Genomic DNA, 57,482 nt, shown 5'->3' with positions numbered 1-57,482 from the left:
AGAGTTGCTGGGGCAGCTTATCGGGGACAATTTCGAGGTTTGTGTGAGTTCATATGATGAATCTCCACAGGTCGGAATGGATGCAACCGAATTGGTTGTCCACCATTCCCTTTCCAAGGCAAGGGATGTTGCCGGGAAGTTCGATTCAGGCATCACCATCTCGGCTGATACTGTGATCCTCTGTGAAGGGCAGGTTCTTGGAAAGCCACACTCTCCTGAGAAAGCAAGGAAAATGCTTGATAGTATCAGTGGAAAGGTCGTGCAGGCTATCACGGGCATGACGGTTCTGGATATTGATTCCGGGGAGGATGTCAGCATTTCCGAGATAACGGATGTGAATATGAAAAAGATGTCCGGGGAGGAGATTGCTTCCTATGTAAGGTCAGGGGAACCGCTGGATAAGGCCGGAGCTTTTGCGATTCAGGGGAAAGGTGCCATACTTGTGGAAAGTATCAGGGGAGATTTCTTTAATGTTGTCGGTCTTCCGTTGTTCAAATTGGGCTTGATTCTTGAGGACATGGGCGTTCATATCTTTGATATCGAATAACGTCATTCCCATTCGATATATTTAATAACTCACAACTGTTGGCGCATCTTACAATTACAATTACATTTACATTTACAACTACAACTATGGCTACGACTACAACCTGAAAATTCCAGCTTACCACAATCCACATAAATAATGCTTTACAACTTCTTTTAACCAGTTATTCAGGAGTGGATATATAATGGCAGTAGCGAAATGGAATGGTGTCATACTTGCAGAAAGCAATGCGGTGAAGGAGGTCGAAGGAAATCTGTACTTCCCACCGGATTCCGTGAACAGAGAATACATGCGGGAATCAGATACCCGTTCGACATGTCCCTGGAAGGGTCTGGCATATTACTACGATATCGTTGTAGGCGACGATGTGAATAAAGATGCAGCCTGGAATTATCCAGATCCCAAGCCTGCTGCAAAAGAGATCACAGGTCATGTTGCATTCTGGAAGGGTGTGGAGGTAACTCCTTAATCCACCCTCTTTGTACTGGCAGCTGTCTTCTCGGGGTCTACGACCACGTCAATAAGTGCTGCTTTTCCTGAATTGAATGCTTTTTCCAGTGCGTCGTCCAGTTGTGTGGGGTCTTCTATCCTGTAGCCTTCCCCTCCGGCAGATCTTGCAAATCCTGCAAAGTCAGGGTTCGGGAAAGTGACTCCGTATTCCGGATAGTTGTCCCTTAATTGCTCTTTCTTTATGTTCTTGAGCTTGCCGTCGTTAAAGACAATGACGTTGATGCCAAGCTCTTCCCTTACAGCTGTTGTGAAATCACCCATGAGCATCCCGAATCCACCGTCTCCTGTTACACAGATGACCTGTTTGTCAGGATAGTCAAGCTTTGCTGAAAGGGATGCAGGAAGTGCAAAACCCATGCTCGCGATGTTTGCTGACATGAATGTCCTCTGTCCTTCACAGACGAACTTCTTGTAGAACCAGTATGTATGGTCTCCAACATCGACACAGATGATGGCATCTTTGTCTGCATGACGTTTGATAGCTTGCACAATATAGCCGGGATTTATTGGTATGGACAGGTCATTGGCATCGGTTTCCAATTCTTCCCTATGTATCTTTTTCATCCGGTCGATGTTCTCCAGGAACTCTTTGTTCTCATTCTTTTCATCTATCTGAGGCAACAGTTCCTTAAGTACAAGATCTGCGTCGCCGACAATTCCAACATCCACATCAAAGGTCTTTCCTATCTTTGTAGGGTCGATATCGATCTGGATTATCTTTATGCCAGTAGGTACGAGGTTAGCCTGTCTGAAACCGGAACCAATTATGACTATCAGGTCAGAATCCTTGATCGCCTGTGCAGAATGTTTTGATCCGATGGACCCCAGGACGCCTACGCTGAAGCGTTCGGTCTCATGGATCACACCCTTGGCTCTTGATGTGGTTGCAATGGGAGCTTTAATTTTTCGTGACATCTCCAGCAGCAGTTCCTTGCTGTGCCGGGAACCCCATCCTGCAAAGAGGGTCACTTTTTCACATCCGTTGATAAGTTCCGCTGCCCTTAGTACATCCTCCTCCTTTGGAGATGTCTTGTTCCTGAAAACTCTCTTTTCAGGCAAATAGATCTTACCACCAAGTTTCTCGGCAAGAATGTCTGTAGGGGTGCTAAGAACCGAGACTCCCGGTTTTCGGTGTGCGTACTTAACTGCCGTGGTGAGTAACTTTAATGCCTGTTTATCCCTGGCAATGGTCTCGGCAAATTCAGTGAATGGCTTGAACAGCTCGATCTGGTCGATCTCCTGGAATGCTTCGCTTCCAAGGTATACTTCCGGCACCTGACCTGCAAAAGCAAGTACGCAACTCCTGTCGGTGGCAGCATCCATCAATCCGGTTATCAGGTTGGTACAACCGGGTCCGGCAATGGAAATACACACTCCGAGTTCGGATGTCATCTTTCCATGTGCTGATGCCATGAATGCAGCTGTTTCCTCATGGCGTGTGAGAATGAAACGTATATTTTCGCTCCTTCTGATGGCATCGATAAGTGGAAGATTTGAATCTCCTGGTATGCCGTAAACGTATCTTACACCAAACGCTTCCAGTTGCTCGACGATCTTGTCAGCAACAGTTGTCTTTATATCCTGATCTTCCTTTGCACCGCCTTCCTTGACAAATGCGGATTTCGGTGCTCCGCAGACCGGGCAGGTGTAAGTATCGGGCAGGGAGTCAAAATCCTGCCCTTCTGCTTCTTCGTCATATGTCCAGTTGCAAACCGAACATTTGTATTTACCCATGTCATCCCTCGCAGTCGTTCGGATCAGTTCTTCTCATCCTTGAACTCGACATACCAGTGTTCGCCATTACAGAACGGCTTGTTCTTTGAAGCACCACATCTGCAAAGAGTGTAGTGTTCCTTAGATTCAGGGGTATTTCCATCAGGATCATCAAGTTCGACCCCGCCTACTACTTCATAGGGTCCATCCTTTGAGATAGTAACTCCAGGTTCTCTGTCAAGTTCCTTGTGTAGCACACCATCTTTTGTGTAGCTAAGGGCACCTGATGGGCACATCTCGATAACTCTCATTATGTCTTCCACACTGGCTCCTTCAGGATCGATCCATGGTTCCTGCTTCATCCTGAATACTGATGGGAGGTTGTCTGTACAGTATCCTCTGTGGGAACAGACTCCCCTATTGTCGTGGATAGTAATATCTTTTCCAACATAGTCATCCACTTTGTCAGGTTGCCTGCCTTCGAGCTTCTCGCCGGTGAAACCTACCTTTACATGTGTACCGTCGCAGAAAGGTTTGGTTGATGACTGTCCACAGCGACACATGGCTACCATGGGCTTTGGTTCAAAAGTATCTCCTTTTGAGTTCTTCAGGTTGTTAAGGTCCTTTGCAAGGTAAGGACCGTTAGTTGATGGCTGGATGCTTGTTTTATTCTCTGTCATTTCTAAGTTCCCCCTTATGTCAGATAATTCATTATTTGTCCATATGGACATCCAGTTGTGGGTATGGAATTTCGATGTCTGCTTCTTTGTATGCATTCAGAATTCCGTTGGTAAGATCGCCTTTGACACCCCAGTAATCCGATGTATTTGCCCATGCACGAAGCTGGAGATTTATAGATGAATCTGCAAGTTCAGTAGTGACAACAGCAGGTGCAGGGTCAGCAAGGACCATTGAGTTGTTCTTCATAAGGTCCATAGCAACCTGGATGGCCTGATCCAGCTTTGTGTCGTAACTGATGCCAACGTTAACATCAACTCTTCTGGTAGGCATTCTGGTCGCATTCTCGATGGCGCTTCCCCAAATGACCTTGTTAGGAATGGTAATGACCTTGTTATCGGGCGTAAGCAATTCTGTTGCCATAAAACCAACAGCACTTACACTTCCTGAGTAGCCTGTCACTGATACATATTCTCCTTTGTCGAATGGTCTCAGTGTGGCGAGCCATATGCCTGCTGCAAGATTTGTCAGTGTGTCCTGCATTCCGAAGCCAAGTACCAAGCCTATGACTGCTGAAAGCCCGACTACTATCGAGCTAATATCAGGACCAAGTGCTGATACCGTTGCAAGTATGACTGCAACATACAACAATGCCAGAACGAACCTGGACAGGAATTCTGCTACAAGTTCGGGCAGTTCTGTTTTTTGAAGTCCGCTCTTAAATATTCCCGCTATGATCTTTGCTATAATGATACCTACAACAAGTATTACCAAGGCTGATAGCAAATCAAAATATGTCAGATTCATGTATGGTAGATTTTGTGATAGCATGTGATCAACTCCCTTAATTTTAAAACAATACCCATTATTTGTTGGTGTTGATGTGTATATAAGGGTATTGTAAAATTCTCTGACAGGGATGTTCTATGGGGTCTGCATCTCATCGATTTACGATCTGATGAGTTCGATAGGTTTTGTTTTGGTATTTATATGTGGGGTTATGCAACATATTGGTCATGCTATAGTTCGATTTACTTTATCCATTAATTCAATTTTATTTTCAAAAGTTACAAAATATCGTGAATAATCATTGACAAATATCTTTTTATAACATCACTCCTTTTAGGGGGCTGACTCCAAACGGGGAGGCGTGTCTGATGATACTCCTCCTCCAACTCTTTTATCTATGTTTTCTGTTGTTTCATTTTGCTTTTAATACTCCAGCTGTTGCTCTTTTTTAGAATTTGTAGTGTTGTTCTGTTTGTATATTTTGTCAGTTGAGATTAATTCTAACGCGCGCATTTATCGACAAACACAAATCAAAATGGTCGTACTTGCCAGCAATGTCAAAAACCTTATATAATACTTAGAATATTAGAAAATCGAACTATTAGTTTATCAAACAATTCGATTATCTAATTGTTGCAGTTTCAACGTTGAGTACTGGGTTCAGGAGGTACAATTTGGATAAAATTGAGCAATTCGTCAAATTACATGTGGAAATGGAACATCTCAAAAGAAAATTAGAGGGTAACATGACTGAATGTTTCCTGAAATATGAAGGTTGTACCAGTGCACATAAGACCATGAACAAGGCCCTTCTTCTCATATAGGAAGAGGGCGAGATCATGCCTTCTACCCTTGCAAGGTTCCTGGAACTCAAAAAGAGCAGTGTTACAAGCCTTATCGACAGTCTTGAAAATGAAGGTTTTGTCTGTCGGAAAGGCGATCCTTCCGATCGCAGGAAAGTGTTGATATCTGTTACTGAAAAAGGTGTGGAACACACTAAGAAGATCATCCATAAAATGTTCTCAGTAGCTAAAAAATGTATGAGCGATCTGGATGATGAAACGCTTGAAAAGGCTATTGAAGCACAGCTGATCCTACTCAAATTACAGCGCCACATGTATGATCGGTCGGTTGAACTGATCGACCAGAAATGTTCTCCTGAGGCCATGGTCAACAATAATTAATGAGGAGGCGACCACCATAAAAAATGTATTCGAAAAACTGGGGATATTTATTGAGAACAATACTATCCCTATAATATTAGTGGCATTATTGCTTGTCCTTGTTTCTGTTCAGGGTGCACAGAACATCACTATGGAATCGGGAACTGAAACATTTGTTGAGAAGACCTCGCAATTGTATCAGGACTTTGATCATCTTTATATGAATATTTTTGGTACTGAAGCCATTGTCATAATGGTGGAGGACGGTCAGGTAAGTGATCCTGCCTTGTTACAGGCAATGGATCGGCTTGGCCACATGTCTTCTTCACTTCCCGGTGTGGTGGGGGTGCAAAGTGTTTCATCGGTTGTCAAAGATGCCAATTTCGCTCTTACCGGTGAAGCAGTACTTCCTGAAGACAAGGTAGAGTTGGAGTCTTTTATCACTCACTATGTTCCTGAACAACTGATGCCAGACAGTACTCACACACTTATCTATGTTGAAATAGCAGGTTCGGTAAGTGATGATCAGAAACAGGAGATATTAAGGGAGATCGAGACATCAGTTGCTCTGGCAGAATTCCCTCCTGATTATAATATTATAGTAACAGGGGAGCCGGCTTTCATGGTTTCCATGAACAATGCCATGATGTCAAGTATGGCTGTACTGCTTGGGCTTTCGGTCGTCCTGATGATCGTTGTGCTATATCTTGTGTTCGGCCATGTCCGGTGGAGACTTATGCCCCTTGCTATTGTATTGCTGGGTATAATCTACACTTTCGGTGCCATGGGTTATCTGGAGATACCAATGACCATGGTCTCAATGGCAGCCTTCCCTGTGCTTATAGGGCTGGGTATCGATTATGCCATCCAGTTCCATAATCGTATTGAAGAAGAACTTGAGCGTGGTGAGACGCCGGCAGAGGCAGTGGTGGATACTATCAAACACACCGGTCCGGCTGTCCTGATCGCACTTATAATTACGGCACTGGGTTTCTTTTCCCTTTTGACATCAAGCGTGCCCATGATACAGGACTTTGCAAAGCTGCTTCTCATAGGTATTGTGATGTGTTTCCTTGCTTCCCTGTTCGTCGGTGTGACCGTGATATATGGTCTTGACAACATGCAATCCATACGCAAGGAGAGGTTCGGACATTTATCCCTGACCGGCAAAAGTAAATCAAAGACATCATCCTCGGATTCCGGTGAAGCTAAGCCGGATATGCTGGACAGGTTCCTGGGTCGTACTACCCATTTCACTATAAAACATCCTTTCATGATCCTGTCGATTGCCGTTCTGGTCTGTGCCGGTGGTCTGGTGGCTGATACCCAGGTTCCTATTCAGACAGATACGGAAAGCTTTGTACCGCAGGACCTGCCGGCATTGGTCGACCTGAAACATCTTTCTGATATTACAGGAGGCGAGGACCAGCTGAACATTATTATAAAGACCGATAATGTTGCTGATCCTGATACTCTGAAATGGATGGATGAGTTCAGTATTCACGAAGTGGATAACCGGAACAGTATCCTCGGGGCGGAAAGCATGGCAACTGTCATTAAGTCAATGAACGGTGGCGTGATCCCCGAAAGTGAAAGTGAGATCAGGTCGTTGTATGAACAGATGCCTGCCCAGCAGAAAGACCGTTTCATGTATGGGGAGAATATGCTCTTGCTTAACCTGAACATTGGTGATGCAATGGGAAGCCTTGGTATGGAAGGGATCGAAGTTCTTACGGATGTTGTAAGGGATGACATGCTGTGGATGTCCCCGCCTCCGGGGATGACTGCTACAATAACCGGAAGCAGTGTAGTTTTCACAGAGGTCATTGGAGCTCTCACTTCAGGAAGGGTCTTTATGACATATCTGGGATTGGGGCTGGTATTTGGTGGATTGCTTTTGATCTACCGTGATCTTCTCAAGGCCCTTGTTCCGGTAGTGACAATGTTCATGGTTGTCGGCTGGTCAGGAGGACTGATGTACCTGATGGGTATGGAATACACACCAATGACAGCTACACTGGGTGCACTTATCCTTGGTGTGGGTTCTGAGTACGCTGTACTCATGATGGAGCGGTATTTCGAGGAAAAAGAAAAAGGTGCCACTCCTGAAGAAGCAATGACCGAAGCAGGTGTCAAGATCGGAAAAGCTATCATCACTTCCGGACTTACGACGCTGTTCGGTTTTTGTGCACTGGTAGCATCCGATTTCAATATTATCAGCAGTTTTGGAATGATCACTGTAATAGATGTAGGGCTTGCCCTGTTCGCAACATTTGTGATCTTCCCGCCTGTGATGGTATTGCTCGACAATTTCCGTGAAAAGAGGAAATCAAAAAAGATAATACTTGATGGATCATTTGAGGATGATATATCAACGACAGAAACTGGAAAATATGGAACTGATCCGGGGGCTGATGCCTTTTGATGACGAACTGTAAAAAAACACAAAAAAACAAATATGTGAATTCAGCGGTCATGATGGCTGTTCTGCTGACTGCGGCTTTGTTTGCGGTCACTGCATCTCCTGTAGGAGCAAAAGAGTTCATACAGCCGACCTATGAGTTCTCTACCAATTATTATGATGCCTACGGTGAACCTGATATCTATGCTTCCGTTCTTGGTGACACTGTATTTGAAAGGGGTGAGACTACACAGGTCCGCATTGTCCTTTCGAACAGAGGTGTACTTTATGGATTCAAGGCTAAGGCCGATGTAGGGACAAGCGAGAAGGACCATGCAAAGTCTTTAAAGGAAATTGAATATGAGTCTTTGAGGACGACTGCTTTTGGGGTTAAGGCTGAGATGGTCTCGACCATAGATAATATAGAGGTCGACCCGACAACAAGTGTTCAGACACTTGACAAGCTATACCCGGGAGTACTGCCAGATGATCCGATGTCTTTTACCATCACGATCTCAGACAATGCACCTGCGGGTAATTACGTGCTTTTGTTGCCTGTTAGTTATGAATTCCAGAGTCAGGTCGAGATGACCGATGGAAGTACTGTGAGGCTTGGCTTGCCTGATCTTGATCATACAACATTTTACAAGACAAGGAATACTACACTTCAGATCCCACTGGTGATTGAGCCAGCTGCAAAGTTCGCGGTGTCCGATGTGGAGGGTGAACTTACATCCGGGCAGTCAGGTATCATTAATGTGACCTATACGAATGTGGGTGAGGTTGAAGCAGTTGATGCTTTTGCCCGAATAATTGTTATGAAACCACTAAGTTCCGACAGGTCAGTCGTGAACCTGGGTACTATTGCACCGGGGGAGAGTAAGACTGCTTCATTCGATCTTGCTGCGGAGATATCTGCAGTGGAGAAGAATTACGGAATTGATAGTGAGATCAAGTATTGTGATGAGGACGGCGAGATCGAGTTCTCGGACAACATTATTGTTGAGGTTCCGCTCAGGTCAAGGGAAGCCCGTATCAGCATCACGACGCTGGCACTTGCAGGAATACTCCTGATCGGAGCTTACATGGGATACAATACAATGCGGAAGAAGGATGACAAAAAATAACACTTTGGCTGAAAAATTATCAAATTAACACTATGAAGAGGACTAATTATGTTTAAAATGACAGATTCCAGATACGCTGTGGCAATTATGGCTTCACTTGCTGTATTGCTGCTTTTTGCAGCCCCGGTCCATGCGGAGTTTACGGCAGCTAATGCGGAACTACCTGATTTCTTCAATTTTGATGAGAACTACTATACTGTATATGGTGGTCCCGATGTGACTGCGACTCTCGTCGGTGATAACGAATTCGAACGCGGTGATACTGTCACACTGAACCTCGATCTTATGAATAAGGGTCTGATCACAGGTTTCAGGTCGGAGGAAGATGATCTCTACCTTACTGAGCTGGAGCAGAAGTTGCAGAGCACTGAAATGTCCTATGAGTCCCAGCGAACGACAGCTATCGGTATTGTTGCTGTTCTGACCTCTCTTGATCCTGCTGTCAAAGTAAAGTCCGGTCCTCAGGAAGCAGGTACTCTTGTATCAGGGCAGAAGACCGATTCACCTGTCCAGTTCAATGTAGACATCTCAAAGAACGCAGAGTCCGGTCGCTACCCGATGCGTCTTGATCTCTATTACGGATACCAGAAGAATGTCCAGATAAATGGTGACAATGAGACTGATCTTGGCATTACTAATATGGAGGTCGGACTCTGGTATGATGTAGGTGCGCAGAACACTACCTTCGATCTGTTTGTGAAGGATGAGGCAAGGTTCGAGGTAACTAATGTATCCGGTGACCTGTATCCTGACACAGAAGGTCTGTTATATGTTACCTTTGAGAATGTGGGTGACCTTCCTGCAAAGGATGCTACTGTGAGGATCAGTGCTGCTGATCCGTTCAGCACTACCGATGACCAGGCATTCTTGGGTACACTTGATTCCGGCGAGAGCACTGTTGCAGTGTTCAAACTAAAGGTCGATGATCTTGCAGTACCGAAGGCTTATGCACTGAACAGTGAGATCAAGTATGAGGATACTGATGGACATGACAGTATCTCGGACACGGTGAAGATCAAGACGGAAGTCCTTCCTGCATCTGCAAATGACAGTGGCTCCGGCATGACTGGCATCATTATTGGCGCACTACTGGTAATAGTGATCGCTGGTGGAGCTTATTTTGTTTATCGCAGCAGGTCTTCAAATAACAGCAACGATGAGTGATCATTTCTCTCATCGTTTTCTTTTTATTGACAGGTTTCGTGTTCTTTCTATGATGTTCCTGACCTTTTTAGATCAGTACTAATATGGTATGATACTATAATGGTTGAAATCACTTATATATTAGGAATGACATGGTATCACAAACTTCAGAGTAGTTACGTTGAATTCGTATAATTATATTAGATTACACTTTTATTTTAGCCCGATAGGGAGGGAAATCAAAAATTGAGTCAGCCTTGTGTTAATATTGGCATGGTAGGTCATGTCGATCATGGGAAAACGACGCTTGTAAGCGCGTTATCTGGAGTATGGACCGATACTCATAGTGAAGAGTTGAAGCGTGGTATTTCGATCAGGTTAGGGTATGCAGATAGTACCTTCAGGAAATGTCCAACTTGCCCCGAACCCCAGTGTTATACTGTAGCCAAGAAATGTGAGCACTGTGGTGAAAAGACCGAGGATATGAGGACCGTATCTTTTGTGGATTCCCCTGGTCACGAGACATTGATGGCCACAATGCTTTCAGGTGCTGCTATCATGGATGGTGCTATCCTTGTGATCGCTGCGAACGAGGAATGTCCGCAGCCACAGACAAAAGAGCACCTCATGGCTTTGAATATCATTGGTATCGAGAACATTGTTATCGTCCAGAACAAGATCGACCTTGTTCCAAAGGAGAAGGTTATCGAGCATTATCATCAGATCAAGGAGTTCGTTAAGGGGACTGTTGCTGAGAATGCACCTGTCGTTCCTATCTCTGCACAGCAGAACATCAATATCGATGTGCTGATCGATGCGATGAACGAAATGATACCAACACCTGTGCAGAAACTTGACAAGCCTGCACATATGCTTATTGCAAGATCCTTTGACGTCAACAAGCCGGGAACAGCTATCGATAAGATCGCAGGCGGTGTTATCGGTGGAACACTTACAGCAGGTTCTTTGCATCCGGGTGATGAACTTGAGATCCGTCCGGGACGCAAGGTGGAAATGGAGAATGCTATCCACTGGGAGCCTATATTCACTACTATCAACATGATCGCTGCAGGTAGCGACAAGGTAGAAGAAGCAACTCCTGGAGGATTGCTTGCATTGGGTACAGGACTGGACCCAAGTATCACAAAGAGCGATTCGCTCACTGGGCAGGTTGCAGGTGCACCAGGCACATTACCTCCGACACGCGATTCATTCACTATGGATCTGAAGCTTCTCGAGCGTGTGGTCGGTGTTTCAGATGATGAATCAATTGGTAATATCAAGACCAGTGAACCATTGATGCTCAACGTTGGAACTGCTACTACTGTGGGTATTGTAACAAGTGCCAGGGAAAATGTTGCTGAGACCAAGCTCAAGAGGCCGGTCTGTGCTGAAGTTGGCTCTATGGTTGCTATCAGCAGGCGTGTTGGTTCCCGTTGGAGGCTTATAGGCGTGGGAGTCATTAAGGCTTGAATGTTATAATAGATACAAACGGTTTAATGATACCAGTTCAGTTCAAGGTCGATATCTTTTCAGAACTGAAACGTCTGGGTTATAATGAGCTCATTGTTCCCCAGGCGGTTATAAATGAGATAAAGATCCTGGTCAAACGGTATAAGGGTGAGAACAGAACAGCGGCAAAGGTTGCACTTTCATTATCTGACAGATGTACCATTGTGGACCGGACAGGTAGTGCGGATGATGTCATCCTCCAGCTCGCTCTTGATACCGGAGCAGCAGTGTTGACCAATGATGTCGTTTTGGTCAAGCGCCTGAAGGAAATGGATGTGATCGTTGTGCGTTTGCGCCAGAAGAACCGTTTGGATATAACATGATCATCATTTCATATTACACTTATAGTGGCAATTTAGATTAATGCAGGGCATATTGGAGATCGAGATATGTATAAAAGGATGAAACTTGCGGACACGGTCCGTGTGGCTCCTCGCCTTTTGGGTGAGGATGTAGGGGTCAGTGTAAAGGATGCACTAAAGGAGAAACTTGAGGGCAGGGTCGATAAGACACTTGGTGCAATTGTTGCGGTCACGGATATTGAAGAAGTTGGAGAAGGTCATATCCTTGTTGGTGACGGAGCGGTCTATTACGATGTTGTTTTCGATGCTATTGTGTTCATCCCACAACTTCAGGAAGTCATTGAAGGATTGGTAGTCGAGACAGTTGAGTTCGGTGCTTTCGTCAGCATAGGTGCCATGGATGGTCTTTTGCACGTAAGCCAGGTCACTGACGACTTCATGTCATATGACGGTAAGCACGGCAGGCTTCTGAGTAAGACCGGAGATCGTATCCTTTCAGAAGGCGACAAGGTGCGTGCCCGTATAGTTGCTGTAAGCACTAACGAAAGAGAGCCAAGGGACAGTAAGATCGGATTGACCATGCGTCAGCATGCTCTTGGAAGGCTGGAATGGCTGGAAGATGCACGCAAGCCAAAATCCGATGAATCTAAAGAGTGAACCGGAGTGTATCTATAATGGTAGAACAGGTATGTCGTGAATGTCACAGGGTGGTAACAGGTCAGACCTGTCCGGTCTGTGGTTCAAGCAATTTGAGCTCTGACTGGAGCGGACTTGTTATTATTGTGGATCCTCAGCGATCTAAGATCGCAGAGATGATCGGTGTGACAGTTGCCGATAAGTATGCTTTGAAGGTGCGGTAAATTTGGGTTTACAGATCTTTTTACCGGAGAGTCTTCGACATCTTTTCCGGGAACCTTTTGGTATCCTGTATGAAGGTGTTGGCGGTGATGCCGTCAGAAGTTCGGTAAAGGATCTCGGCAATCCCACAAAACTTATATCTGTGGGTGATGTTACTACTTTCCACTTGCTCGAATCAAACATCATTCCAGATGTACTGATCGTGGACGATAGGACGAAAAGGGCACCGGCTTCCTCACAGGTTGTCGATGGTACGAAACATCAGGGATTTGTTGAAATTTCCGTCGATAATCCTGCTGGTGTGATCACCGAAGAACTGATATCTGTGATAGGCGATGCATTAGTGTCCGATCGGAATGTCCGGATATTCGTAAAAGGCGAAGAGGATCTTGCGGCTTTACCTGCGATGATGATGGCACCTCTCGGTTCGGTTATCATGTATGGGCAACCGGATAAAGGTGTAATGCTTGTAAGGGTCACAGAATCCAAAAAAGCAGAAATAAAAGATCTATTTGATAAAATTCTTGAAAAACAAGATAATAAAGAACAGTTCAATAATGTGCGGAGGAAATTAAATGGATATTAATATTACAGAAGATAAAAACAACGCACTTCTCAACAGAAGGGAAGTGAAGTTCGATGCTGCATTCGAGGGTGCAACACCTTCAAGGCTCGATGTCAAGAACAGACTGGCTGCAATGCTGAACGTGCCACTTGAGCTCGTCATTCTCCAGAAGTTCGAGAACAGCTACGGTATATCTGCAGCTGAAGGATACGCAAAGATCTATGAAGATGCAGATCGCATGAAGGTTGTAGAGAAGGAATATGTCCTTAAAAGGAACGAACTTCCAGAACCTGAAGTTGTCGAAGACGAAGCATCCGAAGAACCAGCTGAAGAAGCATAAGATAGTGAGTGATCATAATGGCAGTTAAAGACTACTACAAAGTAACCGGCGATTCCATCGAAAGGCTCAGGCAGTTCTGCCCACGCTGTGGCGATGGTGTATATCTTGCAGACCACAAGGACAGACTTACCTGTGGCAAATGCGGATACACAGAATTCAAGAAATAATTATAATTTTATGCATCGCAACGTTGTGTTGTGATGCGTTTCTCTTTTAATTTAGATATTTATTATCAAAGCATCCATTTTTAATTTAGATGTGCAGTATCAACGCACCATTTTTTAATAACTGCTCTTCTCATTCATCAGGTTCTTCAAGTCCTTTTTCCACTCTGTAATTGTGGAGTGCAAGTTCTATGGTGGTATGAAGACTGTTTTCCTCGAAAGGCTTGATAATATAACCATAAGGCTTTGTCCTTTTAGCTCGGTCCAGTATCTTTTCATCGGAATATGCCGTAAGGTAGACCACGGGGACATCAAAACGCTGTCGTATCTGTTCAGCAGCTTCGACACCATCCATATCCCCTTTTAGCATTATGTCCATCAACACAAGATCCGGAAATGTGATCTCTGCTTTACTGATGGCCTCTTTTCCAGTAGATGCAATGCTGGGTACAAGGTATCCCATGTTCTTCAGCATCTTCTTGATACCTAAGGCAACGATCTTTTCATCTTCTACGACCAGGATCTTAGTTTGAGTCATCGATTCCCTCTCATATTTCATATTTTTCTTCTGTGAATTGTATTATGAACTTTGTTCCCTTCTCTTTGTCAAGCGTGATCGTTCCATCGATCTGCTCGACGAGGTTCGTCACAAGCTGAAGTCCAAGGGATTCGGTCTCTCTGAAGTCAATATCTTCAGGTATTCCACATCCGTTGTCGCAGACAGTTAGTGTGAAGTTGTCTCCAGCATGCTTTATGTCTACCGATATAGTACCCTTGTCCTTTTTATCCTCGAAGGCATACTTAAGTGAGTTCGAAACAAGTTCGTTGATAATGATCCCAAGCGGCACTGCTGTATCCATGTTCAGGAAAATATCTTCCACTTTCAGGTCTATCTTTATGTCACGGTTGCCGACAACGTATGATTGTGACAGGTAATTAATTAGATTCTTAGTATAGTCTGCAAAGTCAATGCTTTCCATATCCTCTGACTGGTATAGTTTTTCATGCACAAGTGCCATTGTTCTGACCCTGTCCTGACTATCCCTGAAAGCTTCCTTTACCTTTTTATCCTTGAATTTATCAGATTCCAGGTATAATAATGTGGATATGACCTGCAGGTTATTTTTTATACGGTGATGGATCTCTTTCTTGCGAATATCCTCTATTTTTATAAGAGCCTCCTCCGCACGCTTTCTTTCGTCGATGTTTACAATGATTCCTTGCAGGTAGTTCACGTTCCCATCTTCATCACGACGTATGAATGTCCTCTCATCTGCCCAGAGGACAGTACCGTATTTGGTCAGGATCCGGTATTCGATGTTGAACTGATTGTAACCTTCGTCACATTTTTTTTGTAGTTCGGCTTCAACTCTTGGAAGGTCCTGTGGGTGGACAATATCTCCATACTTTACTTTACCAGATGCAAAATCTTCAAGTGAGTAACCAAACTGTGATATATTCTTTGATACGAACTCAATAGGCCATCCCTTTTCTGCTCTCCATTTAAATACGACAACAGGACTGTTCTCGACGACCCGCTCCATCTCTTCTTTCATCTGGTTGGAGTGCTCAAGCTCTTCTGCATACTTTATTAGTTCCTGTTTGGCTTTTTTCTGTTCAGTAGTGATCTTGTATAGGGCTTGCCTTGTTTCTTCAATACCATCAGTGAGTATCCTGAAGTCACCTTCTCCTTTGATACTTATTTTTTGTGTAAAATCTTCTTTCTGGAAAGCCATCAGCACTGAATTGGATTCATCAATAATGTTATTGAGCTTTTCAGCAAATCTGTCAAGGGTGTCACCCAGATCTTTGAAGTCACCTTTGAGACCGGGAGTTACACGGGTTTCAAGTTCTCCTTTTGCAAGACCGTTGGCTACGTGCATGGTTTCAGCCATGGGTTTTGTGAAGGCATCCAGGATCTCGTTCAACCCTGAAGGTATGTCCTTGAAATCGATATCTACCTCGGTGTCAGCTCGGGCATATATCTTCCCTCCCACCGCTGCATCGGAGACATCCTTAAAACTGGCTACGATCTCATTGATAGGTCTTGTGACAAAGCCTGCAATAAGGGCGGCAAGTCCTGTCATGAATATAATGGATATGGTAGATATCACGATGAGGTTATTACGAAGCTCAACAACACCTGCAAGCATCTCCTCTTTCGGAACCACAAGTATAAATGAAAAATCACCGGTCTTGATCGGTTCATAGAACATTACGACCTCTTTTCCTGTGGTAGGGTCGATAGTATCTATATATCCTCCTTCTCCTCCTTTGATATCATCTGACATGGCGGTTATTTCCGGGACATTGAAATCATAGAGGGTTTTGTAACCGATCCAGTCCTTCTGTTCGGGTTGTGAGACCAGGATGCCTGTATTTCCTGTCATGAACGCATACCCTGTATCGAATGCCTTTACTTCGCTTACCACTTCATCAAGGTATGTAAGGGATACATCCACACCTCCAATACCGATAAATTCCCCGTCCTTTATTATGGGGGTCACGTAACTTACTATGAAAACCCCTTCATAGAAGTAAGGATCAATGATTTGTTCTTCCTTCAGTTTCTTTGGTAACTGGTAGTAATCGGAAGTATCATAATTGAGTAGTGGATCAAGTTGAAGATCACCGCTGATCCTGTTCCAGTATGGGATGAACCTTCCCGTGGAATCATGTCCCGGTGCATTTACAAAAGTCCTGTCATTGCCATCAAAGGCATTTGGTTCATAACAAACATATGTTCCAAGGAGGTCCGGGTTCTTGACCGCTAATTCCTTCAATATATCATTGACCTCATCCCTGTCAGCAGTTTCATATGCTGCCAGAGAATTTGCGATCGTCTGACCTATTGCATGGTTCTTTCGCATGTCAACATCAAACTGGTTCGCGTAACCTCTGGACTTTTCTATGGATTGTTCGTAGGCCAGGTCAACTTCCTGGTTGGTAACAGTGGATATGATGACAGCAGTTGATGTGACTAGTACCAGCAGGACACCTATCACAATGAAGAGGATCAATTTGGACCTGAGGGGTACGTTTTTCCATTCTATTTTTCTCAAAGCCATATTGGATCTTCCTTATTAGATATCTTTCAACTGGCGGGATCGTTCCTGGTAATATGAGAACAATTCTTCACCCCAAATGCGTGCACTATCATCAAAGCTCATGATCTTCCGGTGGTCGTATCTGCCATCCTTGTTGAAGAGGCATATGTAAGTAAACCGTTCTGTGACAGATACGGTCGTCAGTTTGATACTATCGTCACATACATGAAGTTCCGTATTATCGGATGATGCGAGCAGTTTAAGATGGTCAAGGCAATCATTCTTCATTCGATTGAGGACAGAGTCCGTAAGGATGAGTTCGAACTTAATACCCCTTTCAATGATTTCTGAAAATAGTTCCGGGTATAATGGGTGAAAATATGATGCAAACATCTTCACATCTTCTGACCTTGTCAGGTTCTCTGTAAATTCGACAGGGAGGTCGAACATGTGGTTCAGGTCAGGTTCTATCAGCATGCATTGTCCCAATTCGCCCAGCCTGTACGCAAGAGGTTCCGGTATTGCTGAAAGGTCCCGGGTAGCCCAGTACTCCCTGTTCTCCTCTATTACTTCAAGCGTCTTCAATAACGGGCTCATGTTCCTGACTATTATCCTGCCAACATCAGAAAGTTCATACTCATCGCTTTCATTCTGAATGATCATGTCCTGCTCTTTAAGTATCTTTATCTGGGGCATCATGGCCTTTGATGTGACATTGAGGGATGTCTTTATCTGGTCAATATTCCTTGGTCCCTCAACGAGCAGTAAAAGAAGGTTTTTCCTTTTTTCAGAAAGCCATATTGTGTCACTTAATGAGGATTTCATCGATACTCCTCTATAAAGTCCAGTATTAACATTAATGATTCTTTCGGTTGTTCTTCGGGAAGAACGGGCTTTATGGCATAATTCTGTTCTTTTTTCTAAATAATCCGGCTCATGATATTGATTATTCAGGAGACAATCTCTATCTTCATATAAACTAAAGCCTTTGGAAATTCTCATGCCTTTAGAATATCCAACGACACTGGTCATTCCCAATGGGCTTTTCCATTTCCAACATCAGTCGAACTTCCAACGCAAATTATGCTATATATGATTCTGGTTTTTCAATATATGGTGGTGAGGAGCAATCCTGCTACCATAATCATGTGGTAAATATTCCACAACTTTAATGGAGGTTGTAACACGACAAACGAGGAATTATTCAAAGCACTATCCGATGCGGTAGTAAGTTGCAAAAAAGATGGTGTAGTAGCTGCAGTAACCAAGGCAAAGGGCCAGGCTCCAGCAGTAGAACTTATCGACAACGGTCTTGCAGCAGGTATGAACGAAGTTGGTGTACTCTTCGAGAGAGGAAAACTCTTCCTTCCACACGTTATGATGGCAGCTGATGCAATGTCCGCTGGTGTAGAGTTACTTCAGGATGAGCTTGCATCTGGTGAAGGATCCGCTAAGCTCGGTGTTATTGTAAACGGTACCGTTGAGGGTGACGTTCACGACATTGGTAAGGCAATCGTATCAACAATGCTCCAGGCAGCAGGTTTTGAAGTCCACGATATTGGTAGGGATGTTCCACTCCAGAACTTTATCGACAAGTGCAAGGAAGTCAATGCTGACATGGTCGGTCTTTCCGCACTTATGACAACCACCCTTCAGGGCCAGAAAGAAGTTATTGAACTTCTCAAAGAGAACGGCATGAGGGATGGTATCAAGGTCATGGTCGGCGGTGCACCAGCAACAGATGCATGGGCAAAGAAGATCGGTGCAGACTGCTATGCAGAGAATGCAAGTGAAGCTGTAGTCAAAGCAAAGGAATTACTACTTTAATTGTGGGGTTTTAAAATGGCAACAGAATATTTCTTAAGAATGGGTGACGGTGCAAAGATCTTCATGAGCAAGGAAGACATCCGCGCTGACATCGAAGCAGGTTCCGCAGATGCAGCAGACCTCGGTGACATCGCTGCACTTACCGAAGACCAGATGGACAAGATGCTTGACATTATCACATCTCCTGGCAGGATCGTTGGTGTTGAGCCAGGCATGGAAGTTCCTGTAACTCACGATATCGGTGCTATCAGGATCGATGGTGACCAGGGTAACAGTGGTGTGGGTATTCCTTCAAGCAGACTTGTTGGTTCAATGGTGCACGAACGTGCATTTGGTGCAGACACAATGGAACTCGGTCACATCGACTACAGTTACAAGCCTGTAAAGCCTGTCATCTCTCAGGAATGCCAGACAATGGAGTCCTGCCAGCAGAACATGATCATTCCTATGCTCTACGGTGCAATGCCAAACATGGGTCTGTACTACACTCCTGATGGTCCATTCGAGAACCCAGGTGATCTCATGAAAGCATTCAAGATCTCCGAAGCACAGGATTCTATTTTCCATGCTGCAGAGCACGGTATCCGCGACATGACCTGGATCATGCAAAAACTCCAGAATGTTGGTTGTGACGGTGTCAACTTCGATACTATCGGTGCAGCCGGTGACGGTGACATGTATGCATCCCTTAATTCTATCGAAGCATTGAGGAAAGAATTCCCGGGAATCTACATTGAAGCAGGTATGGCAGGAGAACTCGTTCTCGGTATGCACGGAGAGCTTGAGTACGATGGTACAGTACTTGCAGGTCTGTGGCCACACCAGCAGGCACCACTTATAGCAAAGGCAGGAGCAAACGTATTCGGTCCCGTATGTAACACCAACACCAGCAGGACATCTGCATGGAACCTTGGTCGTTCAGTTACCTTCATGAAGGCAGCTGTTGAGGCATCAACAATTCCATGTCACGTCGATATGGGCATGGGTGTCGGTGGTATCCCAATGCTTGAGACCCCACCAATAGATGCAGTGACAAGGGCAAGCAAGGCAATGGTCGAGATCGCTGGTGTCGATGGTATATAGATCGGTGTTGGTGACCCAATGGGTATGCCAATCTCACACATCATGGCTTCCGGTATGACTGGTATCAGGGCAGCTGGTGACCTTGTTGCAAGGATGCAGTTCGACAAGAACATGAGAATCGGTGAAGCAAAGGACTTCGTTGCAAAGAAACTTGGTGTTTCACCTGCAGATCTCTCCGACGAATATGTCATGAGGGAACTCAGGGAAGAGCTCGACATTGGTGTAATCACATCAGTTCCTGGATGCGCAAAGGGTATTGCAGCTAAGATGAACATCGAGAAACTCCTCGGTATCGACATCAACTGCTGTGACAAGTTCAGGGAAACTATAGCTTAAGCTGTAATAAACCGTATATTGTGGCCGATATTGGCCTGACAGATGTCAGGTCATTTCGGTTTTTTCTTTATTGTTATAATGAAACGTTATTAAAAGGAGTGTGATGGAATATGTCTGAAGAAAAACCATCCGGCGTAGACTGGCACCACGCGGAGCAGTGTGCTAAAGTCGTCTGTGATACCGGTGAGCTTGAACGATCGATCGATTGGAAACAGGGACTGGCTATTGCTATTGGTGTACCTTTATTGATCTTGCCATCGATTGGTTATTTTGCTAGTTATCTATGGTCATTTGCTATTATTGTATGGGGTCTCTCTGTTTTTCAGGGATTTATGCAGAACCTCGCTTATGGTGAACTTGCAACAACTTTCCCTAACGCATCCGGTTTGCCTGGATTCGCACAGAATGTTTTCAAATCACCTAACCATGAAGGAAAGTATGACAAGGGTAAATTGATCGGCGGATTCAGTGCATGGAGTTACTGGTTCGCATGGAACCCTGTACTTGCTATCTTCGCAATTCTTGTAGGTTTCTATCTCCACAGCCTGTTCCCCGCATTGGCAGCCTCTTTCAGCCAGTATCAGCTTTCATTGGCAGCAGGTATTGTGATATTCGGTGGATTGATACTTGTTAACTACCGTGGACTTTCAAGTGGTGCGCTTGTAGGTTACATCCTTGCCGCTTTCTCACTTATTCCAATGGCAATTATTACACTGGCCCCTTATGTAACCGGTGACTTTGCAATGACTAACATCACCAGCACATGGTTGCCAACTGACTGGGCATGGGATTTCCATCATATCCTGATCCTGCTCGGTATCTTTGCAATGGCTCAGTGGAGTGCTTGCGCATGGGAAACTGCAGCCATCTATGGTCCGGAATATAAGAAGCCTGGCTCTGATGTACCAAAGGCATTGTTCTCCTGTGGTGCTATCTGTCTGGTGGCTTACATCCTTGTACAGATGACCATTACTGGTGTACTTGGTATCGATGGTATTGCCGCTGCACCAATTGATCCAATGCTTCCGCTTGCACAGGCAGCACTCGGTGATGTCGGTTCAACTGTCGCTATTGTCATGCTCATTGCAGCAATGGTCTTGATCATCCAGACCGCATACCTTGGTGCATCAAGGGCAATGCACTCAATGGCAACAGAAGGAAACCTTCCTAAGCTCTTCAAGAAAACAAATGCACACGGTACTCCTGTACTCGCAATGGTCATTATTGGTGTCTTCAACCTGATCCTGATCTCAATGGGTACTCCATCAGCTATCCTTGCTGCATCAGCAATCGGATATGTTTGTGCTAATGGTATCAGCCTTTTCGCATACGTAAAGGCAAAGAGAGACCCACACCTTGCTGGTCTTGACAGGCCATTCAAGGCACCAACCGGATGGAAGAACGTTGCATTGTTGTTCGGTCTCTTCAACCTTCCGCTTTGTCTGGTCGGTGTGATCTACCTTAACGCTGTTGAAGGTAGCTGGTACTCAACCGTTGTCGGAATAGGTGTGCTTGGTCTCTATGTTCCAATGTGGTTCTACTCACAGCACGAAGCTCATGTTGATAAGATCGCTGCTGTAAGCCTGATACCAGCAATTTCAAGGAAGAAATGATAAACAACTCCTTTATTTGTTGAAAGGTTCCCGGATGTCTCCGGGAACTGCTATATTTTTTGATATATAAATTTCGAATTCTTATTTAAAATTCAATTTATCTTTTGAACTGGGGTGGGTGCTATAATGAAAGGAATCGTAAATTTACCGGATCTTCAATATGAAATGCCCGAGGTGGTATTCGTGTGGAGGTCTGAATATGGCTGGCCACTTGAGTTCGTATCAGATAATGTATCCTTATTTGGTTATGAACCCGATGATTTTCTGTTTGGCGGCCTGTCATATGAAGATATAATTCATCCTGCTGATCTTGAAATGGTTAGAAAGGCCCTTCTGAAATACTCTGATAGTTTTGAAGGCGATCTCATGCAGGAATACAGGATAATGAAGGCAGATGGTGATGTCAGGTGGGTTCGTGAGAAGTCACAGATCATCTATGATAAGGATGGTCGCATGCAATGCCTGAAGGCGAAGGTCGTTGATATTAATGATGAGAAAAAACGTGATGATTTTATGTTCATTCAGAATGAGCTGGGTAGTGATCTCAGCTGGCCTGTAAATCTGGAGGAATCCATGGATGTCCTTCTTGAGCTGACAACTCAGCTCGATGCTATCGATATTTGTGCTTTATATGTGGTTGACGAGGTTACCGGGGGGCTGGTACTTGTGAACCATAAGGGACTTTCAAATGACTTTGTGAACAGTGTATCGTATTTTGGTGCTGATTCCGGTCAGGTGAACTTTGCACAGAAAGGCTTCCCTATTTACAAGCATTATTCTGAGGTCTATCCTTTCATTACGGGTGCACGGATGCAGGATGAGGGTTTGCAGGGTACTGCCATTATTCCTATCCATCATGAACACCACTTTGTAGGATTATTGATCGCGTCATCATCTTCAGAATTCATAATTCCTGAGAATGATCGTGACAGTCTTGATGTGATCAAGTCGTTAGCCGGTCTTATGATCAGTAATATGACAATGTCCGTAATGAGTGATGGTATGCATTACAGTACGGCATGAATGGAAGTATATTTGGGTATGGGTACGAAAACGGTCCCGTTTGGGATGATCTGGATATTACTATGAAAAGTAAAAAGATAGTTGTTGTTGAAGATGAATTGATCGTCGGTATGATGATCAAGTTGAAACTTGAGAAGATGGGTTACTCTGTAACTGGTTTTGCTTCAAAGGGCAAAGATGCTATTTCCATGGTGGGAGAGGTCCATCCTGATCTTATACTTATGGATATCAGGTTAAAGGGTGGAATGGATGGCATTGAAACCGCCATGAAGATCCGTGAGTTATACAGCATCCCCATAGTGTTTATCACCGCAGACTCTTCTAAGGCTACTCGTGAGAGGGCAAGCCTGGTAGGTCATCAGGGTTATCTGACGAAGCCCTTTATGGATGAAGATCTGGGGTATATTGTTCATTCTGTGTTTTACAACTCCGTGGATGGAGCAGGAGAAGTCAACGTTCTGGCCTGATCTGGGTTCAGGTTGAATAGTGCCTTCTCTTTCCTTTTCCACATATGTTCTTTATTTTTTCCACAATTTATTATTTTTTGCACATATGAGGGGTGCAATTCGATTTTATTGTATTTTCTCCCAAACGGTTATTCACCGTTTGCGTCTACTTTTTTTTAGTCTTTAAAGGTATTGTCCTAGCAACATATCGAAATATATATATACAACATCATCTTTTAGGAAAAACACTTCTAAATAACAAAACGAGTCGCGGTTTGTGTATATACGATACCGGTTGACTTCTCAACCTCTGTCGCATGCTTAGCCCCCTCATTGAGCGTGATAAAAAATGGTAGAAATAGAAGATGTTATTATTGGAGCTTTTGCATTTGCAGGAATAGCAACACTGGTCATTTATGTACTTACAAATCCTGGTGGAATGATCCCTCTAAACCTTCAGGATGTTGCAGTTGGTTCTTTCGTTGTCTTTGCACTGAGCAAAGTGTCCTTCCTGTCAAGTCTTTGATGGTGGGGCATTTTCCTCCATATGCTGACGTATGGAGGGCCAAGCCTACTCCATCGTATCTTTCTGTTTTACTGATAATTTCTTACCTATCCTCTCTATTTTCGTCGGTCGTTTATCCCCTTGCCTTCTCTGCCCGAACGCAGAATTTAAGTTCTATCCTTCATTGATATGTTCAAAAATCTATTCCCGGAGTTTGTCCTGTGAGCACTAATTGTTATGATGTCTGTAAGGTCTATGAAGAATGTTCAAAGCTTGGGCTAAAGGGAACTGTGAACGACCTGAAAGACAAGAGGCTAGCTGCGTGTTTGTATGCCTGTGAGTTAGAGTATCGGAAAGTAGTCGATGGAGAATAACTTTTCTCATTATCAAAATTTAGGTTATTGCAATATGCAGTAATATGTGTACATTGCTCTTTGGTTAAGGTGCTGTAAAAAGAGGTAAGTAGTATTCCGGTGGGGCTAATGTCCAGTACAAATATTTTATTTCCAGTAGCTTTCCACATAGGATTCTGTTTGCTGGATATATATGGGGTGACGTATCTTAGTAAAAATGGAACTATCGGGATCGTAGCTATCACGTTTCCCGTAAACCATCCTTCAAAGGCCAGAAAGAGTCCCTCATAATGGATAATTTCATTGATCGCCAGCATATATGAGTCCCATGAGGCACTCTGAGGTTGTTTAGGAATGTTGCAAAGACAAAGAAGCAGGCAACATACCTTCTTGTCCTTAGTCTTAAGTTCACTTTAAAATAGCTGAATGCAACAAGTGGTATAAGCCCCTGTCATAAGTCTGCAAGGGATAATATAAGGTTCATTATTTCTTCATTTTATTGCTCATGACCCAGAATACTATTGTACCTATAATCGCACCTATTATTGCACCTGCTACCGTGTAGTTAAATGATGCTTCTGCTATTGGTATCAACATCTCGTCTAAGCCGCTTAGATCTGCTCCCCTTGTCATGACTACGCCGAATGGGAGCTGGCCTATTTGTGGGGCTTCCGGTCTTAGTAAATATGCAATTAATGCGCCGATCAGCGTTCCTGCTAAGGGTAGCTGTGTTATTTGCTTTTGGTCCATTGTATCTCTCTTTGGTCATGTTGTTTTGATACGTTTTTTGGTAAATGTTATAGTTGTGTGCTTAATATATTTTTGCTGTCAGAATTCTCTGGATATGATCTGCAGGACAAACTGATCTCATGAAGTAGGAATTCATATCAAAAATAGATTTATCTCTATATACATTAAGTCCAAAAAGAGTGGGATTATAAAAAAGTTATTGGTGCTCCGATGGGGATTCGAACCCCAGTCACAGGAGTGAGAGTCCTGAATGATTGGCCGTGCTACACTATCGGAGCACACGGTTTTAGTGCTTTTCAGCATCCCCTAAAAGCAATCGATTATATTTATACTTATCGTCTTAAAAGGTAGTTGGAAGTTCGCTTAAGCGAACATTCCGGCTGGTACATTCACTTCTTCTTCTGATACGACCTTTTCGAATGCGTCGAGGAGATCTTTCATGGTAATCATGTCGCCTCTTCTTCTCAAGACGAACATACCTGCTTCCTTAACTATTACATTCAGGTCAGCACCACTCAGGCCGTCGGTCATGTTTGCGATCTTAGCGAGATCGAGACCTTCTTCGAGGGTCATTTTCCTTGTGTGGATCTTCAGGATCTCTTCCCTTGCTTTCTCGTCCGGCAGTGGCACTTCGATTATACGGTCGAACCTGCCAGGACGCAGGAGTGCGGGGTCAAGCAGGTCGATCCTGTTGGTTGCTGCCATTATCTTTACATTGCCGCTGGGGTCGAATCCGTCCATCTCTGCGAGAAGTTGCAACATTGTGCGGTTCACTTCTGCAGAACCTGTTGTGCCGTCGTGGGTACGCATACCTCCGACTGCATCTATCTCGTCGATGAACAGTATTGATGGGGACTTTTCCCTTGCGAGCTGGAACACGTCCTTAACAAGTCTTGCGCCCTCTCCGATGAACTTCTGCACGAGGTCTGAACCTGACATGCGGATGAATGTGGCATTTGCTCTTGATGCAACCGCCTTTGCTATCAGAGTCTTGCCGGTTCCCGGATTTCCGTACAGGAGAACTCCGCTTGGAGGTTCTATTCCGATGTTCTCGAAAAGTTCCGGTTCTGTCAGTGGAAGTTCAACTGATTCGATGACTTCCTTGAGCACATCGTCAAGGCCTCCGATCATGTCGTAGTCGATGCCTGGGGAATTGATAAGTTCCATGACCTGGGCACGTACATCTGCTGCCTTACTGATCGTGGATATGATAGAAAACGCTGCGTTAATACTCACGCGCATGCCTGGTTCAATGGTGCCCTGCATCCCTGGCGGCATCCTTGTCATAACCTCCTGGTTGTTGCCATGCTGTCTCAGAAGCACCATGTCGTCTTCTATCTCCATGACACTAGCAATGAACAGTGGTGGTGTGGTGAGGTGGTCCAATTGCTCCTTCAGTTTTTCGATCTCTGAAAGGTACTTGTTAGCCATCATATTGGCTTCAAGGAGCTTTGCTTTCATAGTTTCGTTCTGGACCTTCAGGACCTCATTCTCGTTGAGTATCGACTGGACGTCCATGTCTTCAACTTCTTCTGCTTCGCGGGTTACTTTGTCGGAATTCATATCCGGCACATCATTTCCCGTTGGTGATCCTGCACTTACGTCGGTCATGTTTCGTCCTTATAAACATCATGTAATATAAAAGCAACTGACTGGGGCAATAATGCTTTGTGCGGCAGGTGTTCGGATCGCGTCTGGATTTATATCTATTTGTTTTTACTGCTTTATTTTTAATTTAAAGTATTTTTATGTATTTTATGTGATTACTATTCATTTATGATTTTTATTGTATCTTATGAAGACTTAATAACTCTTTATTTTGTTTTTAAATAGATGATCACAGCAAAAATTGTATGAAAACAAACCCCTCTAGTTCCACTGGAGATTTAACTATGATATGTTGTGATTCTGGATTTTCTTGTTTTTAGACAAGTAAAATGGATATTTTTTAGAGCGTTTTTATTCATTTATTTTTAAAAATAAGTATTTTAAGGCCTTTAATTTAGTATTCTACAGATAATGACTTGTATTCCAATACCAACGCTTATATACAATTAAGTACAATGGATGTATTGCAGTTCAAATCATTTGTACTATCACAGTGCAAATCGATTGCGTGGAACTGTATTCACATAAAAGCTGAGCCATTATCTGAGGGGATGAATGGTTTGTGAATCCACCGATCTGAGGGGATGGATGGATACGCTGCAGAGGCGCAGAAGATGAAGATTCGGCTCGAAATAATCGATGACGAAGGAAAAGAAAACACCAGTATTGAATTTGCTGGTGAGAACGTAAAAGAACGGGTTATCAAGTTTATTGATACTTTAGATGAGGTGCAGCCTCGTTCGACCGGTTCTTCATCCTCCTATCTGCAATCTGAACAAAACGTTCAGCAACTGTTTTCACAACAAACTTCCGCGACAACTCCGGAAACTGTTGTTTCACAACCTCCACAGGTTGTACCACCACAATACTATCCTGTATCTGTGGTGCCAGTTCCACAACAAGCACAGCCTTATTGCCAGCCTGTGCAGATGCCGGTTCAACAAGCTCAACAGTACCCGCAGTACTATGTGCCTGTAAACCAGCAAACAGTTAATCCAACTGTGAATCCTGTGGTGAACCAGCCGGTTTGTTATCAACAACCCGTACAACCGCAGCAAGCGACTGTGTTTCCTGGTAACTTCGCTCCTGTTCGTCCAGTTCAGGGTGCTATGACAGAACAACAGGTTCCACAGGTTAACAACAATGCTGTTTCAAATGCACCACTTCGCGACAAGGTAAGTAATTCAAAGCTTACGATCAACGAAAGGCTTGAGCTTTTTCTGAAGTATGAGCATCCTCGTGATTGGTCCACTTCACAACAGGTCCAGCAGAACTACGAGCGTGTTTACGGTGAGATCAAGCTAAGCACAGTTTCTACATATCTCTCTCGTATGTATCGCAAGAACCTTCTGGAACGCCGTGGTAACCGCACACAGCGTGAATATCTCTACATCGGTGACAGGGAAGAGGTTGCTGCCCGGGCAGCACCGCAGGGATATGCTCCTGTCTGGCAGATGCAGAGGGTATAACTTTTATTGATCTGGGCGAATTGTTTCCTATGAGATCGGCAAATGATGATCTCGGAAAGCTTGTGATGATCGGTCCAATCCCTATAATATTCGGCAGCGACAGGAAAAGCTCTGTGTTCTCTATTATTCTTTCTATCATTCTGATGTTGCTATGGTTCGTACTGTTTCGCTGATCTTGCAGATGGATACTGTAGACGAAATGTTGTAAACATGTAATTACGTGTTCACCTCATGTTGTATTGTGAATAGGGTCAAAGTGTCGCACACATACGTTTATAGATATTCACAGACATATTACAGAGTGATGAGCAGTTTTAAACTTGTATCTGAATATGAGCCAAAAGGCGACCAGCCAGAAGCTATCAGAAAGCTGGTAGAAGGGCTGGACAAGGGGTTAAAACATCAGGTATTGTTGGGTGTGACCGGGTCCGGTAAGACATTCACAGTTGCAAATGTTATTCAGAAAGTACAGAAGCCTACGCTTGTAATTGCTCATAACAAAACCCTGGCAGCTCAGTTATTCTCGGAGTTCAGGGAGTTTTTCCCTGATAATGCTGTGGAATATTTTGTCAGCTATTATGATTACTACCAGCCTGAAGCTTATCTTCCGACTACCGATACTTACATCGAAAAGGATTCCTCTGTGAACGAGGAGATCGACAGGTTGAGGCTGTCAGCCACAAAATCCCTGATAGAACGCAGGGATGTTATTGTTATTTCCAGTGTTTCAAGTATTTACAACATCGGTTCCCCTGAAGAATGGAGGGAGATGTCTGTTGTGCTAAGACCTGGTGAACATCTCGAAAGGAGCGAGTTGTTCGCACGTCTTATCAATATTCAGTATGAACGCAACGAAATGGACTATGCCAAAGGTACATTTCGTTCAAAAGGGGATACTGTGGAAGTGTTCCCTGCACAGGAGAAGCATGGTATCCGTATCGAATTGTTCGGGGATGAGATCGATAGGATATCCTCCTTTGACCCTCTGACCGGCAAGACGCTTGGTGTTGTGAAGGATGACAACAGCATTGTCATATATCCCGCAAAGCATTTTGTAATGCCTCAGGAAGAGATGGTGCTTGCATTGGACTCTATTGAAGAAGAGCTTGAGGATCAGATCACAAAGCTTGAGTCGGAGAACCGAATACTTGAAGCCCAGAGGCTGTTGCAGCGTACGAAATTCGATATGGAGATGATCCGTGAACTGGGATATTGCAGCGGTATCGAGAACTATTCCCGTCATTTCGATGGCAGGAGTCCGGGTGATCCTCCGTCCTCTTTGCTTGAATTCTTCCCTGATGATTTCCTTCTGGTGATCGATGAATCCCATGTGACCATCCCGCAGATAAGGGGGATGCATAATGGTGACCGTGCCAGGAAGGAATCACTGGTCAACTATGGTTTCCGTTTACCTTCTGCTTTTGATAATAGACCTTTGAAATACAATGAGTTCCACCAGAGGATAAACCAGGCAATATACGTGTCAGCCACTCCTGCGGACTATGAGCTGGAGATCAGCAGTGCAGTCGTGGAGCAGATCATCAGGCCGACAGGGCTTGTGGACCCTGAAGTATTCGTGCGCCCTGTGGGGAACCAGATCGACGATCTTATTGGGGAGGTCAACAAGGTCACGGACCGCGGCTGGCGCACCCTTGTGACAACCCTTACCAAGCGTATGGCTGAAGACCTGACCGACTATTTGCTGGAAATGGGGATTCGGGTGCGGTACATGCATTCGGATATTGATACTCTCATGAGGGCGGAGATCCTCCGGGACCTGAGGAAAGGCGAGTTCGATGTTCTTGTCGGCATTAATCTTTTGAGGGAAGGTCTTGACATTCCTGAGGTTGCTTTTGTTGCGATCCTTGATGCGGACAAGGAAGGATTCCTGCGTTCAGAGAGGTCGCTGATACAGACAATCGGTAGAGCGTCCAGGAATGCGGAAGGGTATGTAATACTGTATGCTGACAATATGACCGGTTCCATGGCAGGTGCCCTGAAGGAATCCGGCCGCAGGCGTGAGATGCAACTTGCGTATAACGAGGAGCATAACATAATCCCGCAGACCATCAGGAAGGCTTTACAGAAAGAGCTTGTAGAGGCAGAATACGAGGAAGTGAAGTCCGAGGTCCTGGAGATTGCAGAGAATCTGTCCGACATGGAGCTTGCCGATATGATCATTGACCTCGAGGCAGAGATGCATTCAGCAGCGGCAAATCTGGAATTTGAGAGGGCAGCAGCACTCAGGGACCAGATCAAGGAGCTTCGCAGCACATATTCTTTATAAAGGCGATTGCACGTATTGTGACTAAAGCAATACATTTATCCTGCCACTAAGTTTGGGCGAAAAGGTTATATTCTAAAAATGCAAGTTAGGGAATGCAAGTGCGCTGATGGTCTAGTGGCATGACTGGGGCCTTCCAAGCCCTAAACCCGGGTTCAAATCCCGGTCGGCGCATCTCTCTTTTTTGTTTTAATTATCCAGTTACGTTAGTGTTTGTTATGTTTGTTTATTTCTGTTTGTTCATTTTTACTGGATGACTTTCCGTCGTAGTTATATATTAGTTAGGCTAACTAATCATTATGCCCGCACAACTTTCGTTTGAAAAGGTCGATAAGTACTACCAGAAGATCCTGACTAAAAATAAAAAGCTTGAGAAGTATGCCGATGTGAGTTTTAGTTCTTTCTCTTATCTCATGGTGGTCCGATCACTCTCCAACCCCACAATATCGAAACTCGCATCTGCAATGGATGTGAAGAAACCTTCTGCAAGTAATATGGTGAGAAAGCTTGTTGATATGGGTCTGCTGGAGATCGAACGCTCGGTCAGCGATAAACGTGTCTGCAAGTTGATCCTCTCTGCAGAAGGAAACGAAGTGATCGAACTGGGCAGGTCTGCTGATGATCTATTCTTTGGAAAGATCGCGGAGATCCTTGATGACAATGAGTTCGAGGTCTTTGCAGGATTGTGGGAAAAGATAACTTCCAATCTTGAAGGGGATCGTGGGAAATGAGTGATGATGAATTAGCGGTTGAAAGTGTAGGTAAGTTGTTCAGGAAGTTCACGCTTCCTGCGGTTGTGGGATTCATTATTGGTGGTATCCAGATAATCATTGACGGATATTTCATCGGTAATGTTGTTGGTACTCTTGGACTCGCATCAGTGACCCTTGTATATCCTTTACTCATTGCCATGATGGCAACAGCCATGCTGCTGGGAACCGGTTGTGCTGCACTTGTAGCGCTCGAACTTGGGAAGGGTGACAGGATGCGTGCTCACAGGATCGCTTCTGACCTGCTGCCGATGATAGTCGCAGTAGGTGCTTTCTTTGCTATTGTAGGTATGTTCTTCACTGAACCGTTGCTGAGGATGGTTGGTGCTACTGAACTTGTTTTCAGTATGGCGAATGAGTATCTCAGTATCATGTTCATGGGTTCGATCTTCTTCATCGCAGGCATCGGTCTTGATCCTCTGGTCCGGAATGACGGCAGGCCAGCGTTTGCTATGAAGATGATGGCAGTAGGTGCAGTGACAAATATTGTACTTGACTATCTTTTCGTCATGAGGTGGGGAATGGGGATGCAGGGGGCGGCCATTGCTACACTGGTAGCTTTTGCGGTTTCTGCTGTGGTATTCACATTATACTTCTTCAGTAGGCATGCAAAGTTGAGGCTTCATCTTTCTGATATCAGTCCTGATCCGAAGATAATTGCAGGTATCGCAAAGGCCGGTTTTCCGGCATTCGTCATGCAGACTTCTCTTGCAGTGCTTGTGTTGAGCTATAACTATATGCTTCTGAAATACGGTTCTGAAGTTGCGGTATCTTCTTACGGTGTGATCGAATATTCATTCTCAATATTCTATATGATCTTCGAGGGTATTTCAGCCGGTGTCCAGCCAATAATCGGTTTTAACTACGGTGCAAAGCTCTACGCCCGCGTCTATAGTGCGATCAGGATGGCAATGCTATCATGTCTATTTGTAGGTCTTTCAGGTTTCACTCTACTATACATGTTTCCGGAAACGGTTATTCAGCTTTTCAATCGCAACGATCCGGAATTGCTGGTAACCGCGGTCGAAGGTATGAGGATATTCATGTTCGGCATTGTCGTTGAAGGCATCATAATCTCCTCAGCGGTCTATTACCAGTCAGTGAACAAGATAAAGCCGTCATTGTTCATCCAGTTCGGGAAGATCTTCATCTTCATTCTCCCCTTACTGTTTACCCTTCCGCGATACTATGGCCTTACAGGTATATGGATGGCAGCTCCTATAGGCCAGTATCTTATGTTCTCGGTCGTAGCGATAATGTTCCTGAAGGAATTAAGATTCCTCAAACACCCTCCGGCTGAATCTGTCAATTGACAACTTTACGGGTTGCGATGCGCTTGTATGGAAAATAGGCTGTATCGCACCCATTGCATAAGATTAAATACAAAAAATGAGTTTACAGATTGTTTCATTTTGCGGGGGTTGCCCAGACAGGTCAAAGGCGCAGGGCTTAGGACCCTGTCTCGTAGGAGTTCGTGCGTTCGAATCGCACCTCCCGCACTCTTATTTTGATGAATTTAGTGGTCTGTGCTCATCACTTTGTTAAAATTTTCTACGGCTGCTTAAAGTTAATGTATGTAATTGTTATCAACAGAACGGGAATTTTCTTCTCCCATTTCCAATATTCAAAAACCAATCATAAAAAAGGGAAAGATGAGCCCCCACTCATCTGATTTTGTTCCCAACCCTGTCATACCCTGACACTCTAAATAGTGCGTCTCACTATATATTTATATCGAATAAATATAAGTTTTAGGTCAAATAAGCTTTATTTAAATCGTATATCTTTCATTATCAATGTATATTTTAAGGTTCTTATTGCCCATTCTTTAACTTTTTAAGAGATGTTGATATCCAGGCATTCAATCAATTCAGTTTTATAATCTATGTTTTTACTGTATTCATTTGAATGGGGTCTGATTCATTCCTGAATTTAATACATATATCGGGTCTGCTGTTTGCTGGAAGACTTTAAAAGGGTAAACTTCAAATCTACTTACTTACTAATTATAAATTGGGGTGTTATAAATGAAATTAAGATTAATTATGTCAATGGTGCTTGTGGCTATACTTTTAATGACTCCTGCAAGTGCAGATCTGTTCGATGATCTGAATGATGCAGTAGATGAATACAATGAGAAAATTGATCAGGTTCCCGGGACCCTGCAATCTATATTTTCAGACCAGCATGTCATTCTTGTTATTTACATGAATGAGAATGAATCTGAAAACGAAACTATAGAGGCAAAAGGTCCTGCATTTGAACTGGTTCTCAGCGAAGGTCCGTTCGTTACGGAAAGTGGTGTCAGTATGAAGATGGTAGCGATCACAGATGGTGATGCTTCCGTAGCCAATTTCGGTAAATGGAGCGAGCTGGATGAACAACACTATTGGAATGGTGTGGAGTTTGCTGAAACACTCGTTGTGACAACAAACGAGGATACAGCAAGGGCGATCCTGGATTCTGAATCTCCCGGAGCAACCTTTACGGAAGCATACGATAGTGGTATGATCATCATTGAGACTTCCGATCGTGCAAGTATGACAACAAAAATATCTCTTGCAATAATGCCTGTGGTGATGAAGCTCTATGCGCTGATCAGCTGATTCCGATCATTGATCTTTTTCAGCTCATTGAAGCCTCCAATGAGCTAATCTTTTTTTGAAAACAAGAATAAGTTTTTATTTGTAAAAATCAAAATTGTTAATATGGCTCAAAATATTTACCTATACTCCCTTGCTGTCTGGATGCTGTTCATCTTTCTTGCCATAATAAATGGCACATTAAGAGGTCTTTATACACCTTATACAGGCGAACTTCTTGCCCACCAGATAAGTTCGGTGATCTTCAGCACGGTCATATTTGTGGTAACCTACGTTTTCCTGAAATATTCCGATGTTTCGGGAACACCTGTCCAGTTCATTTATGTAGGCCTGATGTGGTTGTTCCTGACAATCTCCTTTGAATTCCTCTTCGGGCATTTTGTCATAGGTCACTCATGGGAGCATCTGCTACACGATTATAATATCTTCGAAGGACGCATCTGGTTACTCGTGCTTATTGTAACAGCAATATCTCCCTGGCTTGCCAACAGGGTCCTGTCCTGAGTTCCAGCAGGTTTCCAGAATTACAGGCGTTTGCATTTTGGAATTGAGCCTGTCATATTCTATCAGTAGTATATCATGGGCCAGATCACATGCCATATGCTGTAGTCTGCAAGACGCCAGATGTGGTCAGTTTATCCATGGTAGAAATTTCGAATGATGTTTTACATAAACATATCTATTATATTTCCAACGATCTGTTCAGTGCCAGTTCATTTCATTCTTTTTGATGCTCAGCTCATTCTTTCTTTACCACTTTCAGCAACTTTACGATATCTTCCTCGTTTATCTCTTCCAGGGAAAATACCTTGATGTGCTTCATTGTTTTTCCTGTACCTTCAAAGAGTCCTTTCTCTTCTTCTGACAGCCCTTCTATTGAAAAACCAATGTTCACATGGTCTTTGAGACCAACGAGATAATACTTCCCTTCATACCAGGGAACTCCCATCTTGAACTCTTCCTTTATGTCCGGATAGGTCTTCAGGATTATATCCCTTAATTTCTCTATGATCTCTTTCTGTGGTGATCTCTGCTTTTTGATATATGCCTGCATTTTACTGTTCACGTTTCCCCGCCTCCCTGTTTTCATAACCGCTTGACCTGATCATAATATTGGGGTGTGGGATTATATACTTAGGTCTGCAATAGAAACCTTAATAAACGATTAATCATTATATATGTGTACAATGATTAATCGTGATATTTAATCTTGACCACACAACCATTAAACACAAAATTGGAGGAAAGAATAAATGGACACATACTACGAAGGTTCCATGATGGAGGACAAAGACAGCATCCTTGAATGGACAACTAGAGGACTTAACATCGATGGCAACGGCGCATTCATTGCCACACTTACAGTGTCCATTGCTCTGGTGGCCTTCCTCAGACTTTCATCTTATGTCAACCTCTTTTGAAGTGCAGGTTATTCCCGGGTTCCGGGAATGCCTGCGTTTTGATCTGAATATCTGATCATTCCAATATACTTCCAGATCCCGTCTTTGTTTCTCGCACAGGTCTTTGACAGAAACCCTTATAACCGATTAATCATTATAGATATGTGCAATGATTAATAGTGACAATTGATCATTGACTACACAACCCTTAAAACAAAAATTGGAGGAAAGAATAAATGGACACATACTACGAAGGTTCCATGATGGAGGACGAAGACAGCATCCTTGAATGGACAACTAGAGGACTTAACATCGATGGCAACAGCGCATTCATTGCCACACTTACAGTGTCCATTGCCCTGATGGCCTTCCTCAGACTTTCATCTTATGTCAACCTCTTTTGAAGTAAGGGAAAGTTCCGGTGATCCGGAAACTCCTTTATTTCATCGGCTTTTCATTATTTCCCATTTTCTTTTTTGAAAATAAATTATCTTGACCTCAGCTTTTCGAAGTACTTCTGATGATCTTCTTCTGCAGGATAAAACACAGAAGCCGGAACGATCTCGGTCTTAATGCTGCTGCCATATCTCTTGCTGTCTTCCTGTTCTTTCTTTGAGTTCAGAGCAGCTTTTTTTTGCTTCTCATCATGGTAAAAGATCGCAGACCTGTACTGTGTGCCGATGTCAGGTCCCTGTTTGTCCTTTGTGGTGGGATCATGTATGCTCCAGAAGACTTCCAGCAGTTCTTCGTATGAAATTATCTCCTGATCGAAAATGATCTCTATGGATTCTGCATGTCCAGTGATTCCTGTGGCTACATCATAGTATCCGGGATCTCCCATTGAACCGCCGGTGTAACCTACTTTTGTTGATGTTACTCCCCTTAGCCTGCTGAACTTGTCCTCGACTCCCCAGAAGCATCCGGCTGCAAATGTGGCTTTTTCCATCATTGTTACTCAGCATTGTCCTTCTGTGTTTTTCATTCATCTTCCCCGAACTGCAGGGATGCGGAATTTATGCAATAACGCTTCCCTGTGGGTTCTGGTCCATCATCAAAAACATGGCCCAGATGGCTTCCACAACTGGGGCAAAGCGCTTCTATCCTGCGCATGAAATGGCTATCATCAGTGACAAGTTCCACACTGTCACTGGAGATCACATCGTAAAAGCTTGGCCAGCCAGATTGTGAGTCGAACTTCTTATCTGAAGCGAATATCATCTGGCCACAGGCAGCACAGCTATAGGTTCCTTTTTTCTTATTGGGCAACAGCTTTCCTGTAAACGGCATTTCCGTTCTCTTTTCTCTTAGAATAGCATACTGTTCAGGCGTCAGCAGCTTTTTCCACTCCTCTTCTGACCTCTCTATTTTCTCTATTATGCTAAAACCCCCTTTAGCAGAAAAATAATGTATGAAAATTGGGTCTTGAAGATAAGTACTTTATGCAATAATTACGGCTACTGTGGTATAATTTATAATTATATAAATACATTAAAAGTAATATCTGCATTTGGAAAGAGGCAATGTTCTTATACCGATGCCACAAATAATTAATGGGGTAATCAAGCATGGCGGAATATGTAGAATTATGCAGTACAGCTGATGTGCCGGAAGGAGAAATGCGAAGTTTCACCTCTGGAAACAATGAGGTTCTGGTGATCAACCTGAAAGGGGAGTTCTATGGCCTTGATGCCATCTTCAATCACATGGGTGGCAAATTGGCCAAAGGAAGGCTCAGGGATAACCTTGTCATATGCCCGGTTCACAGGTGCCGCTATGATGTGACATCCGGGAAGGTCAAAAGGGGTGCAGGTTTTTTAGTTGAGTCGCTTTCAGGCAAATGTGGTGACCAGAAATCATATGAGCTCAAAGTAGAGGATGGCAAGGTCTACGTAAAAATATAAGGTCATATTAGATCAATTCCAGTACAGTTCCTGATGCCGGATCACTACCGTAAATCCTTATATCAGGTAGTACCTATCATGTATCCATGGCACTTCTGATCGTATTGGGATTCATTGCTGTTGTAATATTACTTGTTGGTATGATCCTGAGCATTGGAGTAAAGAAAAGCGCTGATGATGGCCAGAGTTCAGTCATGTATCCTAAAGGCTACTGGCTTGGAAAAGGAATTGCTCTTGGTCTCCTGCTTTGTGTGCCATTGGGTCTTGGCGCAGGCATTTTAACCGGGAATGTCGGACTTGGTATTGCCCTCGGCCCTGCATTTGGAATGGGCTTTGGAAGTGCTATAGGATCTATACTTGAAAAGAAACACAAAAATAACATCCGACCACTGACAGAGGAAGAAAAAAGGCTTCAAAGGACACTTGTGGTCTTTACCATCAGCTTGCTGGTCCTTGGTGTCACCGTGCTATTTGCTTTGTTCTACTTCTATAGTCGGATATAATTACCTGTTTAAGTGCCGGATCTTAAATTCAGAGTACAAGTTCCGGGTTTAATAAGTGACCTTTAGCTTATACTGTCTCCTGACAATAGTCAAATATGTATATCATCTGTGCCTAATGATGTTCTATGGATGTTCTGGATCTGATTCCTTCCTGGCTCTCATGGGATGTTGCGGTCATTTCTTTCGTTTTCCTGGTCGTAATATTGACCTTCCTTTTTGCTAAGCTAATAGATCGGCTGCTAAAAGCATATTTTGTGCTGGCCAGCAAGAAAATGAACATTGATGAAACCACTTATGGTCTTGTAAGACGTATCATAGTGGCAATAGTGTATTTCTCCGGCTTCCTTGTGATAATCTTCAGTATTCCCAGCCTTCGCGACCTGTCGATAGCTCTTTTTGCAGGCGCAGGGTTTGCAGGTATTGTTATCGGTATGGCTGCCCAGAATACTCTTTCCAATATCATAGCAGGCATTGCCCTTGCGACCTTCAGGCCGTTTCGAGTGGGTGACCTGCTGACCATACATAATGAATATGGTCGTGTGACGGATATCACGCTGGGTTATACGAAGATCAGAACATGGGATAACAGGAGGCTTAATATTCCGAACCACATCATCAGTGATGAGGCTATCATTAACTGGTCCATTGATGATCCTACTGTCAATTGGACAGTTGAGGTTGGTATAAGCTATGATTCAGATATTGATCTTGCACGTAGCATAATGATATCCGAGGCCAAGAAGCACCCTGAGGTCATGAGCTATGAGCAACTCCTGAATTATCATTCATATGCAAAGAAGGGTGAAGAGGTCTCTGTGCTGGTCACAGAACTGGCCGATTTCGCAGTGATTCTAAAACTATATGTGTGGGTTCATGACCGCTCAGTTGCATTTAACACCGGCTGTGAACTGAAAGAGGCCATTAAGAAAAGGTTCGATGCTGAAGGCGTAGAGATCCCATTTCCATACAGGACCATCGTTTACAAGAAAGACCTTGAAGAGTCGCAGCACGAGTCTGTGGCTTAACCTTGTTTTTATTTTATATATTTATTTTTAATGCTATATTCAGTTAGGTCTGTTGTCCGATTTCAGTTCATGAAAGAATGTTTGACAAATAATTTATACTACAATTCTGTTCTTAACTACAATCAGAATAAAGAATGTGCAATTATGATAGGTCGATTCAAACACGATGATGATGTTTTCTATGGTAATGTCAGCGGTGATCTCGTTACATCCATGGACCATGAAAGCAGGACATTTGAGCTATCAGAGCTCACCGTCCTTCCTCCTGCAACTCCTTCAAAGATAATCTGTATTGGTCTGAACTATGTCGATCATGCTATTGAACTTGACATGGAGATCCCTGCAGAGCCTGTGATATTCATGAAACCTTCCTCTTCCGTGATTGGGCCTGGTGGCAAGATAGTCTATCCTGCTATGAGCCAGCGTGTGGACTATGAGGCAGAACTGGCTGTTGTGATCGGGAAGAGGTGCAGGAACATCAGCTCGGAGAATGCAATGGATGTGATCGCAGGCTATACCTGCTTTAATGATGTGACTGCTCGTGACCTGCAGCAAAAGGATGGTCAGTGGACACGTTCCAAGAGCTTTGATACATTTGCACCTTTGGGTCCGTTCATTGTTCCAAAAGAAGAACTTGGTCCTTCAGATGTCACTGTTAGTAGCCTTGTGAACGGTGAGGTCAGACAAAGTTCAAGCACATCGAATCTGATATTTGATATTCCGCATCTGATCGAGTTCATATCCGGGATCATGACCCTTGAGATCGGTGATGTGATCGCTACAGGCACTCCGCCGGGAGTAGGTGAGCTGGAACGTGGGGATGTTGTGGAAGTGAAGATCGAAGGAATAGGTACTTTGATGAATGAGGTTGTATAATGCTATTTGACCAGATCAACAGGGAACTCGAACTTACTGAAAGACATCTGATCGTTCTCCACAAGGTCATTGAAAAAGGGCCTATCGGCATATTGAAGCTGGCCGAAGAGACGGGAATGCCAACTCATAAGGTTAGATATTCGTTGCGTGTGCTGGAGCAGGAGCATCTTATCAAGCCTTCTTCACATGGTGCAATGGCCGGGGATATGGCAGAAGAGTTCGTTGAAAAGTTCAATGAGAATATAGGTGGCATTCTGGAAAAGGTGAATCAGATCAGCGATCTGGGCGACAGGCTCTGATATTCATCTGTTTTTAAATTCATACATTATTATTTGATCCTACGAGGGAATTTATATGACCCTGAGTGATGAAGATAAGATTACTATAGAGAAATTTGCGCTTCAAAACGCTGTAAAATATGGAAAGACCCCTCAGCTTGGAGCTGTTATGGGACGTGTTATGGGTTCGTGTCCTCACCTGCGCCCTCTTGCAAAGGATGTTGGTCCTATGATCCAGCAGATCCTGGATGAGGTTTCAAAAGAGAGTCCCGAAGCGTGGCAGTCCCGGCTGGAGGCGATAGCACCTGAGCTGATCGAGGAGCTTAACACGAAAAAAGAGCCAGATAAAGGGCTTAAGTCTCTTGATGTTGCAGAGGGGGAGACCGTTGTCATGCGTTTTGCACCAAATCCTAATGGTCCGCCTACACTTGGAAGCACACGTGGTATTGTGGTAAATTCTGAATATGTCAAGAGGTATGGTGGCAAGTTCATCATCCGTTTCGATGACACAGACCCGCAGACCAAGCGCCCGATGCTTGAGGCATATGACTGGTACATCGAGGACTGTACGTGGCTTGATGCAAAACCGGACAAGGTGGTCATTGCGTCAGATCATATGGAAGTCTATTACGATTATGCAAGAAAGCTCATTGAGATGGGCCATGCCTACGTCTGCTTCTGTGAAGGCGGCGACTTCAAGAAGTTCAAGGATGCCAAGGAACCCTGCCCTCACCGCGGTCAGAGCCCTGTGGTGAATCTTGAACACTGGGATAAGATGCTTGCAGGCGATTATGAGGAAAAGGCTGCAGTGGTCAGGATAAAGACCGATATCAAGCACAAGGATCCTGCACTTCGCGATTATGGTGCTTTCAGGATCGTCAAGACCCCGCACCCACGTCCTGAGGTCGGCGACAAATATGTGGTCTGGCCGTTGCTTGACTTTGAAGGTGCTATTGAGGACCATGAGCTTGGGATGACCCACATTATCAGGGGTAAGGACCTGATGGATAGTGAGAAGCGCCAGGGATATATCTATAATTATCTCGGCTGGGACTACCCGAAGACAACTCACTGGGGCCGCATCAAGATGCACGAGTTCGGTAAGTTCAGTACAAGCGGACTCCGACAGGCAATAGAAGAAGGGGAGTATTCCGGGTGGGATGATCCAAGACTTCCAACATTGCGTGCACTCCGAAGACGTGGTATCAAGCCTGAAGCTATTCGTAAATTCATGATCGAGATGGGTGTGGGTGAAACCGACGTCAGCATCAGTATGGACACTCTATACGCAGAGAACAGGAAGATTGTTGATCCTATTGCTAACAGGTATTTCTTCGTATGGGATCCTGTTGAACTTGAGATCGAAAATGCGGAAGCCTGTGTTGTGGAACCTTCATTGCATCCTACAGAAGAGAGGGGAAGGCGTAGCATCAATGTCGGATCAAATGTGTTTGTCTGCAATGATGATGTAGGTCCTGTCAAAGAAGGCGATGTCCTGCGGTTGAAGGATCTTTATAATATTGAGGTTACCTCTGTTAGTCCGCTGAAAGGTCGTTGCATTGGTAACTCCATGGAAGATGCCAAAACTAGGAAGATGCGCATAATCCACTGGGCACCTGAAGACAACGTCGCTATAAAGGTGCTGGCGCCACATGGTGAGTTCACAGGGGTTGGCGAGAAGCAGGTTGTTGAAGAGCTTAACAATGTTGTCCAGTTCGAAAGGTTCGGCTTCTGCAGGATCGATTCAGTGGATGATGGTGTTGTTGCATACTTCACCCATAAGTGAAGTTTCAATTCGGGATCTGGATACTCCTATAAGGCTGGGTTAACCAGCCATTTCTCTTTTTATTTTAGCAGTATGAGCTGGTTAGCTGAAAGTGTGTTCTCAAATTGATGATCGGAGTCACTTGCTTCATCTTGAGGCAAATGGATATTCCTGCATTGCACATACGTTTGCAAGCTTAGCTAAAGCTAATTGAAAATGAATATTGTTAAAAAAAGATGTTAACGGTGACCGATGGGTCACCATTATGATCTAAAGAATTATTCCTCAGCTGTAGTCTCTACAACTTCCGGAGCTTCTTCAACTACTGGAGTTTCTTCAACCACTGGAGCTTCTTCAACTACTGGAGTTGCTACTGCGTGTGGTGGAACTACCTGAACTTCGGTCTTCCTGATCTCTACCCTTCTCAGTGGGTAGATGGATTTTGATTTCCTGTAGATGTTTGCGGAAAGTTTGCCGACAATAGCTTCTTCTACGAACTGCTCGAAGTCGAGTTCTGATGCACGTTTTACTACTGTTTCGGTCATGACGTCCCTGAGACCTTTGATCTGGCTTGTCCTTGCTCTCTTGACTGTAAAGCAGATAGGTTTGACCCTGATCTTGTAACCATCCTTTGTCTTGACATTGAGATTTGCATCAATTCTGGAAGTCTGGCGCTTTACGATGGAACGCAGGTAGTCGGTTGTGATCTCGTGGCCGATGAATCTTGTGTTTGCCACATCACCGGTTACGTTATCGATCTCAAGTTTGAGTTTGATGTTGTGCTTTGAGAAATCATTGGTGAGTTCACCAACAGTGGTCTCCACAATACGACCGAGCAGTTTCTCTGGGTCGTCAGTTGGGGTTACACCGATGTGGTTGCTACCTATGAACTTTGGTGCCACGATGTTATACCACTCTTTTGATTTCCACTTATCCAGCTTCCTTTGTACTCTCTTTTTTGCCAAGCAATTCCTCCTTATTATTGTGATAGTTGTTTTTGATCAATACATTGATCTAATTATATTTTGATGTTCGTGATTCTGACCGTTATAATTCCCGTGTGAATGGTTATTAATAGCGGGTCAATACTGTACACGTCCATATATAAAGAAATCGGTACGATAAAAAGGAATATCAGAGGAAATGAATTCCCTTTGGCATTTCACCGACTCTCTTCCTGAACTCCTCCGGCCAGTTTTCGGGATCAAGTCCCTTCTGTGCAAAGAATGCTGATGCCCAGCGCTCAAGTCCCACACCTGAACAGCCTGACCACAGTTCTTCGCCTGACTGTGATTTCACATTGAATCCTGACGGATACTTGTTACCGTTGATACTGACATTCTGGAACTCAAGCCACTCACCGTCCTCGCCTCTGTAAGGCAGTGGTGCTTCATAGTCCGTGGTACCTGCTTCACCTTGCTCTGAAAGGCCTGTAAGACCTTCCTGTGCCATGAACCATGGGGTGACCCATGCCTTTCTCCATTCAAGGTCAAGGATCTCATTAAAGATGTGCATGTACTTTTCATGCAGTTCCTTTGCAGTTGCCACAACCTGTTCCTTTGTACCAAGCCATACGATCTCTACACGGTGGAATTCGTCCACACGTTCCATTCCATGAATGCCGCCGCTCTCATAGCGGTGTGATGTACCGGACCTGTCGAATACTTTTATTGGGAAGTCCTCGGTAGGTATTGTTTCTCCCTGCAGGTACATCCAGAAAGGAGGACATTGTGCATAGCACAGGCCGCCGATAGGATCGCCGATCTTTTCTTTGATAAGTGCAGTGGGCACCTCATGTGTGACCTTGTAATGATCTGAGACCTCTTCCCAGAACTCAGGGTCCCTTGTCTTTGGAGGGCAGACGTAGTAGATCTCAGGATATACGCCCTTTGCATGTCCGGATTTCTGCCAGACCTCCCATGGGACCAGTTTTGGGAAGATCATTTCCCTGTATCCCAGGGGCCCAAGGAGCTCTTCCATAACGATCCTTTCGAATGTCCTGAACATCTTTGTTGATTGTGGACCATGTATCCACTGTCCACGGCTTGCTCCGCGCTTGATCCATCCTTCTTTCATCATTTCCTGTGTAGGGTCGCCAAAGAACGTGTATTCCTTCTTTTCACTTTCCCAGAGGACCTGCCAGTGTTCTGCCTTACCGCCGTAATCCTTAGCCCTGACCTTTTCTTCCATGAGGGTCAGTATCCTATCAGGAATACGGTTCTCAAGCTCGGATTCACCGACATCAAGCTCAAGAACGATGCCACCTTCCACATTTCTGATGTTGCTCACGTGTGGGATCTTCATGTTCTCAAGTTTCTCTTCTGCAGGCATTTCAATGGTGAACTCTTTCACATCAATGCCACGAATGCCTATGTGGAACTCTTTCCCAAGCTTTCCGGCAAGGGGTTTCCTGAGGCGGATAATTGCGTCATGTGCCCTGACGAATCTTCCTGATTCTATAGAGACCTCGACACTGTTATCAACAATATTCCATTCTGTGATCCTTGCCCCCTGTCCTTCTGGTGCTCCTTTTGTAAGGATGGTCTCATTTGCCTCATTGATATACTGGGCAATAATCTCTTTTGCGTCGGTCGGGTCGGCGCTGGTCTTGAATGCTCCTTTAAGGTTGAATTTAAGTTCCATACGTTATTCCTCTTGAAACTGGCCGTAATTGTGTCAGCAGGCTCTTAAGTTCCATTTATGGCCATGATTGAATTAATTGTATTTATTGCATTTATTCCTAAAGCAAACAGTTATGAAATAGGCTCCAGATTTAATAATTTTTTCCAACAATAAACAGTTTGTAATTACAATTTGGTTATTTTGAAGGGCTGATTGACCCGAAAAATGTTGGAGGCAAAAATTTCGCCTTTGTATAAGATAACTTTGTTCAATTTAAGAACAAATGCCTGTTCTCATCAATGAATTGGTGCTGGTCGTCTGTTCGGGACCTTGTATAGATCAATGCTGCCGGGTGGAAGATCTTAAGCACATTTCGTCCTTCAAATTCCTCAACAGATCCCCATTCCATCTTATGTCCATTAAGGAAGGCTTTTTCAGCAGTATTTCCAAGGAGGATTATCAATCTCGGATCAAGCAGTTCTATCTGCCTGTTCAGGAATGGTTTGCAGGCTTCAAGTTCTTTCTTGTTCGGATTGCGGTTCTTTGGCGGCCTGCATTTGATGGTATTGATAACTGCCCAATCGCTATCCTCAAGCCCGGCATAGTCGATAAGGTCATCCAGTATCTTTCCTGCACGTCCGCAAAAAGGCACTCCGGTCTCATCCTCGTTCTTCCCCGGGGCTTCTCCGATAAATAGTACTTTAGGTCTGTCCGATCCCTTGCGGACGACTTTATTGATAACAGTATCAGAAAGCGGGCATGCCGTACATTCGAAGATATGCTTTTCAACATCCTCAAGTGTTTTCCATTCAGAGGTCATTTTCATCCTCCACTTCCTTTATGACATCCTCTGCTATCTTTGCGTTCATAAGCAGATCATCCACAGTTGCGATCATGGAAGAAATCTTCTCTGTTCTGATGGTTATGGATGCCTTCTCTTCTCCTATCATTGTTTCCATGTTGGTTAGATTGTCAGGTTTTAGTGAAAGTGCAACTTTCCTCGCAACATCAGGTGCATCCGGGCTGTTGAACTCGATCTTCGTGGATATCTTCATAATTTCACATCAGTTCAGCTGTTCCCCGATAATGTCATCGACAAGTGCAATAAATTCCTTTGTTCTTCCGAGTGGTATGGATGCACCGGAAGCTACACTGTGTCCTCCGCCGTCCCCGCCAACAGATGATGCAGCAGTTCGCATTGCATAAGCCAGGTCAAGTCCTTTGTCGACCAGTTCCCGGGTTCCTCTTCCGGAGATCTTGATAATACCTTCGACCTCGTTAATGGCAATGAAAGGCATATCCGGATGTACGTACCTTATAATTGTACTTGCTACCATTCCTGTGGATTCAAGTTCCTTACCGCTCAGGTAGTAGATATTCTTACCCTTTTGCAACAGCTCTTCTGCCTTCTTAATGTCGGCGATGATGGCCTTCTGGCTTTTAAGAGTGATATCCTGTGCTTCTTCCAGCGCGGACTCGTCCTTCATGCAAAGCGCAATGGCAAGTCCGGGAACTTTCTGTTTACCGCAGGTGTTCATGATGGCTACAAGATCGTAGGCATTCTTGACAACCTCCCTGTTCAGTATATATACATCACCGATAGCAGCTTCAATAGCTTCAGGGCTGGCACTTTTCGTAAGCTTCAATGCAACTGTGGAAGTGAGCTTCTGGAGTTGTTCCGTATCAAGTGAATCGATGTTGCCGTGTATGTCAAGCATTTCCAGGAACTGATCGATTTTCTCACGATCGCCTGTAAGGTCAAGGTATGGTTCTGGTGTGTTCTCTAATATATCTGCGACATCGCCACTGCCTACTTTCAATCCTTTTTTGACAGAAACGATCCCGGCTTCAACAGCTTCATCCAGTATGACCTTATTTGCTGTCTCGAACAGCTGTTTATCTCCAACAGCACCTGCGATAGCAAGTCCTGCAAGGTCAATATTTTCCTCATCCAGACCCTTTGCAACAAGGTATGTTGTGGTGGCCGCACACAGGTGCACTGCTCCGTCAATTCCTACCATGTGTGGATTTATCATTGCTTTGGCAGGCGAATCTCCGACTGGCTTGTGGTGATCTATCACGATCACATCCTGTTCGACCTTTTCGATTATCTCAGACTGGCCGCTACCCATATCGCAGAATATCACAATATCATCATCAGAAGTAGTTTCATTGACCATCTCTGCCACGCTTTCGTCCAGGCGGCCAATGATCGTCAGATGGTATGGGATCCCTTTCCTGAGCAGTGCCTGGCAGATGATCGCGGCTGAAGATATGCCGTCGGCATCATTATGGGAGATAACACGTGCATGTTCGTACTCTTCAATGGTAGCAGCTATCTGTTTTGCAAGTTCGATTAAATTCTGCATTTCTATCAATCAGATCACCGTGTATTACTGTAAAAGTGGTTAGTTATCACCTGACAACCTCTCCGGGTTTCGTAAAGCTTCCACTTTTCATGACCGTTCCTACGTTTATGCTGGTGTTGATTCCGGTGTGGACGTCGTCGCCCATGATAACACCAAGCTTCCTTCTTCCGGAATCTGTCCTCTTTCCCTTGATATTGACCTTTATGTTCTTACCATCATGTCTCAGGTTCGCAACTTTTGTTCCGGCACCGAAATTGCACTTTCGTCCTATAATACTATCCCCCATATAGGTCAGGTGTCCGATCTTTGTATCATCCATGATAATACTGTTCTTAACTTCAACGGCATTTCCAATATGAACCCTGTTCCCGATGGTTGTTGAAGGGCGTATGAAACAATTAGGTCCGATATCGCAATCTTTTCCTATCACTACAGGTCCGATTATATACGCACCGTTGCGTATGAGGGTTCCTTCTCCTACGCTCACATCACCTATGAGGGTGGCATTCGGTTCTACCAGACCTGATCTCACGGGCTCCATCTCGTTTAACAGAACCGCGTTAGCATCAAGGAGGTCCCATGGTCTGCCTATGTCTATCCATTCCTCTTCCAGGATCTCATAGCCAACATTGGCATCGCTATCTATCAGCATCTGAAGTGAATCAGTTATCTCGTATTCCTTTCTTGGTGATAGCGGGGTATTTTCGATAAGTTCAAAAATAGGTTCTCTGAAAAGGTATATTCCTGCATTAGCAAGATCTGTTGGTGGTTTCTCGGGTTTTTCTATTATTCTGGAAACTTTGTTCCCATTGGTCTCGATGACACCGAACTCCGAAGGATTTTCCACATGTTTGACCGTAATGACCGCGTCCTCTTTTCTTTCGGTCATCCTTCTGATGTGCGATGAACTGACAAGAACATCCCCGTTGAGTACGATAAACTCGCCTTTGACATACTCTTTTGCACAGCCAATGGCATTGGCTGTACCAAGTTGTTCTTTCTGGTGAACGTAGTCAATAGTAACACCTCGTTTCTCCCCGTTACCAAAGTATTCCCTGATACTTTCCTCGTGGTAACCTGTGATGAAAACGAATCCTTCAATGCCTGCTTCTATCGCTGCATCAACTATATGTTCAAGCATAGGTTTGTTGGCTATCGGAAGCATGACCTTTGGAATTGCTGATGTCAATGGCCGCATCCGGGTACCTTCTCCGGCTGCAAGTACTACAGCTTTCATGCCACACCTCTTTTGACAACATTCTCCACCATGTCGTATAGCTTATCCACGCCTTCCCTTGCCTCGGCAGTTATGCGTATCTTGGGTTCTGTTCCGGATGGTCTTACAAGCACCCATCCTTCTTCCATGTCTACGCGCAGTCCGTCAATATCTGTGATCTCTCCGGAAGAGCCGAGTTCAGAACATACCAACCCCATGGCAATATCTTTCTTTTCATTGTCACATTTGACCGTTCCGCGGCGCGTTGGATAGTGTGGTAGTTCATCTTTTAGCTCTGAAAGCTTTTTTTCCTGAATGAGCTCCATCACCTTTGCAGCCGCATAGATCCCGTCAGGGCAATATGATATCGCAGGGAATATCCAGCTTCCTGATGGCTCTCCTCCGAAATCCGCTTCAGATCTCTTGATCTCTTCAGCAACATAGACATCTCCTACCCTTGTGCGGACAACAGTTGAATCCGGGAGGGCATCATCTATCATCATTGATGTATCCACCGGAACTACAAGTTTCGCGTCGCTTTTGCATTCATGTCTGGCAAACATTGCAAGCATTTCGTCCCCGGTGATGAATTCCCCGTTTTCGTCCACCGTCATCATCCTGTCTGCATCCCCATCCTGAGCAATACCAATGTCTGCTCCGAATTCTTTCATTGCTTTTTTGAGTAACGTTAGATTTGCATTGTTTGGTTCAGGATTTCGTGCAGGAAAGTGTCCATCAGGTTGCGAGTTCAATGTTATGACTTTACATCCGATCTCCCGCAGGACATATGGGGTGATAGTGCTGCCTGCACCGCATCCGCAGTCAATGATCACACGCTTTGATGATCGTTCAACATTTTTCACGATCATCTCTATGTGTTTCCTGATGGCATTGCTGTCTTCGGTCAAATTTCCGATCCTGTCCCATCTGACAGGTTCGAACGTTTCGTTCTCGATGATCTCTTCGATCTCTTCCTGCTGAGACGAATCAAATGCCATCCCATCAGGATTCCATAATTTTATTCCCACATATTCTGCAGGATTGTGGGATGCGGTTATCATTACTCCACAGTCATAATCCCTGGAAGCATAGGCAAGTGTTGGAGTACTTACCATTCCGATGCGTACGACATCGCAACCAGATGAAAGGAGGCCGGATATGACGGCATGTTCTATCATTTCTCCTGCAACGCGCGGGTCACGTCCGATAACTGCAGTTCTTTTTGTCTTCCCAAGGGCAAGTCCGACCTTCAACGCAAGATCTACAGTTACATCCTTGTTAGTAATACCTCTGATACCGGATGATCCGAATAATTTCATTTGATAACTCCGTATTTTCATTCCACAGTAACGCTCTTTGCAAGGTTCTTCGGTTTGTCTATGGAACATCCTCTTGCAAGGGCTGTATAATAAGCAAGCAGCTGTAAAAGCACGGATGATAGTACTGGTGAGAGCAGTTCATCTGTTGGAGGTATGCGCAATACCCAGTCCACGTACTTCTCTATCTCAGTATCATCAGCATTGGCTACAGCTATGACCTTTGCTTCTCTTGCCTTTATTTCCTTGATATTGCTCAGGATCTTCTCGTACACATGCCCCTTTGTGGCGATGGCAACGACAGGTGTTCCGTCCTCGATAAGCGCAAGAGGTCCATGTTTGAGTTCGCCACCTGCAAAACCTTCTGCATGTATGTATGATATTTCTTTAAGCTTCAAAGCACCTTCAAGTGCAATAGGATAGTTCAGGTGCCTTCCAATAAAGAAATAATCTCTCTCTTTTGCAAACATCTCCGCACATTCGCGGATCGTATCCTTGCGGTTCAATATTTTCTGTATCTGTCCCGGGATGCGCTTCAGGTTCACAAGCAAATCCTTTGCCTCATTTACATTAAGTGTCCCCTTAGCTCTTGCAAATCGGATCGCAAGGAGGTAGAGCATGATGAGCTGTGCCGTAAAGGTCTTTGTTGCAGCCACTCCTATCTCGGGCCCCGCATGTGTATAAAGAACATTGTTCGCATCTCTTGTGATGCTGCTGCCAACGACATTGGTAATGGCGATCGAATTGCAGCCATATGATCTGCAGCTTCTGATCGCAGCCAGGGTGTCTGCTGTTTCACCTGACTGGGTGATCGCAATTGAAAGGACGTTCTCATTCATTATGGGATTGCTATACCTGAACTCAGATCCGATATCTACATCGGTGTGTATCCCTGCGAGATTCTCAAAAAGGTATTTACCTACAAGCCCTGCATTCAAAGATGTCCCGCAGGCAATTATCTCGATCCTGTCAATATTCCTGATTTCGTCATTGGGGATGTTTAGCTCTTCAAGATTCACGGAACCATCCAGTTCGGATAGCTTGCCTGAGAATGTATCATTCACAGATCTGGCTTGCTCATGTATCTCTTTAAGCATGAAATGTTCATATCCTGCTTTTTCTGCAGCTTCAATGTCCCATTCAATAGTGGTCTTTTCTTTTTCAAGGACATTGCCGTCGATATCAAAGAATTCCACTCCTTCCGGTCTGATGGTAACAAGATCAAGGTCATCTACAAAAACGACATCTTTTGTGTGATTGAGGAAAGCAGTAACATCAGATGCCGCATAGTATTCCCCGTCACCGATGCCGATGATCAGGGGACTGTCCTTTCTGGCCGCGATCATCAGGCCAGGTTCACTGCTACATACGGCAGTGACTGCATAGGATCCTTCAACTTCCTGGAGTGTACTGCGAAGTGCCGTGAAGAAGTCACAAGTCTTCTCTGTGTTGTTAACGCTTCCATATAATTTTGAATGCAAAAGGTGGGCAATGACCTCTGTATCTGTTTCTGATAAAAAGTCATAACCTTCCTGCTGCAGTTTCTCTTTGATAGCAAGATAGTTCTCGATAATACCATTATGCACTATGGATATGTCGCCGGAGTTATGTGGGTGGGAATTTACAGTGCTTGGGACCCCATGTGTGGCCCATCGTGTGTGTCCGATCCCTATATTCCCTTTGAGATCCTCCGGGAGGATCTTTTCCAGTTCCCTTATTTTCCCGACGGTCTTGTATGTGTCTATATTTCCATTGAGTATTGTGATTCCGGCTGAGTCATATCCCCTGTATTCGAGCTTTTTTAAGCAATCTATTAGTATAGGCGCTGCCTCACGGTTGCCTACATATCCTATGATTCCACACATATTGCTCCCCCCTTTAAACAACAATGGAATTTTCAGGCAATATTTGAGCGATAGTCTTTCCGGATTCGATCCGACAGTTATGATATATCATGGACCCTGCTTTTACGAGAACCCGGTGGCCGATCGTAATATCGTCGCCAGTGATTGCTCCCAGTTTTTCAGCAGTATGAAGTTCATCTTCCATCTCGATCCTGACATTTTCCCTGTCTTCAGCAACAAAGTAAGGTCCAATGGAATTGTTCAGCCCGATGATCGAATTTGAGATCGATCCATGTGAACTGATCCTGGTGTTGTTCATAATTATGCTGTTCTGGACTTGTGTGAAGGAGCCGACTGAAACGTTGTTACCAATAGTTGTGGATGGGAGGATCACGACGTTGGGTGCAATTTCACAATTGTCGCCTATCATTGCAGGTCCTACAATGTAACATCCTGATCTTATCACCGTATTACTGCCAATACTGACCTTTCCATGGATAATTGCCCCATCTTCAACGGTTCCTTTTATGTTGTAGTCTTCTGCTCGGTCAAGGACCATTGAGTTATCCTTCAGCAGGTCCCATGCAAAGACTGCATCTCTCCACAATGAATTTGTAAGAACATGATCTACATCCATGTCATCTTCTATCATCTGTTGGATGGTATCGGTGATCGCATATTCTCCCAGTGGGGATATTTGTGTGTGTTCTATTCTTTCGAAGATCTCTTGGTTGAATACATATATGCCTGTGCTGATGATATGGCTGAGTTCAGTTGTTGGTTTCTCTATGATCTTTGTTACTTTTTTTCCGCTTGCGATAACAACCCCATATCCTCGGATATGTTCCTTTTTAATGGTCAGTATCGTTGCGTCACCGGTATGCTTGTCTATAAGATCCCTGATCGTTTGTGGTTCAATAACGTTGTCCCCATTGAGTACCATGAATTCCCGGTCATCTTCTTCCATCAGGTCTGCCGCCTGTTTGATGGCATGAGCTGTGCCAAGCTGTGCTTTCTGGTGAACGTACTTGATATTGACTCCAAAATCGATACCGTCTTCGAAGTAGTTCATTATACGTTCTCGTTCGTAACCCACAACAAGTATCAGGTTCTTTATGCCGTTCTTTGCAAGTGAATCGATAACATGTTCAAGTATCGGTTTATTTGCAACAGGAAGCATGACCTTTGATCGGGTGGATGTAAGGGGTCTGCATCTGATGCCTTCCCCTGCAGCCAGAATAACAGCTTTCATAGCTTCTAGTGGTCATTCTAAGAATTTATATCTTGCCTTTTAAAATGATATTGGGAGCTATTAGCTACTGAATTTGGAATCATAGGCCGACCTACAAAAATAGGAAATGAATCAAAAAAAGATATTTTGATGCTCAGCAGGGCCGAACATCAAAGAATTAATAAGCGGGCTGGCCGCTTATCTTGTGATCAACATTTCTGCAGTTTCTGGCTTGTACTTCCAGTCTGTAGGGAGTACCTTTGTGGACTGGTAGTATTTAACGAGCCTTCTGATCTTGGCCTCGGTTGAGTGCAGTGATCTCTTGTTGTGTACATCCTTGTGGTTAGGAATAAGGTGCTTGCGCATTCCGATAGCTTTTACAATAAGGTTGTACAGGTCTTCCGGTACGTTTGGAGCTTCATCGTTCTCTTTCAGAATGTCAGTGATCTTCTTTCCTGTTGCGAGTTTGACATCAGGTACGCCATAATTGTCCCTGAGGTGCATTCCAATGACGCTTGTGGAGTTTCCAAGTTTCCACATATCGAGGATCACAGTTGTGATCTCTTCAGCGGTTGCTGTGGACCATGCTGGAGCTTCTGTCCTGATTGGTCTTGTTGATCCGGATTTACCTTTTGTACGAGTATGCATTTTTGCCATAGCATTCCTCCTGATGATTATAATTTGATTGTTTAGTGAATATTTCTGTTTTGAGTTTATGCTCAAGTTAAGGGAACGTTGGGAACAATAACTTGAATCGTTACTTTGGCGAAGTGACCTAACTACACCTGACATTTAATATAAAGCTTATGTTCCTATTACCAGATAGAAAGCGTGATATCCACATATCCATTGTTAACTTTTCCGTATATCTCATCCGCTTGGACGTCTCTTAGTTCTTTTGTCGTATTAATGTTCGTGGAGTTTACCATTTGTGAGACCGCTTCGTTGATCTTCTGATCCATATCGTTGTGGAGATGTGTTGCAATGTTCTGCTGGTTACGTTCAATGATCTCCTTTTCAATAATGGATATTATGCTGTTGTTCAGTTCTGCAGGCATGGAACTGCTTCCGTAGATGGTGTTCATGCTGTAATTCAGTATGTATTCTGCTATCAGCATTTCAGGATCCTCGTTGTCATCCTGTGGGTTGCTGATAAATACGGTTTCTGTGCGTTGTGTTATATCCTGCCTTATCAGACTTCTAAGGTAGTCTGAGGGGAATACAATGTCTGTGATGAGTTCGGCAGTGGATGTTGATGCCTCTTCGATGGTGGTGTTGAATGCTTCATGATATGCAGAGAACTTTGTCGAGTTGGATGAGTTATGAAGTTCTTCAAGCATGCTGTCGTTTATGTTCACAAAAAGTTCATCTCTGGATGTTCTGGTGTTTAATGGTAGTGTTATCCGTGAACTCTGGCGGATTGCATTGTATGGAGGTGTTATTCCAACTGATATGGAGTTTTTTAGTGGATAATCTTCTACCGGTTCCCAATTTGCTTGAAGGTGATAATCATACCTTCCTCCGATCCTTGCATCAAGGTATGACGCAATTACATCAGATGTCTTTTCTTTATGCTCCTGTGCAATTGGATTGATGTAACGGCTAGTTCCATTGTCATCCATTGCAAGTGTCAGTACCATATCCTCTGCGATCATATCTGCGAAGGTACGGTGGTGCTGCTGTCTTCCGAACATTGTGTTGATTGGGTCGTTAATGAGGGCATTTTCAGGAATTGTTATTCCTGTGATCGCAAGAGGTGTGATTTCATATTCAAAATCGTCCACATTTGAGTTGAGCAATGAACTTAGGAGATGTTTGTCAAAGTCCTGTGTTGCTGTGTATGCTGCTGCATCGTATTGCCTTTCTGCCATTATGGATGGCATAAGGATGACTGTTGCAATAGAGATAAGCACAAGGAAAAATAGGGCATCTGCTGTTGAAGAAAATGCGCGCTGGTCCTCTATGAGTTTCGTTTTTGGCATAATTTTCCTTCTTTATATGTATCTTTTCCAGAGTCGAACAGTAAGTGTTCCGGATGTGTATTGTGCAGGATTTATCTCTATAATAACTGGAATTGATGCTGCTATTACATTTCCGCTTGCTGCAGTTTTGCTTTTATGGATCGACCAATGGTGTTTTCCGTCATCGGTACGGATATCTACTGAGAACTCATTGTTGGCGGAGAATCGTGCAAAGAAAAGCTCATGTGTATCTCTGTCTGAGACCGGGTCTGAAATTCCTTCAAGTATCTCTGCGGATATTATGTCGGGTCGTGTTCCTTGTAGTTCATCCCAGCTGGCAATGCTTTCAGCTATGCGGGATGCTTCTTCATAGTTCTCTATGGAATGGCTCTGCTCATCGTAGATGAGGTAGGCTTTTGACATGACTGCAGCAAAGACCACAAATCCAATGACTACCAGTGCTGTGGCAAGGATGTCATTGTGAGGTTCAAGGATTGCTTGCTCGTCATTGATGAACAAGTACAACTTCAAGTCTATTGACCTCTGAATCGTTTTTCAGGTAAATGGATGTTTTTTCAATATGGACTATTTTTCCTGTATTTAACATTACTTCCTGACTGCCAACAGTTGAGATTACTTCAAGGGTTGTGGGTGTATCCGTGATCAAAGGATGTTCGAAAGTGCCGGGCTGTCCATTGAAATTGTTGGAAAGGAATGTTCTCATTTCAGTTTCATTAAGTGGAATTGTCCTGAATGTGAGGGGTTTGACCGAGTGGATGATCTGCTCACGATGAGTCGTTTCAAATCGTATGTATTCGCCGGAAATAAATGCCTCAACTGGATACTCGGAATTGAATGAATATGTGGAATTTTGTCTGATGCTGTCGGGCGAGATGCTGCCGATGTCATCAATTGATGTCTTCAGGTCGAGGGCTTCAGAATCAAGTTGTCTTTGCATTTGGATATCGCTGAAATCGGCTCCGATCTGGTAGAATGCGGCAAGTAGGATTATGCTTGTTATCATCAATGCAGCTTTTGATAGTGTGAACTCGATCCAGCCGGATCGGTCCCTGAACATATCCTGGATCGCATGAGGTAGTATTTTGTTTTTCATTTTCATTTTTCAGATATCTTTACGAAGAGCATTCCTGTAATGGGGTCTCTTTCAGTTTCAAGTTTCAGTTCATGGTGACCGGGGGTTATTGTATATGCTCCGGTCATGTTTTCGTTCGAAAACGCGGACATTGATTCGTATATGGTCTGACGTTCCTTTATATGTATATAGTAGTTTTTGGAGTTTGAAGGCCATAAGTTATCTTCGTTGGGTAGTTCTCCCATATACACTTTCACTTTATCTGGGATGTCTATCTTCAGATGGATGATGCTTCCTTCTCCGCGTACGGATATCTGCTCGGAGTTTGAAACGAGTTTATCAATTTCCATTTTGGCAATATTTTCGTCTGTATTTTCCTTTAGATCGGAGATCGCAGTGAAAAAAAGTGCCATTATTAGCAATATCAGAAGGGATGCAATTGTGAACCTTAAGGGCAGTGAATCGGCTGCCCTTTCATTTTTGAGAAGTGAATACATACTATGGGGTGTTATGGCATTAGTTGCTCTTTATCAGCTGTATAGCTTCTTCAATTGCCAGTTGCAGCTGCTCTCCGCTTTGCATGTTCTTTACGGTCAATTTACCCGATTCTATCTCTTTTTTGCCTACGATGACAGCGTAATCTGCCTCAATATTGTTGGCATGGGATAGTTGTGTTTTGAAGTTGCGTTTCATGATGTCTATGTAAACGGTGAGTTCATTGCGCATCTTTGTTGCTACCTTTATTGCATCAGTGCGGGTATCATCAGTTGCGACAATCACTACTTTGTTTTCCTTTGGAGGTTGTATTTCACAGATTTCCATTATGCGATCGAACCCAACTCCGAATCCGGTGGAAGGTACGTCTCCTCCGCCAAAGAGGGATATGAGCTGGTAGGCGCCGCCACCGCAGACCTGGTTCTGTGCACCAAGACCTTCTGCGTATATCTCGAACACCATTCCGGTGTAGTAGTCCAGTCCTCTGGCAATACTAAGGTCGACGTTGTAGTCGATCTCATATGCGTCAAGCAAGGTTAGAAGTTCTTCGAACTTGTCGATCTCTTCGATGTCGCCCAGGATCTCTCTTGCTTTTGCGATAGCATCTGAGCCGCTGAGGCAGATGAGCTCAAGAAGGTTTCTCCTGAGTTCAGCAGGTGCGTTGATTTCCTCGAAGTAGTTGTCAAGTCCTTCATCGTCCTTTTTGTCAACAAGGCGCATAATCTTGCTCTTTTGTTCGTCTTCTGTATCCTTAAGGATGTGGCGGATAATTCCCAAGTGACCAACGTGCAGGTCGCCTTTGATGCCTGCTGCTTCTATCATGTTCGTTGCAAGGGCAATGATCTCTGCATCTGCATCTGCGCGGTTGCTGCCTATGACCTCTACACCAAACTGCCAGAATTCCCTGAAGCGCCCTTTTTGTGGTCTTTCATACCTGAAACAGTTCTCGAAATAGAACAATTTAAGAGGCCTGGACATTGCCTGCATCTCGTTGACGTACATTCTCATTACAGGTGCCGTGAGTTCAGGGCGCAATGTCATGTTCCTGTTGCCTTTGTCACTGAAATTGTAAAGTTCGCCTACCACGCCTTCTCCGGATTTGAGGGTGAAGAGTTCCAGATGCTCGAATGTGGGTGTAATGACCTCTTTGTATCCCCATTTTGTCACTACCTGCCTCATGATGTTCTCTACATTTCTCCTGCGAGCGGTCTCTTCTGGAAGGAAGTCCCTTGTTCCTCTTGGTTTGCTGACTTTCATTTTGATCGAATCCTGCTGATGCGGATTATTATAATAATTTCCGGTACTACGTTTTATGCCATTTTACTTGTTATAGTATGTAGGACCTGTGGGTATTTGGCTGGTCTATAGTAAGGAATGATGTATTTTATATTTTCGATTAGTTGGGGCTGTCAATTTAGTTGGGGTTGAGCCATTATAAGTTGCAGAAATGCAAATGATCGAGTGTGCATGAAAGCTTAAAAACAGCAACAACCAAGTATTTATTTAGTTAATAGTATTACTTTTGAGCAAACTTTGCCAAATAGGAATTGTTTCAATCCCAAAGTTTTTGACAGCCCTGATTAGTTCTTTCATAGGATGTTGCCCGATGAATCGCTGATCTTTATATTTTCAAATAACTCGATGTTCAATTCTGTTTTTATTGGGGATGTGAGTTTGTTTGAAGCATCGAATTAGTCTTGCATATATGCCCGTGTCAAACATTGTCACACAACGTATAAATATCAAGCTGATATTGTAGGGGTGCTCTCAGTGAGCTGGTCGCTGTCGATTCTGACACGATCTATTGAGAGCTTGAAAAACGTTATACATTTTCATGTATGTCGACACATTGTCCAAAAATGTGTCAAACCCTTCCGGCTCGGAAGGTATATATGCGATGGAATGTATCAAGAGAATCCCGCACAACGTGTGTGGAATTTCAATCACCTCCATATCAGAATCATTAGTGGAGACCGGAGCTTTTCCGGTCTGACGTTGAATGTGGCAGTTCGGTTAATTCTGACTGATAGTGACTTTATCTATCAATGAATTAACCAA

The 57,482-nt window shown here is 44.1% G+C and carries 61 protein-coding genes, 3 tRNA genes and 1 pseudogene (1 of these 65 running past the window's edge); 38 read left to right on the top strand and 27 right to left on the bottom strand.

Going from position 1 to position 57,482, the window contains the following annotated elements:
• Both E7X56_RS10755 and E7X56_RS10750 read left to right on the top strand, forming a co-directional pair.
• Positions 1-547: the 3' portion of a Maf family nucleotide pyrophosphatase gene (locus E7X56_RS10755; RefSeq protein WP_135606751.1), read on the top strand. Its footprint begins 41 nt before the window's first position; the window shows 547 of its 588 coding nt (coding positions 42-588); its start codon lies off the left edge, out of view; it ends in the stop codon at positions 545-547.
• Positions 548-731: 184 nt separating this feature from the next.
• Positions 732-1,016, top strand: coding sequence for a DUF427 domain-containing protein (locus E7X56_RS10750; protein ID WP_135606750.1), 285 nt, complete (start codon positions 732-734; stop codon positions 1,014-1,016).
• Here E7X56_RS10750 and E7X56_RS10745 read toward each other — a convergent pair.
• From E7X56_RS10745 to E7X56_RS10735, 3 genes are read right to left on the bottom strand one after another with little or no spacing between them, the layout of a single operon-like run.
• On the bottom strand, positions 1,013-2,791 hold the full coding sequence (locus E7X56_RS10745; protein ID WP_135606749.1) for a thiamine pyrophosphate-dependent enzyme: 1,779 nt from the start codon (positions 2,789-2,791) through the stop codon (positions 1,013-1,015). The two genes, E7X56_RS10750 and E7X56_RS10745, sit on opposite strands and share 4 nt — an antisense overlap.
• 23 nt (positions 2,792-2,814) lie before the next feature.
• Positions 2,815-3,450, bottom strand: a complete 636-nt coding sequence (locus tag E7X56_RS10740) for a CDGSH iron-sulfur domain-containing protein (protein WP_135606748.1) — start codon at positions 3,448-3,450, stop codon at positions 2,815-2,817.
• 31 nt (positions 3,451-3,481) lie between these two features.
• A complete protein-coding gene (locus tag E7X56_RS10735; RefSeq protein WP_244603500.1) occupies positions 3,482-4,279 on the bottom strand; it encodes a mechanosensitive ion channel family protein in 798 nt (265 codons plus the stop codon).
• 632 nt (positions 4,280-4,911) lie between these two features.
• Here E7X56_RS10735 and E7X56_RS11850 point away from each other — a divergent pair.
• The 12 genes from E7X56_RS11850 to E7X56_RS10680 all read left to right on the top strand — a co-directional run bounded on the left by E7X56_RS11850 (position 4,912) and on the right by E7X56_RS10680 (position 13,815).
• Positions 4,912-5,061, top strand: coding sequence for a hypothetical protein (locus tag E7X56_RS11850; RefSeq protein ID WP_167879529.1), 150 nt, complete (start codon positions 4,912-4,914; stop codon positions 5,059-5,061).
• A gap of 15 nt (positions 5,062-5,076) precedes the next feature.
• Complete coding sequence (locus E7X56_RS10730; protein WP_135606747.1) at positions 5,077-5,421, top strand: MarR family winged helix-turn-helix transcriptional regulator; 345 nt, start codon at positions 5,077-5,079, stop codon at positions 5,419-5,421.
• 70 nt (positions 5,422-5,491) lie between these two features.
• Positions 5,492-7,825: a hydrophobe/amphiphile efflux-3 (HAE3) family transporter gene (locus tag E7X56_RS10725; RefSeq protein ID WP_371413373.1), complete on the top strand. Its 2,334-nt coding sequence runs from the start codon at positions 5,492-5,494 to the stop codon at positions 7,823-7,825.
• A 35-nt stretch (positions 7,826-7,860) separates the two neighbouring features.
• Positions 7,861-8,928, top strand: coding sequence for a COG1361 S-layer family protein (locus tag E7X56_RS10720; RefSeq protein WP_244603499.1), 1,068 nt, complete (start codon positions 7,861-7,863; stop codon positions 8,926-8,928).
• A gap of 48 nt (positions 8,929-8,976) precedes the next feature.
• The gene (locus E7X56_RS10715; RefSeq protein ID WP_135606744.1) at positions 8,977-10,092 is read left to right on the top strand and encodes a COG1361 S-layer family protein; all 1,116 of its coding nucleotides are present in this window, start codon (positions 8,977-8,979) and stop codon (positions 10,090-10,092) included.
• 225 nt (positions 10,093-10,317) lie between these two features.
• The gene (locus tag E7X56_RS10710; RefSeq protein ID WP_135606743.1) at positions 10,318-11,544 is read left to right on the top strand and encodes a translation initiation factor IF-2 subunit gamma; all 1,227 of its coding nucleotides are present in this window, start codon (positions 10,318-10,320) and stop codon (positions 11,542-11,544) included.
• The gene (locus E7X56_RS10705; protein ID WP_135606742.1) at positions 11,541-11,906 is read left to right on the top strand and encodes a DNA-binding protein; all 366 of its coding nucleotides are present in this window, start codon (positions 11,541-11,543) and stop codon (positions 11,904-11,906) included. The genes E7X56_RS10710 and E7X56_RS10705 overlap by 4 nt, the downstream gene beginning before the upstream one ends.
• Positions 11,907-11,972: 66 nt before the next feature.
• Complete coding sequence (locus E7X56_RS10700) at positions 11,973-12,542, top strand: DNA-directed RNA polymerase (protein ID WP_135606741.1); 570 nt, start codon at positions 11,973-11,975, stop codon at positions 12,540-12,542.
• 17 nt (positions 12,543-12,559) lie between these two features.
• Entirely contained in the window at positions 12,560-12,745 is a 186-nt protein-coding gene (gene spt4, locus E7X56_RS10695; protein ID WP_091689610.1) for a transcription elongation factor subunit Spt4, read from the top strand.
• Between the two features lie 2 nt (positions 12,746-12,747).
• Positions 12,748-13,329, top strand: a complete 582-nt coding sequence (locus E7X56_RS10690; protein ID WP_091689611.1) for a GTP-dependent dephospho-CoA kinase family protein — start codon at positions 12,748-12,750, stop codon at positions 13,327-13,329.
• Positions 13,319-13,648 carry a 30S ribosomal protein S24e gene (locus E7X56_RS10685; RefSeq protein ID WP_091689612.1) on the top strand — a complete coding sequence of 110 codons (330 nt, stop codon included), beginning with the start codon at positions 13,319-13,321 and terminating at the stop codon, positions 13,646-13,648. Before E7X56_RS10690 ends, E7X56_RS10685 begins: the two co-directional genes overlap by 11 nt.
• Positions 13,649-13,665: 17 nt before the next feature.
• A complete protein-coding gene (locus E7X56_RS10680; RefSeq protein ID WP_048193869.1) occupies positions 13,666-13,815 on the top strand; it encodes a 30S ribosomal protein S27ae in 150 nt (49 codons plus the stop codon).
• 130 nt (positions 13,816-13,945) lie between these two features.
• Here the strand turns inward: E7X56_RS10680 and E7X56_RS10675 are convergent, their stop codons facing one another.
• Genes E7X56_RS10675 through E7X56_RS10665 form a run of 3 tightly spaced genes read right to left on the bottom strand, consistent with a single transcriptional unit; the run spans position 13,946 to position 17,684 of the window.
• The gene (locus E7X56_RS10675) at positions 13,946-14,350 is read right to left on the bottom strand and encodes a response regulator (protein WP_091689685.1); all 405 of its coding nucleotides are present in this window, start codon (positions 14,348-14,350) and stop codon (positions 13,946-13,948) included.
• 10 nt (positions 14,351-14,360) lie between these two features.
• Positions 14,361-16,880 carry a histidine kinase dimerization/phosphoacceptor domain -containing protein gene (locus E7X56_RS10670; RefSeq protein WP_244603498.1) on the bottom strand — a complete coding sequence of 840 codons (2,520 nt, stop codon included), beginning with the start codon at positions 16,878-16,880 and terminating at the stop codon, positions 14,361-14,363.
• Between the two features lie 15 nt (positions 16,881-16,895).
• A complete protein-coding gene (locus E7X56_RS10665) occupies positions 16,896-17,684 on the bottom strand; it encodes a winged helix-turn-helix domain-containing protein (protein ID WP_135606740.1) in 789 nt (262 codons plus the stop codon).
• A 330-nt stretch (positions 17,685-18,014) separates the two neighbouring features.
• Between E7X56_RS10665 and mtbC the strand changes: the two genes are divergently transcribed.
• From mtbC to E7X56_RS11840, 7 genes and pseudogenes are all read left to right on the top strand, one after another.
• Positions 18,015-18,686, top strand: a complete 672-nt coding sequence (gene mtbC, locus E7X56_RS10660) for a dimethylamine corrinoid protein MtbC (protein ID WP_135606739.1) — start codon at positions 18,015-18,017, stop codon at positions 18,684-18,686.
• A gap of 15 nt (positions 18,687-18,701) precedes the next feature.
• A pseudogene (mtbB, locus tag E7X56_RS10655) lies at positions 18,702-20,105 on the top strand ([dimethylamine--corrinoid protein] Co-methyltransferase).
• Between the two features lie 110 nt (positions 20,106-20,215).
• Positions 20,216-21,718, top strand: a complete 1,503-nt coding sequence (locus E7X56_RS10650) for an APC family permease (RefSeq protein WP_135606738.1) — start codon at positions 20,216-20,218, stop codon at positions 21,716-21,718.
• Between the two features lie 126 nt (positions 21,719-21,844).
• Positions 21,845-22,741 carry a GAF domain-containing protein gene (locus tag E7X56_RS10645; protein ID WP_135606737.1) on the top strand — a complete coding sequence of 299 codons (897 nt, stop codon included), beginning with the start codon at positions 21,845-21,847 and terminating at the stop codon, positions 22,739-22,741.
• A gap of 62 nt (positions 22,742-22,803) precedes the next feature.
• The gene (locus E7X56_RS10640) at positions 22,804-23,208 is read left to right on the top strand and encodes a response regulator (RefSeq protein ID WP_135606736.1); all 405 of its coding nucleotides are present in this window, start codon (positions 22,804-22,806) and stop codon (positions 23,206-23,208) included.
• Between the two features lie 328 nt (positions 23,209-23,536).
• Positions 23,537-23,713 carry a hypothetical protein gene (locus E7X56_RS11845; RefSeq protein WP_167879251.1) on the top strand — a complete coding sequence of 59 codons (177 nt, stop codon included), beginning with the start codon at positions 23,537-23,539 and terminating at the stop codon, positions 23,711-23,713.
• A 200-nt stretch (positions 23,714-23,913) separates the two neighbouring features.
• On the top strand, positions 23,914-24,066 hold the full coding sequence (locus E7X56_RS11840) for a hypothetical protein (RefSeq protein WP_167879528.1): 153 nt from the start codon (positions 23,914-23,916) through the stop codon (positions 24,064-24,066).
• A gap of 462 nt (positions 24,067-24,528) precedes the next feature.
• Here E7X56_RS11840 and E7X56_RS10635 read toward each other — a convergent pair whose 3' ends face one another.
• The 3 genes from E7X56_RS10635 to E7X56_RS10625 form a co-directional block, all read right to left on the bottom strand.
• Positions 24,529-24,795, bottom strand: a complete 267-nt coding sequence (locus E7X56_RS10635; protein WP_091689618.1) for a hypothetical protein — start codon at positions 24,793-24,795, stop codon at positions 24,529-24,531.
• A 200-nt stretch (positions 24,796-24,995) separates the two neighbouring features.
• A tRNA-Glu gene (locus E7X56_RS10630) sits at positions 24,996-25,073 on the bottom strand.
• Positions 25,074-25,158: 85 nt separating this feature from the next.
• Complete coding sequence (locus E7X56_RS10625; protein ID WP_210409273.1) at positions 25,159-26,406, bottom strand: proteasome-activating nucleotidase; 1,248 nt, start codon at positions 26,404-26,406, stop codon at positions 25,159-25,161.
• 581 nt (positions 26,407-26,987) lie between these two features.
• Here E7X56_RS10625 and E7X56_RS10620 point away from each other — a divergent pair.
• From E7X56_RS10620 to E7X56_RS10580, 9 genes are all read left to right on the top strand, one after another.
• Entirely contained in the window at positions 26,988-27,872 is an 885-nt protein-coding gene (locus tag E7X56_RS10620; RefSeq protein ID WP_135606735.1) for a hypothetical protein, read from the top strand.
• A 29-nt stretch (positions 27,873-27,901) separates the two neighbouring features.
• Complete coding sequence (locus E7X56_RS10615) at positions 27,902-28,045, top strand: DUF131 domain-containing protein (RefSeq protein WP_135606734.1); 144 nt, start codon at positions 27,902-27,904, stop codon at positions 28,043-28,045.
• Positions 28,046-28,176: 131 nt separating this feature from the next.
• On the top strand, positions 28,177-30,159 hold the full coding sequence (gene uvrB / locus E7X56_RS10610; protein ID WP_210409272.1) for an excinuclease ABC subunit UvrB: 1,983 nt from the start codon (positions 28,177-28,179) through the stop codon (positions 30,157-30,159).
• 100 nt (positions 30,160-30,259) lie between these two features.
• Positions 30,260-30,330 (top strand) — tRNA-Gly (locus E7X56_RS10605).
• 125 nt (positions 30,331-30,455) lie between these two features.
• Positions 30,456-30,887: a MarR family winged helix-turn-helix transcriptional regulator gene (locus E7X56_RS10600; RefSeq protein ID WP_135606732.1), complete on the top strand. Its 432-nt coding sequence runs from the start codon at positions 30,456-30,458 to the stop codon at positions 30,885-30,887.
• Complete coding sequence (locus E7X56_RS10595; protein WP_135606731.1) at positions 30,884-32,239, top strand: MATE family efflux transporter; 1,356 nt, start codon at positions 30,884-30,886, stop codon at positions 32,237-32,239. The genes E7X56_RS10600 and E7X56_RS10595 overlap by 4 nt, the downstream gene beginning before the upstream one ends.
• 101 nt (positions 32,240-32,340) lie before the next feature.
• Positions 32,341-32,425: transfer RNA gene (locus E7X56_RS10590), tRNA-Leu, on the top strand.
• A 528-nt stretch (positions 32,426-32,953) separates the two neighbouring features.
• On the top strand, positions 32,954-33,532 hold the full coding sequence (locus tag E7X56_RS10585) for a hypothetical protein (protein ID WP_135606730.1): 579 nt from the start codon (positions 32,954-32,956) through the stop codon (positions 33,530-33,532).
• A 102-nt stretch (positions 33,533-33,634) separates the two neighbouring features.
• Positions 33,635-34,033 carry a hypothetical protein gene (locus E7X56_RS10580; protein WP_135606729.1) on the top strand — a complete coding sequence of 133 codons (399 nt, stop codon included), beginning with the start codon at positions 33,635-33,637 and terminating at the stop codon, positions 34,031-34,033.
• Between the two features lie 235 nt (positions 34,034-34,268).
• On the opposite strand, the gene E7X56_RS10575 is transcribed toward E7X56_RS10580, so the two are convergent.
• Positions 34,269-34,595 carry a DUF1801 domain-containing protein gene (locus E7X56_RS10575; protein WP_167879527.1) on the bottom strand — a complete coding sequence of 109 codons (327 nt, stop codon included), beginning with the start codon at positions 34,593-34,595 and terminating at the stop codon, positions 34,269-34,271.
• Positions 34,596-34,782: 187 nt separating this feature from the next.
• Between E7X56_RS10575 and E7X56_RS11835 the strand changes: the two genes are divergently transcribed.
• Together E7X56_RS11835 and E7X56_RS11830 are read left to right on the top strand one after the other, a co-directional pair.
• Positions 34,783-34,950: a hypothetical protein gene (locus tag E7X56_RS11835; RefSeq protein ID WP_167879526.1), complete on the top strand. Its 168-nt coding sequence runs from the start codon at positions 34,783-34,785 to the stop codon at positions 34,948-34,950.
• Between the two features lie 215 nt (positions 34,951-35,165).
• On the top strand, positions 35,166-35,333 hold the full coding sequence (locus E7X56_RS11830; RefSeq protein WP_167879525.1) for a hypothetical protein: 168 nt from the start codon (positions 35,166-35,168) through the stop codon (positions 35,331-35,333).
• 83 nt (positions 35,334-35,416) lie between these two features.
• On the opposite strand, the gene msrA is transcribed toward E7X56_RS11830, so the two are convergent.
• Both msrA and msrB read right to left on the bottom strand, forming a co-directional pair.
• Complete coding sequence (gene msrA / locus E7X56_RS10570; protein WP_135606761.1) at positions 35,417-35,875, bottom strand: peptide-methionine (S)-S-oxide reductase MsrA; 459 nt, start codon at positions 35,873-35,875, stop codon at positions 35,417-35,419.
• 32 nt (positions 35,876-35,907) lie between these two features.
• The gene (msrB, locus tag E7X56_RS10565) at positions 35,908-36,306 is read right to left on the bottom strand and encodes a peptide-methionine (R)-S-oxide reductase MsrB (RefSeq protein WP_135606727.1); all 399 of its coding nucleotides are present in this window, start codon (positions 36,304-36,306) and stop codon (positions 35,908-35,910) included.
• 188 nt (positions 36,307-36,494) lie between these two features.
• Between msrB and E7X56_RS10560 the strand changes: the two genes are divergently transcribed.
• The 6 genes from E7X56_RS10560 to E7X56_RS10535 all read left to right on the top strand — a co-directional run bounded on the left by E7X56_RS10560 (position 36,495) and on the right by E7X56_RS10535 (position 41,298).
• On the top strand, positions 36,495-36,830 hold the full coding sequence (locus tag E7X56_RS10560) for a Rieske (2Fe-2S) protein (protein ID WP_135606726.1): 336 nt from the start codon (positions 36,495-36,497) through the stop codon (positions 36,828-36,830).
• Positions 36,831-36,916: 86 nt separating this feature from the next.
• A complete protein-coding gene (locus E7X56_RS10555) occupies positions 36,917-37,333 on the top strand; it encodes a hypothetical protein (RefSeq protein ID WP_135606725.1) in 417 nt (138 codons plus the stop codon).
• 125 nt (positions 37,334-37,458) lie between these two features.
• Entirely contained in the window at positions 37,459-38,358 is a 900-nt protein-coding gene (locus tag E7X56_RS10550) for a mechanosensitive ion channel family protein (protein WP_135606724.1), read from the top strand.
• Positions 38,359-38,502: 144 nt separating this feature from the next.
• On the top strand, positions 38,503-39,234 hold the full coding sequence (locus E7X56_RS10545) for a fumarylacetoacetate hydrolase family protein (RefSeq protein ID WP_135606723.1): 732 nt from the start codon (positions 38,503-38,505) through the stop codon (positions 39,232-39,234).
• Entirely contained in the window at positions 39,234-39,533 is a 300-nt protein-coding gene (locus E7X56_RS10540) for a hypothetical protein (RefSeq protein ID WP_135606722.1), read from the top strand. The genes E7X56_RS10545 and E7X56_RS10540 overlap by 1 nt, the downstream gene beginning before the upstream one ends.
• A 55-nt stretch (positions 39,534-39,588) precedes the next feature.
• Entirely contained in the window at positions 39,589-41,298 is a 1,710-nt protein-coding gene (locus tag E7X56_RS10535; RefSeq protein ID WP_135606721.1) for a glutamate--tRNA ligase, read from the top strand.
• A 257-nt stretch (positions 41,299-41,555) separates the two neighbouring features.
• On the opposite strand, the gene E7X56_RS10530 is transcribed toward E7X56_RS10535, so the two are convergent.
• From E7X56_RS10530 to hisS, 15 genes are all read right to left on the bottom strand, one after another.
• Positions 41,556-42,242 carry a 30S ribosomal protein S3ae gene (locus E7X56_RS10530; protein WP_135606720.1) on the bottom strand — a complete coding sequence of 229 codons (687 nt, stop codon included), beginning with the start codon at positions 42,240-42,242 and terminating at the stop codon, positions 41,556-41,558.
• A gap of 169 nt (positions 42,243-42,411) precedes the next feature.
• A complete protein-coding gene (locus E7X56_RS10525; protein WP_135606719.1) occupies positions 42,412-43,920 on the bottom strand; it encodes a serine--tRNA ligase in 1,509 nt (502 codons plus the stop codon).
• A 247-nt stretch (positions 43,921-44,167) separates the two neighbouring features.
• Positions 44,168-44,719 (bottom strand): uracil-DNA glycosylase, encoded by a 552-nt coding sequence (locus E7X56_RS10520; protein ID WP_135606718.1) that lies wholly within the window; start codon positions 44,717-44,719, stop codon positions 44,168-44,170.
• Complete coding sequence (locus tag E7X56_RS10515) at positions 44,709-44,954, bottom strand: KEOPS complex subunit Pcc1 (protein ID WP_135606717.1); 246 nt, start codon at positions 44,952-44,954, stop codon at positions 44,709-44,711. Before E7X56_RS10515 ends, E7X56_RS10520 begins: the two co-directional genes overlap by 11 nt.
• A 9-nt stretch (positions 44,955-44,963) precedes the next feature.
• Positions 44,964-46,277: a DHHA1 domain-containing protein gene (locus E7X56_RS10510; protein ID WP_135606716.1), complete on the bottom strand. Its 1,314-nt coding sequence runs from the start codon at positions 46,275-46,277 to the stop codon at positions 44,964-44,966.
• Between the two features lie 37 nt (positions 46,278-46,314).
• Positions 46,315-47,505 (bottom strand): bifunctional sugar-1-phosphate nucleotidylyltransferase/acetyltransferase, encoded by a 1,191-nt coding sequence (glmU, locus tag E7X56_RS10505; RefSeq protein ID WP_135606715.1) that lies wholly within the window; start codon positions 47,503-47,505, stop codon positions 46,315-46,317.
• Positions 47,502-48,803 (bottom strand): phosphoglucosamine mutase, encoded by a 1,302-nt coding sequence (gene glmM, locus E7X56_RS10500; protein ID WP_135606714.1) that lies wholly within the window; start codon positions 48,801-48,803, stop codon positions 47,502-47,504. The genes glmU (E7X56_RS10505) and glmM overlap by 4 nt, the downstream gene beginning before the upstream one ends.
• Positions 48,804-48,820: 17 nt before the next feature.
• Entirely contained in the window at positions 48,821-50,665 is a 1,845-nt protein-coding gene (gene glmS / locus E7X56_RS10495) for a glutamine--fructose-6-phosphate transaminase (isomerizing) (protein ID WP_135606713.1), read from the bottom strand.
• A gap of 13 nt (positions 50,666-50,678) precedes the next feature.
• The gene (glmU, locus tag E7X56_RS10490) at positions 50,679-51,896 is read right to left on the bottom strand and encodes a bifunctional sugar-1-phosphate nucleotidylyltransferase/acetyltransferase (protein ID WP_135606712.1); all 1,218 of its coding nucleotides are present in this window, start codon (positions 51,894-51,896) and stop codon (positions 50,679-50,681) included.
• Between the two features lie 177 nt (positions 51,897-52,073).
• Positions 52,074-52,532 carry a 30S ribosomal protein S15 gene (locus E7X56_RS10485; RefSeq protein ID WP_135606711.1) on the bottom strand — a complete coding sequence of 153 codons (459 nt, stop codon included), beginning with the start codon at positions 52,530-52,532 and terminating at the stop codon, positions 52,074-52,076.
• Between the two features lie 158 nt (positions 52,533-52,690).
• Positions 52,691-53,857: a hypothetical protein gene (locus tag E7X56_RS10480; RefSeq protein ID WP_135606710.1), complete on the bottom strand. Its 1,167-nt coding sequence runs from the start codon at positions 53,855-53,857 to the stop codon at positions 52,691-52,693.
• A gap of 12 nt (positions 53,858-53,869) precedes the next feature.
• Positions 53,870-54,355 carry a hypothetical protein gene (locus E7X56_RS10475; RefSeq protein ID WP_135606709.1) on the bottom strand — a complete coding sequence of 162 codons (486 nt, stop codon included), beginning with the start codon at positions 54,353-54,355 and terminating at the stop codon, positions 53,870-53,872.
• Positions 54,342-54,950, bottom strand: a complete 609-nt coding sequence (locus E7X56_RS10470; protein ID WP_135606708.1) for a hypothetical protein — start codon at positions 54,948-54,950, stop codon at positions 54,342-54,344. Before E7X56_RS10470 ends, E7X56_RS10475 begins: the two co-directional genes overlap by 14 nt.
• 2 nt (positions 54,951-54,952) lie before the next feature.
• On the bottom strand, positions 54,953-55,426 hold the full coding sequence (locus E7X56_RS10465; protein ID WP_167879524.1) for a hypothetical protein: 474 nt from the start codon (positions 55,424-55,426) through the stop codon (positions 54,953-54,955).
• Positions 55,427-55,445: 19 nt separating this feature from the next.
• Positions 55,446-56,681 carry a histidine--tRNA ligase gene (gene hisS / locus E7X56_RS10460; RefSeq protein ID WP_135606706.1) on the bottom strand — a complete coding sequence of 412 codons (1,236 nt, stop codon included), beginning with the start codon at positions 56,679-56,681 and terminating at the stop codon, positions 55,446-55,448.
• Positions 56,682-57,482: the final 801 nt, after the last annotated feature.

Origin of the sequence: Methanococcoides sp. NM1 (assembly GCF_900774285.1) — an archaeon.
Lineage (GTDB): Archaea > Halobacteriota > Methanosarcinia > Methanosarcinales > Methanosarcinaceae > Methanococcoides > Methanococcoides vulcani.
Note: the sequence above shows the minus strand (reverse complement) of the source record. Positions and strands in the feature narration are given on the sequence as shown.

Excerpts from the sequence above, each read along its gene's own strand:
- E7X56_RS10750 (WP_135606750.1), top strand. The coding sequence starts at position 732 with ATGGCAGTAGCGAAATGGAATGGTGTCATACTTGCAGAAAGCAATGCG.
- E7X56_RS10745 (WP_135606749.1), bottom strand. The coding sequence starts at position 2,791 with ATGGGTAAATACAAATGTTCGGTTTGCAACTGGACATATGACGAAGAA.
- E7X56_RS10740 (WP_135606748.1), bottom strand. The coding sequence starts at position 3,450 with ATGACAGAGAATAAAACAAGCATCCAGCCATCAACTAACGGTCCTTAC.
- E7X56_RS10735 (WP_244603500.1), bottom strand. The coding sequence starts at position 4,279 with ATGCTATCACAAAATCTACCATACATGAATCTGACATATTTTGATTTG.
- E7X56_RS10730 (WP_135606747.1), top strand. The coding sequence starts at position 5,077 with ATGCCTTCTACCCTTGCAAGGTTCCTGGAACTCAAAAAGAGCAGTGTT.
- E7X56_RS10715 (WP_135606744.1), top strand. The coding sequence starts at position 8,977 with ATGTTTAAAATGACAGATTCCAGATACGCTGTGGCAATTATGGCTTCA.
- E7X56_RS10700 (WP_135606741.1), top strand. The coding sequence starts at position 11,973 with ATGTATAAAAGGATGAAACTTGCGGACACGGTCCGTGTGGCTCCTCGC.
- spt4 (WP_091689610.1), top strand. The coding sequence starts at position 12,560 with ATGGTAGAACAGGTATGTCGTGAATGTCACAGGGTGGTAACAGGTCAG.
- E7X56_RS10685 (WP_091689612.1), top strand. The coding sequence starts at position 13,319 with ATGGATATTAATATTACAGAAGATAAAAACAACGCACTTCTCAACAGA.
- E7X56_RS10680 (WP_048193869.1), top strand. The coding sequence starts at position 13,666 with ATGGCAGTTAAAGACTACTACAAAGTAACCGGCGATTCCATCGAAAGG.
- E7X56_RS10675 (WP_091689685.1), bottom strand. The coding sequence starts at position 14,350 with ATGACTCAAACTAAGATCCTGGTCGTAGAAGATGAAAAGATCGTTGCC.
- E7X56_RS10670 (WP_244603498.1), bottom strand. The coding sequence starts at position 16,880 with ATGGCTTTGAGAAAAATAGAATGGAAAAACGTACCCCTCAGGTCCAAA.
- E7X56_RS10665 (WP_135606740.1), bottom strand. The coding sequence starts at position 17,684 with ATGAAATCCTCATTAAGTGACACAATATGGCTTTCTGAAAAAAGGAAA.
- E7X56_RS10650 (WP_135606738.1), top strand. The coding sequence starts at position 20,216 with ATGTCTGAAGAAAAACCATCCGGCGTAGACTGGCACCACGCGGAGCAG.
- E7X56_RS10645 (WP_135606737.1), top strand. The coding sequence starts at position 21,845 with ATGAAAGGAATCGTAAATTTACCGGATCTTCAATATGAAATGCCCGAG.
- E7X56_RS10640 (WP_135606736.1), top strand. The coding sequence starts at position 22,804 with ATGAAAAGTAAAAAGATAGTTGTTGTTGAAGATGAATTGATCGTCGGT.
- E7X56_RS11845 (WP_167879251.1), top strand. The coding sequence starts at position 23,537 with ATGGTAGAAATAGAAGATGTTATTATTGGAGCTTTTGCATTTGCAGGA.
- E7X56_RS10635 (WP_091689618.1), bottom strand. The coding sequence starts at position 24,795 with ATGGACCAAAAGCAAATAACACAGCTACCCTTAGCAGGAACGCTGATC.
- E7X56_RS10625 (WP_210409273.1), bottom strand. The coding sequence starts at position 26,406 with ATGACCGACGTAAGTGCAGGATCACCAACGGGAAATGATGTGCCGGAT.
- E7X56_RS10620 (WP_135606735.1), top strand. The coding sequence starts at position 26,988 with ATGGATGGATACGCTGCAGAGGCGCAGAAGATGAAGATTCGGCTCGAA.
- E7X56_RS10615 (WP_135606734.1), top strand. The coding sequence starts at position 27,902 with ATGAGATCGGCAAATGATGATCTCGGAAAGCTTGTGATGATCGGTCCA.
- uvrB (WP_210409272.1), top strand. The coding sequence starts at position 28,177 with ATGAGCAGTTTTAAACTTGTATCTGAATATGAGCCAAAAGGCGACCAG.
- E7X56_RS10600 (WP_135606732.1), top strand. The coding sequence starts at position 30,456 with ATGCCCGCACAACTTTCGTTTGAAAAGGTCGATAAGTACTACCAGAAG.
- E7X56_RS10595 (WP_135606731.1), top strand. The coding sequence starts at position 30,884 with ATGAGTGATGATGAATTAGCGGTTGAAAGTGTAGGTAAGTTGTTCAGG.
- E7X56_RS10585 (WP_135606730.1), top strand. The coding sequence starts at position 32,954 with ATGAAATTAAGATTAATTATGTCAATGGTGCTTGTGGCTATACTTTTA.
- E7X56_RS10580 (WP_135606729.1), top strand. The coding sequence starts at position 33,635 with ATGGCTCAAAATATTTACCTATACTCCCTTGCTGTCTGGATGCTGTTC.
- E7X56_RS11835 (WP_167879526.1), top strand. The coding sequence starts at position 34,783 with ATGGACACATACTACGAAGGTTCCATGATGGAGGACAAAGACAGCATC.
- E7X56_RS11830 (WP_167879525.1), top strand. The coding sequence starts at position 35,166 with ATGGACACATACTACGAAGGTTCCATGATGGAGGACGAAGACAGCATC.
- msrA (WP_135606761.1), bottom strand. The coding sequence starts at position 35,875 with ATGGAAAAAGCCACATTTGCAGCCGGATGCTTCTGGGGAGTCGAGGAC.
- E7X56_RS10560 (WP_135606726.1), top strand. The coding sequence starts at position 36,495 with ATGGCGGAATATGTAGAATTATGCAGTACAGCTGATGTGCCGGAAGGA.
- E7X56_RS10555 (WP_135606725.1), top strand. The coding sequence starts at position 36,917 with ATGGCACTTCTGATCGTATTGGGATTCATTGCTGTTGTAATATTACTT.
- E7X56_RS10550 (WP_135606724.1), top strand. The coding sequence starts at position 37,459 with ATGGATGTTCTGGATCTGATTCCTTCCTGGCTCTCATGGGATGTTGCG.
- E7X56_RS10545 (WP_135606723.1), top strand. The coding sequence starts at position 38,503 with ATGATAGGTCGATTCAAACACGATGATGATGTTTTCTATGGTAATGTC.
- E7X56_RS10540 (WP_135606722.1), top strand. The coding sequence starts at position 39,234 with ATGCTATTTGACCAGATCAACAGGGAACTCGAACTTACTGAAAGACAT.
- E7X56_RS10535 (WP_135606721.1), top strand. The coding sequence starts at position 39,589 with ATGACCCTGAGTGATGAAGATAAGATTACTATAGAGAAATTTGCGCTT.
- E7X56_RS10525 (WP_135606719.1), bottom strand. The coding sequence starts at position 43,920 with ATGGAACTTAAATTCAACCTTAAAGGAGCATTCAAGACCAGCGCCGAC.
- E7X56_RS10520 (WP_135606718.1), bottom strand. The coding sequence starts at position 44,719 with ATGACCTCTGAATGGAAAACACTTGAGGATGTTGAAAAGCATATCTTC.
- E7X56_RS10515 (WP_135606717.1), bottom strand. The coding sequence starts at position 44,954 with ATGAAGATATCCACGAAGATCGAGTTCAACAGCCCGGATGCACCTGAT.
- glmU (WP_135606715.1), bottom strand. The coding sequence starts at position 47,505 with ATGAAAGCTGTAGTACTTGCAGCCGGAGAAGGTACCCGGATGCGGCCA.
- glmM (WP_135606714.1), bottom strand. The coding sequence starts at position 48,803 with ATGAAATTATTCGGATCATCCGGTATCAGAGGTATTACTAACAAGGAT.
- glmS (WP_135606713.1), bottom strand. The coding sequence starts at position 50,665 with ATGTGTGGAATCATAGGATATGTAGGCAACCGTGAGGCAGCGCCTATA.
- glmU (WP_135606712.1), bottom strand. The coding sequence starts at position 51,896 with ATGAAAGCTGTTATTCTGGCTGCAGGGGAAGGCATCAGATGCAGACCC.
- E7X56_RS10485 (WP_135606711.1), bottom strand. The coding sequence starts at position 52,532 with ATGGCAAAAATGCATACTCGTACAAAAGGTAAATCCGGATCAACAAGA.
- E7X56_RS10480 (WP_135606710.1), bottom strand. The coding sequence starts at position 53,857 with ATGCCAAAAACGAAACTCATAGAGGACCAGCGCGCATTTTCTTCAACA.
- E7X56_RS10470 (WP_135606708.1), bottom strand. The coding sequence starts at position 54,950 with ATGAAAAACAAAATACTACCTCATGCGATCCAGGATATGTTCAGGGAC.
- E7X56_RS10465 (WP_167879524.1), bottom strand. The coding sequence starts at position 55,426 with ATGTATTCACTTCTCAAAAATGAAAGGGCAGCCGATTCACTGCCCTTA.
- hisS (WP_135606706.1), bottom strand. The coding sequence starts at position 56,681 with ATGAAAGTCAGCAAACCAAGAGGAACAAGGGACTTCCTTCCAGAAGAG.